Source organism: Vibrio sp. T3Y01, assembly GCF_013114525.1.
Taxonomy (GTDB): Bacteria; Pseudomonadota; Gammaproteobacteria; order Enterobacterales; family Vibrionaceae; genus Vibrio; species Vibrio chagasii_B.
In genome coordinates this window covers 1-50,268 of the sequence record NZ_VTXJ01000031.1, presented here as the reverse complement: position 1 = coordinate 50,268, position 50,268 = coordinate 1, and the positions used below count along the sequence as shown (strand labels likewise).

The window sequence follows — 50,268 nt, the reverse complement described above, 5'->3', positions numbered from 1 at the left end:
AAGATAAAGCTAATCAAGCGAATGGGATATGGGTATCGAGATACAGACTACTTCTTCTTGAAGATAAAAGCGGCTTTCCCCGGAAAGCCGCGATGAACCTTTTTCTTTTGCATCAGTCAAATTTATTCACGTATCTTCAATCACTTAAAGCGAGAAACGAGTCCATTTTTTTGCTCTCCAGCGATACGCCATGATGATGCCTCGGAACCATTCATCCATCGCGATCGCCATCCAAGCACCAAATACGCCATAACCCCAATGCACGCCAAGTAGATAGCTCATCGCGACGCCAATGCCCCACATGCTAACAATGCCCATTTTCACTGGGAACTTGATGTCACCAGCGGCTTTCAAACAAGAGATGAAGATCAGGTTAAACACGCGGCCTGCTTCTAAAATAATAGAGCCAGCAATCAGAGAGGCCGTCAGTGCGAGAATTTCAGGGTCTTGTGTGAACACATCCAATATCTCGAAACGGAACAGATAGATCACGCAGGTAATGGTGGTCGAGGCAATAAAGCCAACCACGAAATAACGTTGTACTCGGCTGGCTATTTCATCAATCCAACCTTTGCCGATGTAATAACCGGTTTGAATTTGGCTGCCCTGACCAATCGCCAGTGCAAACGCAAAAGAGAGGCGAGCGATGTTTTGTGCATAGGTGAATGCTGCCAACGAAGCCGTGCCCATTTGCACGACAAAGAACATGATGGTGATCTGCGCCATGTTGTAAGACAGCACTTCTCCGGCGTTCATCGAGCCGATCTTCATTATCTTCTGATAGATAGATTTCGGTACCGATTTAAATTGTTTTACGGGTAGGTCTATGCCTTTATTTCTGACCACACCAATCAAGATAAACATGCCAATCACTTGGCTAGTCACGGTTGCAATGGCTACCCCTTGAACGCCGTATACCGGTAAGCCAAAAGGTTGGTAGAGCGCGCAGTAGTTACCGAAAATATTAATCACACCAGCAATCATGTTGATGACCATTGGAGATTTAGAGTAACCATGGCTGCGGAGGATAGTGGTGAGTACCACACCTATCGTGACGTTGAAAGTGAGTGCGCCACTGATGAACAAGTACTCCTGTGCGTACTGTTCAACCTGAGCTTCAAGCTGATAGAGCGGAATAAAGTACTCTGCACCTAGCACGGCGAAAATACTCAGCAATACACCGGTAATGATGGCCAATATGATACTGGCAACGCCAACTTGAGCGCTTTCTGTATCGCGTGAGGCGCCATTGTATTGGGCAATGAGAATACCAGTACCACTGCTGACCATGGTCGATACGATGATTAGGAAAAAGGATATCTGAGAGATAACACCAACAGCAGACACGGCTTTGTCTGAGTATCCAGATAACATGAATACATCACTGGTGTTTAGTGCGGTTCGAAGCAGTACTTCGATGAAAATTGGCCAAGTGAGCGCAACGATTCCCATGCGTTTGTTTAGGGTGGAATCAGCATTAGGCATTTAGGTTTTCTCAAAAAAAAAGGGAAGGCGAGACTATAGTTTAGTGGTTATTGGGTAAACCACTATCAAATTAATGTCCGGATTACGAATAAGGGTAAAGATATTTTGAATAAACCAGTGTTGCCCACACTCTGGCTCTTTGTTGTGAAACTTATTCGCATGTTTCATGGTGTGATTCGTTCGGGTTTTAGCCACTGAAAAATAGCAACAAGAGCTCAATGTGCAGGAATGAGAGTAAAAGGATCATGGTAAGCCAAATACTCCTATACCTTACTTTTCATGCTGATTGAGAAGTGAAAAAAAAAGGCACTCAGCGAGATACTGAGTGCCAAAGCCTGAAATTTATGAGGTTATCTTTTCATTGAATTCCAGAAGACAGGTTTAGGTTTTAATTTACTCTGCGTCAGTGAAGAAATCGTTGTAAAGCATGTACAAGTGAGCTGCACTCCAAGAGAAGTTTGGCGCACCTTGCTGGTCACCGTTCAATGGGTTGTAGTTCTCACGGATTGGGCCGTCTTGCACCAAGCCATCGGCGTGGTCGAAGAAAGCGCCTGCCATTTCAATCGCATCATCACGGTAGCCGTAGCTGTCCATACCTTTAAGGCCGAAGTAGAACTGGTCTACCCACACGCGTCCACGCCAGTAAATATCTGGGCCGAATGCAGGGCTAGATAGCGCTGCAGTGCCCAATGGAACGTAGGTGTTGAACTCCGAGGTATCTTTCATCACAGAGACTACCGCATCCGCGTGTGCTTGGGTTGCTGCGCCATTGAATAGTGGTGACCAACCTTCAGGGCCTTTGCCACGTTCGACAATCGGTTTACCTGCACAGCCATTGGCTAACGGTTTATCTTCAATACGAATGTCGTAGTAGAAGTTCGTGCTTTCATCGAACATACAGGTGTTGATGTAGTTCGATAGGTGCTCAGCCTTTTCACGGAATTCTTTCGCTTCTGCATCTTTACCAAGAATGTCAGCCATTTCCGCTAGGTACTTGTTATCGCTGTACATGTAGCTTGCTTGGTCAACGGACTCTTGTAGCAGTGAGTAGCCTAACAGGGTGCCGTCTTCCGCGCGGTTTTGGGCGAATTCAACATCCCAATCACTGCGTTTTCCGCCGTTGGCAACGTAGGCGTCTAGCTGGTCTTTATCGATGAAACCAAAGGCTGCCGCATCATCACGACCTGATTCCCAAGATGCCGCAGTTTGAGCTGGGCTCTCGATGTAGTCATAGTTACCTTCAGCAATCACTTTATCCAGCGCCGCTTGGCCTATGACGGTTTCGTGTTTGTCACCACGAACCACAGTGAAGTACATTTCGCCTTCTGGTGTGTTGTGTGCTTTATCACGCGCTGCTCCGTATTCTGGAACGCCATTGCCGTTATTATCACGGTTACGCAGCCACCAGTCGTGGTAAGCCACTAGCTTTGGATACATCTCTTCTAGCCAAGCTTCATCGCTGGTGGTCTTGTAAACTTCCATTACCGCCCACGCCGCTAGGCTTGGCTTGGTGTTACGTTCGTTCCAGTTACCACCGTCGCCGCCACGTTCTGGGCTTAGGTTGTAAGCCAATAGATCTGGCACGTAACCTTCATCCCAAGGGCGAACAGGATCGTCAGCTTGAATTTGGTAGGCAAACATTGCGCGGATGTTGTCTTTCGCTACGTCTGGGTTGAAGTGCGCCATCGCGTAAGCTTGCTTCCATGTATCCCACGGCCATGTTTGGTTGCCTGAGAACCAGCGAGCCGTAACCGAAGGAGTCACAGAGTCAAACTCCATCGCACCGGCTGCACCACGCCAGTTACCGTTTAGGGTTTCCATCGCTTTTACCGCAACACGCTCTTGTTCTGGTGTTGCGTTCGGGTTGGTTAAACCCATCTCAAGATAGCCTTCCCAACGCTCTGCTGATGCTGCTAAGAAGTCAGTCGGGTTTGCCATGATCTTTTTGATTTCAGGCTGTTCAGCTTGTGCTTCTTCTGCCGTTAGAACATGCGAGTAAGTGGTGTAGATGGTGGTCGATTCTTCAATGTTTGCTGTTGAAGTAAACGTTAGGCCATCAACTGTAGTTTGGGTTGAAATCGATTTATGAACTTGATACTCAGACTCGCCTGAAGTCAGCAGATCCCATGTAGAACGTACCTTACCGAAAGTCACCTTCAAGCCATCGTCAGTTGCAACGATTTGACGGTCGTATTCAGGGTAGGTTTCAGCAATGGTTTTATCAGTTTGCGCGACGCCTTCTTTCGCGTGTGTTTTCTCTAGTAGTTCGCCATCCCAAACCAACTCAACCGGTGAGTCTGTGGTGATTTTAGTCTCTAGCAAAGAGGTACGGTTAGAAGCAAAACGCATTGTCATCTCTACCGTTACATCGTCAGACTTTAGCGTCTGAATCAATGCACCCGGTAGGCTGTAAGCTTCCATTGTGAATTCAACTTTTTTGCCATCTTTATAAACGCTTAGGCGGTCAAAGTTATCAGCCATGAAGTTAATGTATTCTTCAGTAAGCAGCGCTGTTCCCGGGAAGCCACCCATACCTTCAGCTGTGTCTGGTAACAAGTGACCGTGCCATGCACCTAGGTCGAAGAACGGGTTAAAGCGTTGATGGTCATCGAAGTCGTAGTCACGCATGTATTCTGGTGAGCCAGTGCGGTCGATAACGTTTTTAAATTGGTTTGCTTGAAGTTCTTCAGAGCCTGTATTTGATGCGCAACCAGTAACAACAAGTGCTGCGCCAATAGCGATAGCTGCGAATGATTTGTTCAGTTTCATAGTGAGTTCCTGTTATTACCAGTAGAAGTATTGCATTGCGAACACTTGTGCATCGCCGATTTCAGTGTCGCTACCTACGCCAAAGCGGCTATCGAAAGCGGTCGAAAATGCACCGTTTCCGTATTCGTACCAAACACCTGCGTTGATGTAAGAAGTGATCTCTTTTTCGCCGTTATCGCCATCAAAGTTGGCGTAGTTGTAGGCTGCTGATAGGTAAACGCCTTGTGCTGCTTCGTACCAAGCGCTGGTTTGAATACCAGACTCGCTACCAAACGATTCTTGATTGCCTTTATCAGTGTCGTGCCAAACACGAGTAGCAAAGTTCTTGTATTCAGCACCTAGTAGTACAAGTTCGCCACCGTCGTTATTACGAACTTCACCGCCGCCCATTAGCGTTAGGTCGTCAGTCAGGTCGTATTGGACATAACCGTTGACCATGGCATTTTTATCTTTCCATTGGTCTGCGAAGTTGTCGTATTTACCAAAGTGAATCAGCGCATCGTCTTCAGAGAAATCAGATTCTGGAGCGAAGGAAACGCTGTAGCGCAGCTTGCCTTCTAGGTTTTGGATCTTCACACCAACGTGTACGTCACGAGTGTTTGAGATCGCGTAGCCGTACTCTACCGTTGGGTCACCCCACCATTGAACGTCATCCAGAGATGAGTCCATACGACCGACAATAAATTCGGTCTTTGCATCAGTGCGGTAACCTGCGTAGAAGCGGTTAAAACCACCTTCGAAGCCGCCCCAACCATGGCCAGTAGCCCATGCATTGCCTTCGTCATCGGCTTGGACTGTCCAGCCTTCCATGTAAGCAAGACCAAACCAATTGCCATGCTCGATAGCCAAGCCAGCTTCAATGTAAGTGCCGTCGGCGTAGCGGCCTTTATCGTCACCTTCTAGGGCAACATGACCACCAAGGCCAAGCTCACCATAGAAGTCAAAAAGTGTTTCGGATTCTGTTTTAGGGGGCTGAGTGTCGCTGTGGTTAGCAGCGGTTTCATTAGCGTGGGCATTCGCCGTTAGAGCAGCAAGAATACAACTTGTAATAAGAGTGGTTTTAGTAAAACTACGTTTCATTTTATTCACTTCTGTTTCGGGTTGATAAATGAAGCATCGTAGGCTGTTCTGACTTCTAATATGGGGTGCTCTTCAAGGCGTATACGGTCAGCTCACTTACGATCGCAAAACCGATATTAATGATTATTTTCATGTTTAAAATTAAATCACTCTAAAAGTGTGATCTGTTTTTAGTAAATATTTACCTTGGCGTAAATTTGATTTTTAGTTGAATTTGTACGCTGATGACTAGTGATGGATGTATTTGGTTTGTGAATTGAAATCTTATGGATGAATTGGATGGGTAAATAAAAAGGCACTCACCAAATTGGGGAGTGCCTTAGGGCTTTAACGAGAGTGCCTTAGAGCTTTAACGAGAGCGCAGGGCTAACTTAAGCGTTCGCAGGCTCTGGTTTTGCTTCTAGCTTTTTCTCTTCTGGAGACAAGCTTTTCTCGTATTGACCGTACTTCCACCATGCGTAACCCAAGAAGATCACGATGCCGCCGACGTTATAGAAGATGATGGTCATGATGTCAGCACCCGTTGGGAAGGTCGATGCGAAGAAACCCACGGTAAAGATACCGATAAGAATCGATACAGCAGCGATACCAACAGGACGAGAACCCATTCGGAAATCACGTGGTAGGTGATCGAGTTTCAGGCGCAAGTGCAGGTACGCGATCATGATGAACAGTGGCGGTAGCATAGAAGCTGCTGCAGTCATGTTGATGATGGTACTCATCAAATCTTGCACCGTGTCAGACGCAAGCGTCGGGATGAACATCAACGGAATCACAATAAAGAACTGAACCCAAGCAGCACGCTCTGGTACGCCTTGTTTGTTAAGAGCGACTGTCTTCTCACCAAAGATACCTTTAGGGATCTCAGAGAAGAAAATCTTAACCGGTGTTGCTGTCCACATCAGTAGAGAGCCTAACATTGCAGTGAAAGAAACGATGCCCACAAAGCGATTCATAAGAATTTCAGGTAAGCCAAAGTAGAGTGCTAAGCCTTCAAAAACCTGTACTGAACCACCAGTGAACTTAAGTTCTTCACGAGATACGAATACGTTAGCCAGGATAGAACCCACTGAGTACAGCGCACCAATGAAGATACCCGCAATGATGATCACTTTAACGAAAGACTTGTGACCGCCTTTGATGTCGTTTACGTAAACCGCGACCGACTCTGCGCCACCAGCGGCCATGAAGATCCAAGTGATCACGCCTAGGAATGCCCAGTTAAAGCTTGGGGTCATTGCTTCAATGGTGATAGGGTCAGCTGGCTCGATACCACCGATTAACGCACCGCCTGACAGCAAAATGTAAGACATGGTTAGAAGCAACATTAGTGACGAAGTTAATGAGGTAATAGGGCCTAATAGTTTCGCGCCGTTGTTAGAGATATGTGTCGCGACCGCAAACAAAATGGTACTCAATATCGCGGTGGTCATTGGCGTGAAGATGTACTCGAAACCCAAGAATGCATAAGACGCGTAAGCGATGATTCTAGGCAGCAGAGACGTGAAGAAGAATAGGTTAACAAACCAGTATGTGTAAGCTGAAATAAACGCCCAGCGACCGCCTAGAGAGCTTTTAACCCATGAATAAACACCCGCTTCTGAGTCTTTATTCAGGGATACGAACTCAGCAACAATCAGACAGAAAGGAACAAAATAAAAGATGGTTGCTAAAAAGAACATCGGAGCCGAGGAGAGGCCGATTTCGATGTTGTTATTAATGATGTTATTGAAGCTATATACCGCCGCGAAGGTCATAGACAGTAGGGCAAACTTGCCTATCGTACTGCGTTTATTATCGGACATGATGTTCTCCGGTGAATCACGTTGATGATCGTTATAACTTGGTCCTAGACAGGGTGAATCTAGGCCGCACTTTTATTGTTATGTTGGTTTGGCAAACACCTGCTTTGTTTTGTCAGGGTTGGCTCGTTGTTATTTTTATTCGATGTACGATCGGACACATAAGCATTGGTTTTTATTGATTTCAGTAAATTTATTACCGACATCAAGAGGCAGATACTAATGTGTTCTACAAAGAGATTACTTGTTTCATAGGCGACGTTTTTATGGAGCTTGTAGGGGCTATATGTCACTTTCTTTATATGAATCAGTTTGTCTCTTCAGCAAGAAGATTAAAGATTAAGCGGCGGGAAGTTAATCGAAATTGATCAAATATGTGACCTTGAGTAAATATATTTAGTTAATATTTTACTTTGGTTTTTGTTGTGGTTTTATTTAGTGGTTTGTCTGTGTTTATGAGAGGTTTACACTTGACGGAATGGCGTTTTTATCATTGTCGGTTTGTTTTTAATTTGTTGATTTAAATGGAAAAAGCGCCCGGTTGGGCGCTTTTTTATAAATGCTGAAGGTTAACTCAGGTTACGACTGCTTAGCCGTTTCTAGCTTAGCTTCTTTACCTGCTTGCTTCTTTTCAAAGCGAGAGATCCACCACCATGCAATGCCAGAGAATACCGCTGTCATAAATACGTTGATGAAGAAGGCTTGAACTAGATCTACACCTGTTGGGAAAGCTGACGCTGTCATGCTCACAACGAAGATAGTAATCAGAACAGAAACCACAGCCATACCTTGAGTGCGAGTACCCATACGGAAATCACGCGGTGTATCGTCATGCTTCAAGCGGAACACAAAGTACGCCACCATGATGAAAATAGGCGGTAGCATTGCGGTACCAGCTGTTAGGTTGATTGCTGTGTTCATCATGTCTTGTACTGATTCAGAGCCGAAGCCGTTAACCACAAGCATCACGAATACGAACGCAAACTGCCACCATGCTGCACGAACGGGAACACCATGTTCGTTTAGCTCTGTTGTTTTCTCACCGTAAACGCCTTTCGGAATTTCAGAGAAGTGGATTTTAACTGGTGCTGCTGTCCACATCATCATTGAACCAAACATAGCAACGAACAGAACGATACCAACGAAGCGACCCGTCATAGATTCAGATATGTTGAAGAATTGCGCCATACCAGTGAAGATTTCAACCATACCACCTGCGTACGTTAGGTCTTCACGAGCAACGAACACGTTTACCAGTAGTGAGCCAATAGCGTACATAGAACCGATAGCGATACCCGCGCCGATGATCACTTTAATGAAAGACTTGTGGCCACCTTTTACATCATTTAGGTAAGCCGCCGCTGTTTCTGCACCGCCAGCAGCTTGGAAGATCCAACACATAATGCCTAGCGTTGCCCAGTTAATGGTCGGAGACATTGCTTGAAGCGTGATTGGTTCAGCTGGTACGTGGTCGCCGCCTAGCGCCATTAGTGCACCGATAACGTAGATAGCGAATAGTGCGAATACACCGTAAGCCACGATTTCAGAGATCTTGCCTAGCCAGCTCGCACCCTTAGTTGAAATGTGGGTTGCTGCAGCAAACAGAACAATCGAGATCACCGAAGTCACTAGCGGAGAGAAGGCGTATTCGTAACCTAGCATCGCATAAGAGGCGTAAGCAATGACGTTTGGTAGCAGAGATACAAACCAGAATAGGTTTACGAACCAGTATAAAAATGAGCCTAAGTAAGCCGCTTTAGAACCGAGTGGTTTTTTAAGCCAGTCATACATGCCTGACTCAGAATTTTTATTTGCTGATACGAATTCAGCAATAATGAATACGAACGGAATGAAGTAAATAAGGGTCGCAAGCAAAAAGATAGGAGCAGAACTTAATCCCAATTCGATGTTGTTGTTTACGATGTTGCGAACGTTAAATACCGCTGCAAATGTCATGGAAAGCAGGGCAAATTTGCCTAACTTACCGCGTACAGATTCAGACATAGTGTCCTCCGAGGAATCACGTAATTATAGTCGTTATTTCTCAACGCTTCCTTGTAGGGAGAAAGCATTGAGGCTTTGTTCAGTATGTTCGAGCCTTGAACGGCAAGGCTCGTTACATACTGTGAATAGATAGGGTGTTGTTATTTATTGAGGAAGTAACCGTCTTCAATGGTTACTTTCAGTACCACTTTGCGAACTCGATTATCACCGTGGAAACGGTAAGCCTGGTTGTTGTCAAAGATCGCAACTTGGCCTTCAACTAGCTCACGAGTTTCGCCGTTACCCATTAGGTGTTCGCGGTCGGTTTCATCGCTATAAGCTTGGATCTGCTCTAGCTCTGATTTCGCTGCGAATTCAACCGTTTCACGGCCTTCTAGGTAGTAGTGCACGTCGAAGTAACGACGATTACCTGTGAAGTTTTCTGTGTTACGAGCCACACCGTCTTCAATCATGTAAGCCAGTGAATCACCAATTGAATACATCACGCCATCTTTGATGTTGCCGATGTTTTCAATCGCTTCTACACAGCGTTGCCATTTACGACCATCGCGGTAGACGACTTTAAATTGTTCTAAGTTCTCTAAAACGATCATCGCTTATGCCTCGTTCAGTTGTGGCTGAGCTTTTGGTGCATTCACCGTAAAAAACTCATCGCCAAAGTTGTGATTGATTAGGTGCTGCGCATCGCAATCGCCTGCTTGGAATGGAATCAGAGTTAAGCCGTAGCGGAACTCGTCCATGTACACGCGGTAAGAATCGAGCACTTCGCTGCCCCAAGAGTTAGAGCCTAAGCCCATCACTTGGTGATCTAGGTTTAACGTGATGTAACCGCTTTTCTCTAGCTCAATGGTGTGTTGTGCTTGGTGCAGGTTTTGGTTGGTGTAGAACCATGCGCTGAAGTTGATTTCTTGCTGTGGTTTTACTGCAATACCATTACCCGCGCGGCTTGAAAGCGCAGCCCAACGAACATGTTGGCGGTTGCCGTTGTTCTGTGGGAACGGGTAGTTCTCGAACATGTCTGCAACGGTTGATTGGTACACATCAATCATGTTGGCTTGCTTGCTGTCTTGGTAGTTCTCTTCAGGGCCGCGACCGTAGTATTGAACCTGGTCGAAGTCGCCATTGATGCCCATATCGAAACCAATCACTGGAATCACGTGAGGGTAATCACCGTAGCGTTCGCCGCTTAGCTCAACGTTCAATTGGCCTTCAGCATTAACTTGGTAGCGATATTCACAACGCATACCGAAATCGAATACTGGTGGAGCAATGATGCTGGTGGTTGTGATCTCTACCTTGCCGTTGTTCTCTTCAACATTCAGCGTGCGGAAATGCTCTTGCATGATCTGTAGGTGCGCAGGCTCCCAGTAACCATCGTGCTCTTGCTTATGGTTATCGATCATTGGCTTGAAGAAGTTCAGCTTAGGCTCAGACTTAATCAGCTCTTCACCGTTCACTAACCATGACGTCAGCTTGCCGTTCACTTTCGAGAAGTTCAGTGCGAAGTTATGGCCTTTGATTAGGTATGCGAGACGAGACTCTTCAACATTCAGTGTCGTTGCATTGTTGTTGGTGAAGGCTCCTAGCTGTGCTGTGTTCTCTTTCACTTGGAATTGATACACCGCGATGTCGTGGTTCGCTTCGCTGTAAGGCGTACGAGAATCCTTGCGCACGGTAAAGTTCACAAACACTTCGCGCTCATCAAGTTGTGGCAAGTTAAGTGTCAGTTCACGGCTCGAGTTTTCTGCCAGTTCTTCAATCTTGATATGTTGTACAGCTATGGTTTCACCTTCAGCACGGATTTCCGCAGTGATGGTGTAGTCATCGATGTTTGAGAACCAAAGTTTGTTATCAACGGTGAAGGTGCCGTCTTCAGAGTTGAAGTCGCGGATCTTCACTGGGGCGATAACCTGCTTGTACTCTTTTAAGCCTGGGCCTGGTGTTTGGTCTGGGTAGATCAAACCGTCCATGCAGAAGTTGTAGTTGTTCGGGTAGTCACCGTAGTCACCGCCGTACTTATAGAACTCAGTACCCGCTTCATCTCGAGCTAAGATGCCATGATCACACCATTCCCAAACATAGTGACCTTGAATTGCATCGTGCTTGTAGAACACGTTTTGGTATTCGGTTAAGCCACCTGGGCCATTACCCATTGCGTGTGCGTATTCACAGATAATGCGTGGTTTTTCGTGTGGGAATTCACCGAAGGCATTCATCAGTTGAGCACGTGAGTACATGGTTGAAATGATGTCGACCACTTCAGCATCACGGTCCTCTTCATAGTGAACCAAGCGAGTGTCATCAATCGCTTTTGCTGCATCGTACATAGCACGGATGTTGCAGCCGTAGCCTGACTCGTTACCTAAAGACCACATGATGATAGAAGGGTGGTTCTTCTGAGCGTGGATATGACGTTCGATACGTTCAACAAACACCGCTTCCCATGCTGCATCGTTAGTGATGCGGCTTAAGTCGCCAACGTTTGCAAAACCGTGTGTTTCGACATCGGTTTCACCCATCACGAACAGGCCGTAGATGTCACACAGTTCGTAGAAACGTGGGTCATTCGGGTAGTGCGCAGTACGTACTGAGTTGATGTTGTGTTGCTTCATCAACACCAAGTCTTTCTCAACGCGATCCATGCCCACAGCACGACCTTTCAGGTGGTCGTTGTCGTGTCGGTTTACACCATGCAGCATCACGTATTTGTTGTTGATGTAGAACAGACCATCGCGAACTTTGATGTCACGGAAACCAACGCGTTGTGGGATCACTTCTAGCACTTTTCCGTCTGCGTCTTTTAGTGTCAGCAGCAATTGGTAAAGGTATGGGTTTTCAGCGTTCCATTGAACAGGGTTCACGACATCGATAGAGAATTGAGTGTTCGCATTGCCGTCAGTTGGGACAGATAAGCTATCTACTGAGCCTTGCGAGATAACTTGGCTGCCATCAAGCAATGCGTACTCAAGAGTTGCGTTAGTCGCTGCTGCTAGGTTTTCTAGAGCAACGTTGCACGAAAGGGTAGCGCTTTGGTAAGCGTCGTCAAAATCAGTACGAACCGTTAGATCTTGAACGTGAAGTTGTTCTTTACCAACAAGGTAAACATCACGGAAGATGCCACCTGTCCACCACATGTCTTGGTCTTCAATGTAGGTGGAGTCTGCCCACTGCATCACACGAATAGAAAGTAGGTTGTTGCCCGCTTTTACGTGGCTAGAGATATCGAATTCAGCAGTCAGACGGCTGCCCTTACTGAAACCAACATAGTCACCGTTTACGTAAACTTCGAAGTAGGTCTCTACGCCATCAAACTTGATGATGGTTTGCTTGTCGTTCCAGCTTTCTCCAAGGAAGAACGAACGTTGGTATGCGCCTGTCGGGTTATCTGACGGTACGAAAGGTACATCAATTGGGAATGGGAAACCTTCATCTGTGTACTGAAGATCGCCGTGGCCTTCCATCTGCCACATATTTGGCACCGTAATGTGGCCCCAATCGCTCATCTCTTGAGAGTAAAACTCTTCAGGAACCAAGAGCGGGTTAGTGAAGTAGCTGAAATTCCATTGACCACTTAGTAGTTGGAAGTGGCTGCTTAGTTCACGTTGAAATGTTTTAGCGGTTTTTTCTGATGCGTATGAGAAGAAGTAAGCACGTGGTGCCATACGGTTCTCATGTAAGTTCAGGAAGTTTTCCCAGTTGTTCACGTTGCCTCTCTCTCGGCCTATTTGAATGCTAGCCGACGTTCTTATGCGTAATTGGGTCGTAGTGAATACGAGTATTTTTTGGACTGAGGTAATTATTAGTAAAAGTTTTACTAAATGAAATTGGTGAAAACGTTTTACTTTAACTCCATCACGTTTTTTGAGGGCTTTTTACAGTGCTGTGTGATCCACTTAAAATAATACTATTGGGTGCTTTAGAGTGCGGATTTTACAAGGGAGAAGGCGAATGAAAAGTGATGTGGCAGGCATAAAAAAGGCCACCCGATATATTGGTGGCCCTTAGCTATCTGTTTGAAAGATATGGTTATTTTGTTGTGTCTCTTAGCTTGAGTTTGCTTGGTACATACACTCGTAATGGGATGGTTCTGCCGTCACGAGATTTCTCAATCAATAAGTTAACACCTTGAATTCCCATCAGTTCAGAGTGAATACGAACTGTTGATAAAGATGGGAAGGTAAATTTAGCTGTTGGGATGTCATTTACACTGATGAGCGCAATATCATCAGGAATGCTTAATCCATGCTCATGGACTGCACGTAAAACACCGATTGCGATTGAATCTGATGCAATAAACATCGCTTTTGGGTAGTCGCCACTTTCTAACATCTGCTTCGCCAGTTTGTAGCCAGAAGAGCTAGAGAAGTCGCCTCGGTAGATGTCTTGTTCGCTAACAACGTTCTTCAAACCGCCGTACTCTGCGAAGGCGATCTCGCGAATATCAGAGGTGTTGATATCGTCCTGGCCACCGATGAAACCAATGCGTTCATAACCTTGGTTGATGAAGAAATTGGTGATTTCTTTGCTGATACGAGCGAGATCGATATCAACAGAATCATAAGGTTCTGAGTGATCAGTAAAGTCAACGTAACAGATGTTATCCGTAAGCTTTTTCGCTTGCTCGATAACTTCTTGAGTCATTCTTCCTACGAGTAAAATGCCAGTAACTTGGCTTGAGTTGGTCTGTATTTTACTTTCATAACAGTTGGTTAGGTCGACATCCATCTTTTCGCACTGAGTCTCGATACCGTGACGAATTGATAGGTAGTAAGGGTCGTTAACTTCCGCTTCTTGCTTGTAGTTATATAGTGCAAGGAAGTGGTGGTGCTGCTTTTTGCTGCTAACCGTTTTACGTGAGCTGCTCGTTTTGTACTCCAGCTTCTCTGCAATTTCAAAGATACGCCTTTTGGTCTCTTCCTTGACGCTTAATGTAGGATCTTCATTGAGAACCCGAGAAACGGTAGCTAATGAAACATTAGCTTCAGTCGCGATATCTTTTAACGTTGCCATACTCACTTCCTGTTCTTGGAACATTGCGCTGCTTTGAAATTTGTCTTTAGTAAAAAAAGCAATGCACCTCTTTATTGTACAGACCTATTGTAATCAAACTGAAAGTCATTGCATTAACTTTTAGTAAAATAAATGCTCAACTCCTCTGTGATGTCTCAAATCTAACTATCTATAAATATCTCATTTAAATTCAATGGATTAGAAGGGTATATCGATTTGTTTTTTCTATAACTTAATCGATGTGCAGCGTGCAACTTTGTGTAAACGTTTACACTTCGTGGTTCTGATCACAGAAATATTGCCAAATTGGCTGCTACTATTTCCGCAACAACGAGCCAATACGCAACGTATTGGGGCAGATTAAATCGTGAATGACAGCGAAGAGAGGTTGATTGTGAAAGTACTGGTTACAGGCGGTATGGGTTACATCGGGAGCCATACATGCATCCAAATGATGCAGGCAGGTATGGATCCAATCATTGTAGACAACCTTTGCAATAGCAAAGAGCTAGTACTGGAGCGAATCAATGCGCTAACCGGTCAAACACCAACATTTTACTTAGGTGATATCCGTGATGAGTCGTTTTTAGATGGCGTGTTTGCCAAGCATGATATCCAAGCTGTGATTCATTTTGCAGGCCTAAAAGCGGTGGGTGAATCGGTCGCTAAGCCTTTGGAATACTACGATAACAACGTTAATGGCTCATTGGTTCTTGCTCGCTGTATGAAAAAAGCGGGCGTGAAAAGTATCGTGTTTAGTTCTTCAGCGACTGTGTACGGTGACCCTGAGATTGTACCAATCACGGAAAGCTCTCCGACAGGTGCAACGACTAACCCTTATGGCCGAAGTAAGTACATGGTTGAAGAGTGTTTGAGTGATTTATTCAACGCTGAGAATGACTGGAGCGTAACGTTACTGCGCTATTTCAACCCGGTTGGCGCGCACCCGTCAGGCACTATGGGCGAAGATCCACAAGGTATTCCAAACAATTTAATGCCATTCATTGCGCAGGTTGCAGTCGGTCGTAGAGAGAAGCTTTCTATTTTTGGAAACGATTACCCAACACCGGATGGAACAGGCGTTCGTGACTATATCCACGTGATGGATTTGGCCGATGGCCATGTCGCAGCACTAAAAGCGGTCGGCGAAAAGGCAGGTTTGCACATTTACAACCTAGGGACAGGTAAGGGATCGAGTGTTCTAGAAATGCTGCAAGCTTTTGCTGAAGCATCAGGTAAACCTGTTCCTTATGAGTTATGCCCACGCCGTGCTGGTGATATTGCCGAATGTTGGGCAAGCACGGAAAAGGCGGAGCGTGAACTTGGCTGGAAGGCGACACGCAGCGTGATGGAGATGACGGCGGATACGTGGAAATGGCAGTCGAATAACCCTAATGGTTACTAACTTGATGCAATTAAAAGCTGCAGCGTTGTTAGCTGCGCTCACCAATTCCAATCACATAGAAGATCTATGCTCATGGATATTGGAAAGCTTGCTGCCTAGCTGCAACTCCAATTTCATTGGGGAATGCAGAGGTAAGAGATTAGAAAAGAGAGATTCCAGATATCTCGTCCCTCGATTCTGGAATGACGGATGAGTTAAAGGTTATTGAGCGCTATAGGCTATTAGCTGATGCACCGAACTATAGAGCTCTGGAAAAACGTCTAAACATAGAGGTTTAGATACTGAGTTTTAAGTGATGAACTCAAACGTCATTCCCTACAGCGAGGAACGAGCGTGACAGGGAATCTCCTTGTAGAAGAATTATTAGCCTTAGTGAATTGACTAGGGCACACAATTTAAGAGCAATGTAAGTATGTCAAAAGTTGAATTTAACCCAGTAGACCACCCACACCGTCGTTATAACCCACTAACGGGTCAGTGGATCTTAGTCTCGCCGCATCGTGCGAAACGCCCGTGGAGTGGCCAAGATGAAAAGCCATCCACTGAGCAACTGCCAGCGTACGACAAAGAGTGCTTCCTTTGTCCAACCAACACGCGTATCTCGGGTGATGAAAACCCAGACTACGACGGAACTTACGTGTTCAGTAACGATTTCGCGGCGTTGATGCCTGATTCGCCTGACGCTCCAGAGTCTGACAATCCTCTATTTAAGACTCAAGGTGTTCGAGGGCTGAGCCGCGTTATCTGCTTCTCGCCAGACCACAGCAAAACACTGCCGGAACTACCGGTGAACAAAATTCGTGGTGTGATTGATACCTGGAATGAGCAGATTGAAGAGCTAGGAAAAGATTACCTATGGGTTCAAGCGTTTGAAAACAAAGGCGAGACCATGGGTTGTTCGCAGCCTCACCCACACGGCCAGATTTGGGCGAACAGTTTTTTGCCAAATGAGATTGAGCGTAAAGAGAAACTGTTAAAAGAGTACTTCGAACAACAAGGTTCAAACCTATTAGTAGACTATGTTGAAGCTGAAATGAAAGACGGCACTCGCACAGTGGTTGAAACCGAGCACTGGATTGCTGTTGTTCCTTATTGGGCAGCATGGCCGTTTGAAGCCATGTTGCTACCTAAAACGCATATTCGCCGCATGAGCGAATTAACTGACGAGCAGCGTGATGATTTAGCGGTCGCGATTAAGAAGCTAACCAGTCGCTACGATAACTTGTTCCAATGCTCATTCCCATACTCGATGGGTTGGCACTACGCACCGTTCTTTGAAGAGGGAACCGATATTGACCATTGGCAACTGCACGCTCTGTTCTACCCGCCACTACTGCGCAGTGCATCGGTTCGTAAGTTCATGGTGGGCTATGAAATGCTAGCAGAATCGCAACGTGACCTTACGGCGGAGCAAGCGGCGCAACGTCTTCGTGATTTGAGTGACGTTCACTACAAAGAGCAGTAATACGCAGCTTCTTAGGTAACAAATGAGATTCCTGATATCTCGTCCCTCGATTCTGGAATGACGGCAGATGAGAAGCCCAGAAGTACGAGCTTTGGGTCTTCGAGTTTAGAAGCTTAGCAGCCGATGTTGTCATTCCCTACCGTGAGAGACGAACGAGATAGGGAATCTAAAAGAATTAAAGTGGTGCCGTGAAGGGGCCACAATTGAACAAAGAGTTTAACCAGAGAGTTTACTTATGTCTGATCTAATCCAAAACGTGAAAACATCTTTTGAGCAAGTCCTTGGTTACCAAGCGACTCACATTGTTCAAGCGCCAGGTCGTGTGAACTTAATTGGTGAGCATACTGACTACAATGATGGTTTTGTCCTACCGTGTGCCATTAACTACCAAACCGTTGTTGCAGCAGCAAAGCGTGACGACAACATGGTACGAGTTGTGTCTGTTGATTACGATAATGCGGTAGACGAATTCGATATCACGCAAGATATTACCTTCCAACAAGACAAGATGTGGGCGAACTACATTCGTGGCGTAGTTAAGTGTTTACTGGCTCGCGGTTACCAATTCAAAGGTGCGGATATTTCAGTATCAGGTAACGTACCTCAAGGTGCTGGTTTGAGTTCATCGGCGGCACTAGAAGTGGTGATTGGTCAAACGTTCAAGGTGCTTTACAACCTAGAGATCTCACAAGCAGAAATCGCACTAAACGGCCAACAAGCTGAGAACGAATTTGTTGGCTGTAACTGCGGCATCATGGACCAAATGATCTCGGCGGAAGGGCAAGCGAATCACGCGATGCTTTTGGATTGCCGTAGTCTAGAAACTCAAGCAGTTTCAATGCCAGAAGACATGGCGGTTGTGATCATCAACTCAAACAAGAAGCGTGGCTTGGTCGATAGCGAATACAACACACGCCGTGAGCAATGTGAAGAAGCCGCTCGTCTGTTTGGTGTTCCAGCTTTGCGTGATGTAACGATTGAGCAGTTTAAAGCGAAAGAGTCTCAATTGGACGAGATGGTTGCTAAGCGTGCTCGCCATGTGATTACCGAGAATGACCGCACGGTGGAAGCGGCTCAAGCTCTGCGCACTCACGATATGAAACGTATGGGTGAGCTCATGGCTGAGTCACATGCGTCAATGCGTGATGACTTTGAAATCACAGTCAAAGAGATCGACGTGTTGGTTGAGATGGTCAAAGAAGTGATTGGCGATCAAGGTGGCGTACGTATGACGGGCGGCGGTTTCGGTGGCTGTATTGTGGCGTTGGTTCCACCTGCTTTAGTCGATGAAATCAAAGCAACAGTAGAGCAAAAATATCAAGCAGAGACCGGACTAAAAGAATCGATTTATGTGTGCCAAGCGAAAGACGGCGCTGGTCTAGTTGAAGTAATCTAACCGACAGATAAAAGGCTTATTATGCAAAAAGATCATGGTAGGCCAAATACTAATGCCTTTGCCTTAAGGTAAGGGCTTTATTACTGGCAGCACAAGGAATTTAGAATGACACAAGCGCAGAGCCTGCATCAATCCATGACAGCAACGCAAGCCTATGATGGCCAGCCCGCTCAGCTTGTCACACTGTCGAATATACATGGCATGGAAGTGACATTCATGGATATTGGTGCCACATGGTTGAGCTGTATTTTGCCAGTAAAAGGAAACAGACGAGAAGTGCTATTGAGTGTGAACTCAATGGAGAATTTCGACAAGCAAGCCAGCTATTTGGGGGCGACAGTTGGTCGTTATGCTAACCGCATTGCTAATGGTCGTTTCAAGATTGATGGCAAGACTTATAAGCTGGAAACAAACCAAGCGGGCAACACCTTACATGGTGGTCCGAATGGCTTTGATAAACGTCGTTGGAGTATTACAGAGCAGACTGAAGCATCGGTTGTATTTAACTTAGTGTCAGCTGACGGCGACCAAGGCTTTCCGGGGAAGTTGAACGTGTCGGTTCGATATGAGCTCACCGAAGACAATCGAGTTTCTATTGAATACAAAGCAACTACAGATAAAGCAACGCCAGTAAATCTGACCAACCATGCTTACTTCAACCTACTTGGTGCGGAAGCTGGGCACGACTGCTTGTCACATATTGTGAGTATCAACGCGCCTCAGTTCTTGCCGACTAACTCGGTAGGCATTCCATTAGGTAACCTAAAGTCGGTGAAATCAACCAGCTTCGATTTCAATCAGCCTATGATGATCTCAGAGCGTCTATTGGGGGATGAGCAGCAGAAAGCCGCCAAGGGTTACGACCACTCCTTCTTATTGGCTGACGGTTGCAAGGGAACTCAATGTGCCGCGACCGTGACTTCGCCAGATGCACTCGTTACTTTAAAAGTATTTTCAACCAAACCTGCAATGCAGCTATACACCGGAAACTGGCTTGGTGGTACACCAAACCGCAGTGGTGGTAGCTATGAAGATTACGCAGGGTTGGCATTAGAAACCCAGTTCTTACCTGACTCTCCTAACCACCCAGAGTGGAAGCAGGACAGTTGTATTCTCCAGCCTGAACAAGAATACCGCTACCGTACCTGTTACCAGTTTGAATTTTCGGGGGATTCTTCAAACTAGTACGCTCTAGCTCAAAGCGGTGATGCCATTGCTTTTGTTTATTGATGAATAGAGATATGTGATTTGTCATGTGCCTCTGGGGGAGATGAACCAAAGCGGCACCTAGCAATCATTTTGTCTAAATAGTAAATGAGTGTTGGGTACTTGAGTAAGGTAAGAAAGCCCTAGCAGAAGTGATTCTGTTAGGGCTTTTTTTTGTTTCTGAGTACGTTTTGTTAAACGTTCGGTCAGGCTTTTTCTACCGAGTTACGGCGAACCAGAGTAGGAGAGAACATCATAGGCTCTGCCGAAGTTGTTTCTTCTTTTGCTAAGCTCAAGGCGAGTCGTGTTGCCTTCTCAGCCATCATTTGAATAGGGTAACGAATGGTCGTCAGTTTCGGGTGAACATAGCGGGCAATTAAGCCATCATCAAAGCCGATGATCGACATGTTATCCGGTGCTTGAATGCCGTTCTCGTCGAGCACAGATAAAGCCCCAGCGGCCATGTAGTCGTTGTAGGCCACAATACCGGTGATCGGTAGGGATTTAGTCAGCAGATTGGTCATCGCATACTCGCCGCCATCACTGGTTGGCTGAGCGTGTTCAATATAACTTTCAGATAGCTCAATGCCGTACTCTTTCAGAGCGGCTTGGTAACCCTCAACACGTTCATTTGCATCTTCAATGCTTGAAGAAGAGGCGATACAGGCAATGTTTTTATGGCCATGGCGAATCAAATATTCAGTCGCGAGAAATGCGCCTTTCTTGTTATCAAGGAAGATACAACGTTCGGCAATCTCTTCGATATAGCGGTTGATCAACACTAAGCCTTTCACTTCTTTGGCGTAGCCGATCAGCTCTTCATCGGTTAGACCTTTTGAGTGAATCACAAGTGAATCGCAGCGGTTATTGATCAGCAGTTCAATGGCTTGCTTCTCTTCGTCACGATCATGAGAGCCGTTGCCCACTAAGATGTGTTTACCGTTTTCTCTTGCAACGTTGTCGACCGACTTTACTAGTGTGCCAAAGAAAGGATCGGAAATATCACCCACGAGTACACCAATGGTATTTGTGCTTTGGCTTACTAGGGCGCGAGCATTGGCATTGGGACGGTAGCCAAGCTTAGACATCGCTTTAGTTACTGACTCAATAGAGCTAGCACTCGCCTTAGGGGATTTGTTGATCACTCGAGATACGGTTGCAACAGAAACACCAGCTTCCTTTGCTACATCTTTGATTGTCGCCATTTTTAACCTCATTTGATTGCTGTGCTTATTTAACACCGACAATGAGAGCAAGGCAATGAAACTCTTGTTTTACTTCTATTATTGAGATCTTTACCGCTTGTAATTATTGGACTTAGTGCTAGTGTAAACATTTACATTTTACTTAATTTTAGTAAATGTTCGATGGGTAAAAAATCAATCAATATAGGAAGTGAGAAATGGATACTATCTCTTATGGTGACTTTGCTAAGTTAGAAATGCGTGTGGGTAAGATCATCGAAGTTGTACGTCATGAAAATGCGGACAAGCTTTACATCGTGCAAGTCGATGTGGGTGAAAAGACGCTACAAACAGTAACTAGCCTAGTGCCTTACTACACAGAAGAGGAGCTTATGGGTAAGCAGGTCGTGGTGCTATGTAACTTAGCGAAAGCCAAAATGAGAGGCCACACTTCTGAATGCATGCTGCTATGTGCGGAAACCGATGACGAATCTGAAAGTGTATTGCTGACACCAGAACGCGCGATGCCAGCGGGTATTCGAGTAGTTTAAGTTGTCTATCTGAGTCGGTGAGTCTGCTCTTTATAGGCTCATCGACCTTTTATGCATTCCAAGCCCCAAGCCCCAAGATTCAAAGCGACCAAAGCTCCAAATTATTGCAGCTTCAGCATCACCTAAGTCTTCAAAGGTTAGCCGCGCGCACTTAATATCAAACCATCAATCACGCTGTGGTGGTGCTCAGACACTCCCGCTAGGTTGCCATATTTAGGCTGGTGGCGGTCATTTTCTAATGGGTGGTGCCAACCTTGTGTGTGTTTGACAAAGTGCGCCGCAAAGCTTTCAGACACCTCTAAACATCCAGCCATGACGGTATCGACATAGGTCTGAACGATAGGACTGTTTTCACAAGGCGCCTCGATTTCGTCTTTCACATAAACCCAAATAGATTGATCTTCTTTGAATTCGGTTTGGCTCTCTATCTGATCGGCTTTTAATTCGATTCGGTGATAGCCACGTTCACGACGATCAAACTCAGCAAGCGCTATCTCGTCGACTTCAAGTAAAACACCATTCACTTGCCCTTCTCCAAGATTGACGATCAAAGGGGATAACACGTAACTGTCGTCGATCTTACTCCAATGGCGCACTAAGCCATGAACAATTGCTGGGATTGCTTGACCCGTTTGACCGGTAAGTTGACGAGAAGAAGAGTTGATCAAGCTGCCATAACCAAAAATATACATCGCGTTCCTTGTCTGAGTTCTGCCATTTAAGCCTAGTCTTACTATATGTGGCGCAATCATAAAAGTCAGTAAGTTTCTATTTACACCTTTATATGTCTTTATGACTCTTTTGGTTGTGTGGTTTTGACTTTTTTATTGGTCAATGAATCTTGTGAGTGTTTGTTTTTACTGGCTTTATCTAATTGGCGCGTTTCATGCAATGTGATCTGCATATTGCATCAAGCTTGATGCACACCAAATTTAGGTTTAGGTAATACCTTGGCCACTTATCTGAGAATTAGGAGCGAGTTTGTTAAATATCACAGATAAAAGTGTAGAAGACGCGATTCCAGCCTACTTGCGTTTAGGCTTTCGACCTTTCTTCTTTCTAGGCAGTGTTTATGCCGTAATTGCGATTGTGGCTTGGGTCATCATGTTCCAAAACGGCCAGCCTGAAATTTTAAAAGTGCCTGCGTTATGGTGGCACGTGCATGAGATGCTATTTGGGTTTTCGATGGCGATTGTTGTTGGCTTTGTGCTGACGGCCGTACAAACTTGGACTGGTGTCAATGGCACCAAGCATTATCGATTAGCCGCGCTGGTTGGTTTATGGCTCGCACCTCGAATTCTGTTTTGGACACCGGCACCGCTATGGCTAATTTCGTCGATTGAAGCGCTATTTTTGGCTTTTGCTGCTTACGAGATTGGCTTTCGAGTGGTGCAATCGAAAGGGTGGAAAAATCTATTCTTCGTCCCACTGTTTGTACTGGCGATCGTGGCGAACTTTGCGAGTTACGCGACCATTAAGGGTATGCCGCCGTTTCCTTCGTCAGCGGTATGGCAAGCCATGCTGTGGTGGTTTACTTTACTGCTATCGGTGATGGGTGGGCGAGTCATCCCATTCTTTACCGCTCGTCGCTTTAACTTCGAAAAAGCGCAGCCATTGGTGTGGCTGGAATGGTTAGCGAATCTACCTCTGGTGGGGTTGTTTATCTTGAGCTTCTTCCCTTTAGCCTTTGCTCAAGTAGGCAGCGGATTAATGGTTTTTGCTGGTGTTGCTCAATTGGTACGCTTCATTCGTTGGAAACCTTGGACAACTCTGTCTGAACCTTTGGTGTGGTCGCTGCACGCTGCATATGTGTGTATTCCGCTAAGCTTGTTGTTACGAGGCTTGTTAGATAATCCATTTGCTAGTCACAACATGCTGCACTTGTTTGCGATTGGTGGTTTGAGCGGGCTTATCTTAGCGATGATCAGCCGTGTGACCATGGGACACACTGGCCGTGCTATCTATAAAGGACCAAGCATGGCGCTCGCATTCTCTGCAATTTTTGTGGCAGCGCTGGTACGTAGCTTAGGTGTCACCTTTCTCCCGGGTTACTTGTTTGAGATGGTGAACATCAGTGCAGGCTTATGGACGCTGGCGTTTGGTCTGTTTATCTGGAAATTCGGAATGATGTTACTTACACCAAGAGTGGATGGTCATCCAGGGTAAATTGATTTCAGTATCTTGATTATAAAAGGGAAGCATTGAGCTTCCCTTTTTGATTGAAATAGACGTTTATCAACTTATTGAGTGTGCTATCAAGTATTGACGTATCTGAGTAATCAGGTCCTCTTTGGCGTGAGGGGAGATGAAACTCGCTTCCACGGCATTAATACTGAATTGTGCTAACTCTTGATGGGTGACTGGGTGGGCATTGGCAACCGCGAGGAAATTGTCATTCATGTAGCCACCAAAGTAAGCCGGGTCATCGGAATTGATGGTGACACAAAGCCCTTTTCTCAGTAGTTCGACAATGTTGTGCTGCTCCATAGTATCGAAGACTTTTAGTTTGGTATTCGATAGCGGACAAACCGTCAGTGGAATACGTTTTGCTGCTAACTTTTCTACGAGTTCTGTATTGTCGATACAGCGAACGCCATGATCAATTCGGGTAATACCTAACATGCTCAATGCATCAATAATGTTTTGCGCAGGGCCTTCCTCCCCGGCGTGTGCGACAGTCAGAAAGCCTTGGTTGAGCGCTTCTTGGAATACATGTTTAAACTTTTCGGGTGGGTTACCTTGCTCCGATGAATCTAAACCAACCGCAATGATTTTATCTTTGTACGGCAGAGCCTGTTTGAGTGTCTCGAATGCGCTACCTTCATCGAGGTGACGCAGAAAGCACATGATCAGTTGGCTGCTTATCCCAAGTTCATGAGTTGCTTGGTCGAGTGCTCGAGTGATGCCAGTGATAATAGTGTCGAAGGCGATACCACGCTCAGTGTGGGTTTGCGGGTCAAAGAAAATCTCAGTGTGAACCACATTGTCTTGTTGGCATTTTAATAGGTAGGCCCAAGTGAGATCGTAAAAGTCTTGTTCATGAATCAGTACATTGGCGCCTTGATAATAGATGTCGAGAAAAGACTGTAGGTTATGGAATTGATAGGCATCTCGCACTTGCTCTGGGTTCTCAAAGGGAATCGATACGTTATTGCGCTTGGCCAGTTCGAACATCAGTTCGGGCTCCAGTGTGCCCTCAATGTGTAAGTGCAGCTCAACCTTCGGTAAATTTTTGATGAAGCTATCCATAGCAACTCCTTAGCTATTTTAATTATGGGCGGAGTAGGGGGAGATAATTAACGCCTACCAAGCTAACGGGTTAGGCGACTCATTTATCTCTGTTTGAGCATAGTTCATTTCATGGTTGTCGATGAAATGAGGCTGAAATTGTTAGGGATTAGAGGCTGTTGAGTGCTTAAAAATGAGCCGCAAACGATTTGCAGCACTAGAGTGTGATCCGCTGCAAATATTTGCAGCAATATTCGTTGATTTGTGCTCTAATACCGCGCTTACCAAGGGATGGTGTTAAAAGATGCTCACTTAGATGGAGTTATCAAAGTTGACCGATCCCTTAATGATCTCCCTTAGGAAAAAATAGAACATGTCTAAGAACAAAAAATTTGATATCCGCCTTACAGAAAAACGCAACGGCTGGTGTGCAGAGATTACTCGTCAAGTAACGTCTCGCAGCACAACAGTATCTAAGCGTGAGTCTGGTTTCGAAACAGAAGCGCTTGCACAAGAGTGGGCTGAGAAAGAACTAGCATCTTTCATCGCAAACCAAGCTGAACGTAACGAGCGTAAAGCGGAACAACGTAAAGAGCGCGATGAACTACGTCACGCTAAAGAGCTTAAAGCTGAACAAGCACGTGAAGCACGCGCTAAAGCTCGTGCAGAAGAGCAAGAAGACGCTGAGTAATTCGGTGCACGATTAATTTATAGGTCCCTTAATTTTAAGATAAGGGAGTTATAAAAAAGCCCCAATATAGTCACCTATATTGGGGCTTTTTCGTTTGTGGAGTTCGTTGCTATTTACTTAAGAGCGACGGTTTTGGCTTCTCGCTTTTTACATCGCTCTCTCGAGCCTTAATCAGTTGTTTAGCGTAGTTAACCAATCGTCTTCTGCTACTTCTTCAATGTAGCTTTCTACGGTTTGTCCCACTTCTTCATCGTCTTGCTTGAAGTAAGCGATGTGGAACACAGCATCACCTTCATTCACCAAAGGTAGCGTTTGTTGGCCAATCACGATACCGCCTTTAGTCGTGATAACTTGGCTCTCTTGGTGACCTAATGGAGAACTGATGTAAGCAAGTGTTTGTCCTGCTTCAACTTGTTCACCCAGTCTTACCATGTTACGCAAGATACCGTCTGATTCTGCACGAATCCAGCTGGTGGATTTGCTCAATACTGGTTCTGGCAGTTTCTTGCGGTTCGGGCGCAACATGCCAATTTCTTTCATTACTTGGTGAATGCCAAGGTAGCCTGCACGAATCGCTAGGTGATCAAAACGCAGCGCCTCACCACCTTCGTATGTCAATACTGGAATACCTAGCTTTTCCGCTTCGCTTCGCAATGAACCATCACGTAGAGGTGAGTCGATGATCACCGGTGTCGCGAACGCTTTTGCGATGCGCATGGTTTCTGGGTTCGAAAGGTTCGCACGAATTTGTGGCAAGTTCGTACGGTGAATCGCACCCGTGTGTAGGTCCAGAATGAAATCACAGTGCTTAGCCACGTTCTCGAAGAAGGTGTAAGCGATACGAGATGTTAGCGATCCTTTCTCACTACCAGGGAAGCAACGGTTTAGATCGCGACGGTCTGGTAGGTAACGAGACTTATGAATGAAGCCGAATACGTTAACGATCGGCACGACAATCAATGTCCCTTTCAATTTCTTAGGATCAATCGCATTAGTGAGCTGGCGTGCAATCTCAACACCATTTAACTCATCACCGTGAATCGCAGCGTTTACCATCAGTGTTGGACCTGCTTGGCGACCGTGAATGATTTCAATCGGGATCGAAAGTGGAGAGTGCGTGTAAAGCTGAGCTGCTTGCAGTTCAATCTCCATTCGCTGTCCTGGCTGAACAGTAGAACCAAGTAATTCGAATGGTTGATTAGGTTTTAGTCTTGCCATTTAGGTTGTTCTCAACATGGTGATAATTCGTTAACACGGAATGTAGCAATCGTTGATTTTTAGTACGAATCAATCGCTTTACGGTAACGACAAAACTTTTTTGTGGAGGCGTATCGGGAACGGTATTCCATGGATGGCGGCCTGTTTGGAATGCACCTTTTATTTGTAAGGTTTCTGACAATTTATTGATTTAACTCTGATAATTGTGTTTTTGGCACTTGCTATTATCCATCGCCATTTTCTGGCGGCCAATTTCAAATATCGAGATGAAAATGAAAAAAACAATTTCAAAAGTTGTAGCACTTGCAGTGGTATCTGTTGCTTTATCTGGCTGTGTTGGTAGCAACGCAGTAACCGGTTACCTAATGAAGTTCAACCTTAAAGCCGTTGATAACCGTTACGCACGTGGCGGCTTAAACTTACTGTTGGCACCGGCATACGGTCTGACGGTAGCAGCGGATTACCTAGTATTTAACTCTCTAGAATTCTGGACAGGTAGCAACCCACTAACGGGTGCACCGCATATCTTTGATACTAAGGTTGATACTTACATTGATATTAACCATCAACTAGATCCGTCTCTAACGGAAGCGCCTGTGGGCCCAATCACTAATGTAAATATGATCGAAAAAGGTCAGATGCAGCAGATTGATGAAAACACTATCCAAATGGACATCACTTACCAATCTGGTGAGCGAGCGACACTAATCGGTGTTCGTGATGGCGAGATGGTGACGTACTTCATCGATGGCGAAGTGGTTGCACAAACTTCAATTGATGAGCTAGAGAGCTACGCAGCTTCACGCGCTTAATGTCTTAGTTGATCGCAAAGCTTAGATACAAAAACAGGTACTCATTGAGTACCTGTTTTATTTTGTGTCGATGAATAGTATTTACCGTGAAATCCTATCTATCGAAAACATAATGGTTCGAATTATGCTTTTTCTGGGATTGCTTCTAGCAGCGCAACCATTTGGTTCCAGAATAGCTCAACCGTATCAATCTTCACTTTCTCATCTGGAGAGTGAGGGAACTTGATAGTCGGGCCGAAAGAAACCATGTCCATGTTCGGGTAAGGTTCTTTGAATAGACCACACTCAAGACCAGCATGGATAACCATGATGTTTGGCTTGTGACCGTAGATACCTTCGTACATGTCGCGGAAGATGTGCATGATCTCTGAATCTGCGTCTGGCTTCCAACCTGGGTAAGCGCCAGAGAATTCGATGCTCGCACCAGCAAGCTCTGCTACAGAGTGAAGCATGCTCTCAACTTGGCTACGGCCAGAGTCGATCAGAGAGCGGATTAGGCAAAGTACTGTGATTGAGTTCTCTTCTGTCGTGATAACACCTACGTTTAGAGATGTCTCAACAACACCTTCAATCTCATCACTCATACGAATTACGCCGTTTGGCGCCGCGTTAAGTGCTGCGATGAAGCGAGCTTGGTCAGCAGCTGCAAGTGCGCCCATTTCAACTGAAGCTTCTTCGTTGAAAGTCACAATGCTGTCTTCTACTTTACCTAGCTCTGTAGAAAGTAGCTCTGTGTAGTAGTTGTATAGAGAAGCCAGTTTCTCTTGGTTTGCCGCTGGAACAGCAACGGTAACGAAACCTTCACGAGGGATCGCGTTACGAAGACTACCACCTTTGAATTCTACGATGCGTAGGTCTAGCTCTTTCGCGTGACCAGCTAGGAAGCGAGCAAGCAGTTTGTTCGCGTTTGCACGACCTGTGTGAATATCACAACCTGAGTGGCCGCCTTTAAGACCTTTAAGCGTTAGCTTACGAGTCACGAAATCTGCTGGGATTGCAGTACGAGCTACGTCAAATGTCATTGCGCCGTCGATGCCGCCAGCACAACCCATGTACACTTCGCCTTCTTGCTCTGAATCGGTGTTAAGAAGGATATCGCCTTCTAACCAACCCGCTTCAAGACCGAACGCACCAGTCATACCTGCTTCTTCGTCTACTGTTAGTAGAACTTCGATAGGGCCGTGCTTGATTTCGTTTGATGCAAGAACCGCTAAGCATGATGCCATACCCATGCCGTTATCTGCGCCAAGTGTTGTGCCTTTTGCAGTAACCCACTCACCGTCGATGTACGGTTGGATCGGGTCTTTAGTGAAGTCGTGAACCGTATCTTCGTTCTTTTGTGGAACCATATCGATGTGAGCTTGTAGCACAACACCTTTTTTGTTTTCCATACCCGGCGTCGCAGGCTTTTTGATGAATACGTTACCCGTTGGATCACGGCGTACATCTAGGCCTTGCTCTGTCGCCCAAGCAATAATGTATTGAGCAAGCTCTTCTTCATGCTTTGAAGGGTGTGGGATTGAGCAAATCTTATCGAAGAACTGCCAAAGAGGGGCAGGGGATAATTTACTGATCTCAGAATGGAATTCAGACACGGATGACTCCTTTTTTATTTGATAACCATATATTTAGGGTTCCTATGGGTTTAAACATAGAACAAAAACCTAAAATATAGGTCTGTTTTGATGCCGACAGCATACCACTAGACCGTTTTCACGAGTAGCGCTTCTAAACCTTAAATCCTTCAAATTTTGAACGCCATCCTGTTCATTTGATCTTGGTTAAGCGCCTTGATGCTTATAAAAGAAACAAGCAAACGTTTATTTAGACTCAATTCTGTAATTTAATTACATGATTGAGTTTGCAAAATAACCTTAAATGGCTAAAAGTGTGACCTGAAGCAAAAAATACTTGTAATCTTTTTTCTTTGAGGTATATTTATAACCAACTTCTGAAGTGAAGAGTAAATGCTCAAAGGATGAGTCCGTTTATCGCCTCCAAGGAACCGAGAAATCAAATTCGTTTTTTATTGATTTATTAAGGTGATAGTTATGAAAGGTTTACCATCTGCAATGTTCTGGCTTAACAACTCTGTTTACACTAGCAACTTTGCATACCCTACAAGCTTCGGTTACTAATACCGTAAGCATGTAACTCGAACAGTTTTGTTCACCCCTATATATTGGAATTCTCTTACAACCCTCTTGGTTGACAGATTCTACCGCCACTCAGTTTTGAGTGGCGTTTTTTTTGCCTGCTACTTTATCCCCAGCTGTGATTCGTCATCTATCTACAACTATGCTCGGTTGTTTTTTAAACAGCAAAATATCAATTTGAGCCTTATTACCGATCCTGTTGAAAATCGGACAACTCTTGTGGGTTTGAATTGGCAAATTTAGCGCCAGATTCTTAATGAAAATAACTGATGGTTGAAAAAGTAATCAAATAAAAACGACCATTAAATTGTTTTTAGTCTATTGTTTTTAATGTGTATTTTTCTTTTTTGATGTGGTTTTTAATCGCTTGGTTTCATACGTCATTCTGATAAATATTATTTAGAGCCTTAATTCTATCTGGAATTTGTTATTTGATAACTTTATAATCCACAGCCAATCGATTACGCAACCGTTTACTTTTTACCCTTATAGGATTCGATAATGTTCGAAAAGCTATTCAAACTCAGTGAAAACGGCACCAATGTGCGCACTGAAATCATCGCAGGTCTAACAACCTTCCTAACAATGGCTTACATCATTTTTGTAAACCCAATGATCCTAGCTGATGCTGGTATGGACCACGGCGCTGTATTTGTAGCAACCTGTTTAGCGGCTGCTATTGGCTGTTTCATCATGGGCTTCGTTGCTAACTACCCAATTGCTCAAGCTCCAGGTATGGGCCTGAATGCCTTCTTTACCTACGCGGTTGTAATGGGCATGGGTTACACGTGGCAAGTTGCGCTAGCGGCAGTGTTTGTTTCGGGTGTGATCTTCATTTTCTTGAGCATCTTTAAGATCCGTGAATGGATTATCAACTCGATTCCTATGTCTTTGCGTGTAGGTATCTCTGCGGGTATCGGTCTTTTCCTAGCATTTATCGCGCTTAGCAATGCTGGCATCGTGGTCTCTAACCCTGCAACTAAAGTATCACTTGGCGACATTACTGCTATTGCTCCTATCCTTGGTGCTCTTGGTTTCTTCCTTACTATTGCTCTTGTACACCGTGGTGTGAAAGGCGCAGTAATGATTGCAATTCTAGCTATTACAGCTCTTGGCATTATCATTGGTGACGTTCAGTACGGCGGCATCATGTCTACACCACCAAGCCTTGCTCCGACTTTCATGCAGCTTGATTTCTCTGCAGTATTTGAAATCGGTATGATCTCTGTTGTATTTGCTTTCCTATTCGTCGACTTATTCGATACAGCGGGCACGCTAGTTGGCGTTGCGACAAAAGCAAACCTAATCAAAGAAGATGGCAAACTACCTCGCCTGAACAAAGCACTGCTTGCTGACTCAACAGCAACGTCTATCGGTGCACTTCTAGGTACATCTAACACAACTTCATATGTAGAGAGTGTTTCAGGTGTTGCTGAAGGTGGTCGTACTGGTCTAACGGCTGTTGTCGTGGGCGTACTTTTCCTTCTTGCTCTTTTCTTCTCACCACTTGCAGGTATGATTCCGGCGTACGCAACATCAGGTGCACTTTTCTATGTAGCAATTCTGATGATGTCAGGCCTAGTTGGCATTGATTGGCGTGATCTTACGGAAGCAGCACCAGTCGTGGTAACATGTCTACTTATGCCGCTGACGTACTCTATTGCTGAGGGTATCTCACTAGGTTTCATCGCTTACGCTGCAATTAAGCTGCTAAGTGGTAAAGGTCGCGACGTTTCACCTGCTGTGTGGATCATGTCGGTAATCTTTATTCTTAAATACATTTTCGCTTAATCGTCTAGATTTCTGCTTAAACGCTGAAGAGGCTATGTTTGGCATAGCCTCTAATAACATGAAAAATTATTAGGTTTTATACTATGAGCAACAAATTCGTTATCACTTGGGACAACATGCAGACTTACTGCCGTCAACTAGCAGAAAAGCAAATGCCAGCAGAGCAGTGGAAAGGTATCTGGGCTGTAAGCCGTGGTGGTTTGGTTCCTGGTGCAATCTTGGCTCGTGAACTGGGTATTCGTCACGTAGATACGATTTGTATTTCTAGCTACGACCACGATCACCAACGTGATATGACTGTCGTTAAAGCACCTGAAGGTGACGGCGAAGGTTTCCTAATCGTTGAAGATCTTGTTGATAGTGGTGACACTGCACGTAAGCTTCGCGAAATGTACCCTAAAGCAAAACTGATAGCTGTATGTGCTAAGCCTTCTGGCGCGCACCTACTAGACGAGTACATTGTTGATATCGCTCAAGACACATGGATTGAGCAACCTTGGGATACTAGCCTAAGCTACGTTGAGCCAGTAAATCGCAAGTCAAAATAAGCGTAAACTTAGTTTTTTGAGAAATGACCCTTTATAGGGTCATTTTTTTATATTATTAGTGAAAATCATTTCTTATTAAGTATCCCAATGTCTGAACCAGAAGAAACGAGCTCGAACCTTTCGGAAACCTTGTTTGTAAAGCACAAGCAGGCCAAAGAGACCTCAATGCTGACACAATACATGCCAAGCTCTGAAGCGTTATTGGATGAGAAGCGTGAACAGCAAAACTCATCATGGTACCGAAACCTAAGGCGTCTTCAGTGGGTATGGCAAGGCGTGAACCCTATTGAACAAGAAGCTGTACTGGCTCGAATCGCGTCGTCAGACAACTCTCGTACTACCGATGAGTGGTTAGACACCGTAATGGGATACCGCAGCGGTAACTGGGCCTATGAATGGACTAAGTTGGGCATGTTGCATCAGAACCGTTCCAACGAAAAAAGCGGTGAAGAGGTGGCTGAAGAGCTGTTCTCGGCCTCTTTGTGTTTCAGTATTGCAGGCTACCCGCATCTAAAAAATGACAATCTGGCGGCTCAGGCTCAAGTGTTAGCAAACGCAGCCTATTCTGAAGCGATTAAGCACACCAAGCTGATTGTTAAGCAGATTGAGGTGCCTTACCAGAATAAGAAAATCAAAGCCAACCTACACCTAGCGAAAACCGACAAGCCTCAACCTGTTGTGATCGTAAGTGCAGGCTTAGATAGCTTACAAACCGACATGTGGCGTTTGTTTAGGGATTATCTGGCGCCAAAGAACATTGCGATGCTTACTGTCGATATGCCATCGATAGGGCACAGCTCTCATTGGCCATTGACTGAAGACTCTTCCTGCTTGCATCAAGCGGTATTGAACGAGCTGCCAAATATCCCATGGGTTGATCACCATAAAGTGGGCTTGTTTGGTTTCCGTTTTGGCGGCAATGCGATGGTGAGGTTGTCGTTTATCGAGCAACAGAAGATCAAAGCGTGTATCTCTCTTGGCGCGCCAATCCACGATATCTTTGTGCATGCCGATAAATTGAAGCAAATGCCAAAGATGCATCTAGATGTACTGGCTTCTCGCTTGGGTAAAGGCGCCGTCGATATCAATAGTCTTTCTGGTCAGTTGATGGCGTGGTCTTTGAAGGTGCAAGGCCTGTTGTCGAACAGTAAAACCAGCGTTCCGATCTTAGCGTTAGCCTTAGAAGGCGATCCTGTGTCACCGCCAATGGATAATCAACTGGTTGCTATTTACAGTGATTACGGCAAGGCAAAGAAAATCAAATCTAAATCAATTACACAAGGTTATGAGCAATCCCTCGAATTAGCGATAAAGTGGCTTGAGGATGAATTATTTAGATGACATTTCTCCTAAATTAGTTAAGCATGAAAAGTGTACAGATTAAGTACCTGATACTCAGGGAAAATTTATAAAATCCAACTGCGTGGTTTCAACGTATTGCAGTCTGAGTAACGTCATTCTTAACATTGAAAACGGAGATTCAATATGTCAGAAGTGACACAAGAACCAACACATTATCGCTTGTTAAACGTTTTAAAGGCTATCGGTCCTTATTTAAGAGAGCCGCAATCAGAAGAGGGCCACTATATTTTTGATTGCTTATCAGTGTGTGTGAACGATAAAAAATCACCAGAAGAGCGTGAGTTCTGGGGCTGGTGGATGGAGTTGGACAAGTCGGAAGAGGGGTATTCGGCGAAGTACAACATTGGTAAATACAACATTGAAGGCCAGTGGGATTCATTACCTCTGCCAAAAAAGGCGGTTGCTGAGGTCACTAGAACTCAAGAAGCCTTCCACCAAAAACTGGTTGATGAACTTCAAAGTAAGTTTGAAATCAGCATCCAATTAGACGAAGAGTCTGTCGAATTCGTCTGATTTTAAAGGTTACTCTTCTATATAAAGTAAAAAGGTGCGATTTCGCACCTTTTCTGCTTGTGAATTCCCCTGTTGATTGCTAAAACATCACCTCTTATTTGTTTTATCCATAAAAGACTTCATGACAACAAATCATCAAAGCGGGACAACAGCGCAGCGTAAAACTGTCGTTGTTAAACTGGGTACCAGTGTCTTAACTGGTGGAACATTGGCATTAGACCGTGCTCATATGGTTGAGCTGGTTCGTCAATGTGCTGAATTAAAAAAACAAGGCCACTCTGTGGTTATGGTTTCGTCTGGCGCAATTGCAGCAGGACGTGAGCACCTTGGTTACCCCGCACTTCCCAACTCAATGGCGAGCAAACAGTTGCTGGCTGCAGTTGGGCAAAGTCAGTTGATTCAAGTTTGGGAGTCTTTATTCGCTATCTATGACCTTAAGATTGGCCAGATGCTACTGACTCGTGCTGATCTTGATGACCGTGAGCGTTTTCTAAATGCCCGTGACACGATCAACGCACTCGTTGAACACGATATTATTCCTGTCGTGAATGAAAACGATGCAGTAGCGACCAACGAAATCAAAGTGGGCGACAACGATAACTTGTCGGCACTGGTTGGTATTTTATGTGGCGCTGATAAGCTTTTGCTACTGACAGACCAAAAAGGTCTATTTACAGCAGACCCTCGCAAAGATCCAAATGCAGAGCTCATCAAAGAAGTAAAAACCATTGATGATACGCTGCGTAAGATTGCCGGTGGTAGTGGCACGACTTTAGGTACCGGTGGTATGGCGACAAAACTGCAGGCGGCGGACATCGCTCGTCGTGCTGGTATTGAAGTTATCATTGCAGCAGGCAGTGCTGAAAATGTGGTATTCGACTCTTTGAGTGATAACCCTCAAGGCACACGCTTCTTGCCGTTAGCTGAGGCGCTTGAAAACCGTAAGCGTTGGATTTTAGCTGGCCCAGCTTCTGCTGGTGACATCGTGGTTGACGATGGTGCGGTGAATGCCGTTAACACCAAAGGCAGTAGCTTGTTGGCAAAAGGGGTGGTTCGAGTTAAGGGCGAGTTCTCTCGTGGTGAAGTTACCCAAGTCACAGACAGCAAAGGCAAAGTAGTCGCGCGTGGTATCGCTAGCTACTCAAGCCAAGACCTAGCAAAAATAGCAGGCAAGCACAGTAAAGATATTGGCGACATCCTTGGTTACGATTACGGGTCAGAAGTCATTCACCGTGACGACCTTGTAGTCATCCAAGAATAGTTCGAGATGACGAGGCGATGAACGGCGCATCTGGCTTTTGCACTAGATGTAGGTAGTACGCATCGCTTCTTTCATCCAAAGACAGACAGAATTTAGGGAGAGTTAAACGTGGATTTAACTAACATGGGTATTGCAGCAAAAGAAGCTGCTTTTCACCTGGCGACCGCATCAACGGCGCAAAAGAACAAGGCATTGGCGATCATTGCCGATGAGTTAGAAGCAAACGCCGCCGCTATCTTAGAAGCGAACGCGAAAGACATCGCACTGGGCCGCGAAGCAGGTCTAACGGACGCACTGCTTGACCGCCTACTTCTGAATGAAGAGCGCTTAACGGGTATCGCTAACGACGTTCGTAACGTTATTAGCCTGAACGATCCTGTGGGCAGCGAAATCGACAGCAAAGTACTGGAAAACGGTATGTCACTGTCTCGTCGCCGTGTACCGCTTGGTGTGGTTGGTGTTATCTATGAAGCACGCCCGAACGTAACGATTGATATTGCGGCACTGTGCCTGAAAACGGGTAACGCAAGCATCTTGCGTGGCGGTAAAGAGACCTTCTTCTCGAACATGGAACTGGTCAAAGTTATCCAGTCTGCATTAGAGAAAGCGGAGCTTCCTGCTGCTTCTGTTCAATACATTGAAAAGCCAGATCGTGAGCTTGTTTCTCAGCTGCTTAAGCTAGATGACTACGTAGATATGATCATCCCTCGTGGTGGCGCTGGTCTGCATAAGATGTGTAAAGAGAACAGCACTATTCCGGTTATCATCGGTGGTTTTGGTATCAGCCATATTTTCGTTGATGAGAGCGCGGATCTTGAGAAGTCTGTCGATGTCGTTGAAAACTCGAAAGTACAACGCCCATCAGCATGTAACTCACTAGATACTTTGCTTGTTCATGAAGCGGTAGCTGAGGAGTTCCTTGGCAAGCTTAAAACACGCCTAGCGGATAAAGTGACATTAGTAGCAGACTCAAGTGCGAAGGCACTTCTTGCTGATTTTGCTGACGTGCGTGATGCAGGGGAAGATGACTTTGACACCGAATGGCTAAGCTACACACTTGGCGTAAAAGTGGTTGCAGATGTTGCAGAAGCGATTGACCACATGCGCGTACATAACGCGAGCCACTCGGATGCGATTATGACCAATAGCTTAGAGAGCTCTGAGCGTTTCATTAACTCGGTAGGTTCTGCTGCAGTGTACGTGAATGCATCAACTCGCTTTACTGATGGTGCACAGTTTGGTTTAGGTGCGGAAGTAGCGGTCTCTACTCAGAAACTGCACGCTCGAGGTCCTATGGGCTTAGAAGAGCTGACCAGCTACAAATGGGTGGGTAAAGCGAATTATCTTGTTCGCGGTTAATGTTTCTCGTTAACTTTACTCTGTAGCTCATTTTAAAAATTGCTATCGCGTAGCAATAATCAATGAATAAGCACACAAAAGGGCCTTAATTGGCCCTTTTTCTTTCCTAACGTTTGGCAATTCCGTTACACTGATATTCAATTATTTGGAGGTGATATGCATTGTCCTTTTTGTTCAGAGAACGACACTAAAGTAATCGATTCAAGACTGGTTGCTGATGGCCATCAGGTTCGTCGTCGCCGTCAATGCCTTGCATGTAGCGAGCGTTTCACTACGTTCGAATCGGCAGAACTTGTGATGCCGAAAGTCATTAAGTCGAATGGAAACCGCGAACCGTTTAACGAAGATAAAATGGTTGGTGGTGTGCAACGTGCTCTGGAAAAACGCCCTGTAAGTGCTGATGCGATCGAACTTGCTATCAGCAATATTAAGTCACAACTCCGTGCAACAGGTGAGCGTGAAGTTCCAAGCGAAATGATTGGCAACCTAGTAATGAGCCAATTAAAAGAGTTAGACAAAGTCGCGTACATCCGTTTTGCTTCTGTTTACCGCAGCTTTGAAGACATTCGAGAGTTTGGCGAAGAAATCGCTAAATTAGAGGATTAATCCCTCAGTCATGTCTAACTTTTCTCCCCTAGATTTTCAAATGATGTCGCGTGCTATCCATTTAGCGAAACGCGGCATTTATACCACTGCGCCAAATCCAAATGTCGGTTGTGTGATTGTACAAACCGATGGACAAATTGTTGGTGAAGGCTTTCACGCCAAAGCGGGTGAACCTCACGCTGAAGTGCATGCTATGCGAATGGCGGGTGATAAAGCAAAAGGTGCGACGGCTTATGTCACACTAGAGCCTTGTTCTCATTACGGCCGTACACCACCGTGTGCCGAGGGCTTGATTAAGGCTCAAGTGGCTAAAGTCATTTGCGCGATGCAGGATCCAAACCCGAAAGTCGCTGGACGTGGCATCAAAATGCTGCGTGATGCAGGCATTGAGGTTGAAATCGGTTTACTGGAGCAAGATGCTTTAGACTTAAACCCAGCATTTATTAAACGCATGCAAACAGGCATGCCTTTTGTTCAGCTTAAGATAGCAGCCAGTCTCGATGGGCAAACGGCACTAGCAAATGGTCAGAGCCAGTGGATCACATCGCCAGCAGCACGTCGTGATGTTCAAAATTATCGAGCAAAGGCGGGCGCAGTATTATCAACCAGCCAAACGGTGATTGATGATAACGCTTCACTTAATGTTCGCTGGGCTGAATTACCAAGTAGCGCACAAGCTCATTATGCTGAAGCTGACGTGCGTCAGCCTGTTCGTGTGATTCTTGATCGTCAAAACCAACTGGGCCCTGAGCTCAAGTTGTACCAATCGCCAACCCTCGTATTAAGAGTTGCAGAGGCATCTGCTGACATTGAGGTCGGTACTACTGATACAGGTCAGCTAGATTTACACGATTTGATGCGGCAATTACCTGCTAATCATATCGACCATATTTGGGTCGAAGCGGGGGCAACATTGGCAAAAAGCTTGATTGAAGCACAGTTGGTGGATGAGCTAATCCTTTATTTAGCTCCTAAACTTATGGGCAGTGACGGAAGAGGTTTGATGGGTGCATTAGGGCTCACTTCGATGTCTGATGTCATTGACCTAGAAATTAAAGATGTTCGACAAGTTGGTGTGGATATTCGCATCGTAGCGAAACCCGTATTACTAGACCGACAGTAACGAAACGATAGTGGAAATAAATCCGCGCCCTAGATACATGTCGTTGACAACAAAAAGAGTTTTAAAATGTTTACAGGAATTGTAGAAGCCGTAGGTACATTGAGTGCAATTACTCCCCGCGGAGAAGACATTACCGTAACGGTTAACGTGGGTAAGCTTGATATGGCCGACGTTCAGTTAGGCGATAGCATTGCTACCAACGGTGTGTGTTTGACGGTCGTCGAATTTAACGACCACAGCTACAGTGCAGACTTGTCACTTGAGACCCTGAAAAAAACGGGTTTTGTTGATTACCAAGCGGGTGACAAAGTGAACCTAGAGAAAGCGATGCTACCGACAACACGTTTCGGTGGGCATATCGTATCGGGTCACGTGGATGGCGTGGGTGAGATTGTTGAGCGCAACCAAGTAGGCCGTGCGATTGAGTTCTGGGTAGAAATGCCCGCTGAAATCTCAAAGTATGTTGCTCAAAAAGGCTCGATTACCGTCGACGGTATTAGTCTTACTGTGAACGATTTACGTAAGAATGCATTTAAGCTGACGATTGTTCCTCATACCTCTTCAGAAACCACCATCGATCAATTCCATGTTGGTCGTAAAGTGAATCTAGAAGTGGATGTGTTAGCGCGCTACATGGAGCGCCTACTGCAAGGTCAGCAACAAGAGTCTGAACCTGAATCTCGATTGACGATGGAATTCTTACAACAGAATGGTTTTGCCTAATCGTTGATATGAAGTGCGCTAAGCGTCACTTTGTAGAGCGAAGCAATATCATCAGGTTTAAATAGTGTCGGTTCTAGGAAGCAGGACCATTTCAAAGGATATAGAACAATGCCAATTAGTACTCCTCAAGAAATTATTGAAGACATTCGCCTAGGAAAAATGGTTATCCTGATGGATGATGAAGATCGCGAAAATGAAGGCGATCTGATCATGGCAGCAGAACATGTGACGCCAGAAGCAATTAACTTCATGGCGATGTACGGCCGTGGTTTAATCTGCCTAACCTTGACTAAAGAGCGTTCAAGCCGCATGGGTCTTGCGCCTATGGTTCAAGACAACAACGCACAGTACACCACTAACTTTACCGTTTCGATTGAAGCTGCTGAGGGTGTAACTACGGGTATTTCTGCGTCTGACCGCGCTGTGACTGTTCAAGCAGCTGTTGCGAAAGATGCAAAAGCGGCTGACCTTGTTCAACCTGGTCACATTTTCCCGCTAACAGCGCAAGAAGGTGGTGTTCTAACTCGCGCTGGTCACACTGAAGCGGGTTGTGATTTAGCACGCTTAGCGGGTTGTGAACCTGCGTCGGTTATCGTTGAGATCTTAAATGACGACGGCACCATGGCTCGTCGCCCTGACCTTGAAGTGTTCGCTGAAAAACACGACATCAAGCTGGGCACAATTGCTGACTTGATCGAATACCGTAACAACACAGAAACCACGATTGAGCGCGTTGCACAGTGTCACCTACCGACTGAGTTCGGCGACTTTGAACTCGTGACTTACCGTGACACTATCGATAATCAAATCCATTACGCAATGCAAAAAGGTGACCTAACGGGCGAAGCGCCACTGGTTCGTGTTCACCTACATGATACCTTCACCGATCTGCTTCATTCTGATCGTGGTACTGAGCGTAGCTGGTCGCTAGATAAGGCGATGAAGCGCATTGGCGACGAAGGTGGTGTTTTGGTTATTCTGGGCAACGAAGAGTCGTCTGATTCTTTGATTCACAAAGTGAAGACATTCGAAGCTCAAGATAAGAATGAGCAACCAACTATGGCTAAGAAGCAAGGCACTTCTCGTCGCGTTGGTGTCGGTTCTCAAATTCTACAAGACCTAGGCGTTCATGATATGCGTCTATTGTCTTCAAGCACTAAGCGTTACCACGCTCTTGGTGGTTTTGGTCTAAACGTTGTTGAATACGTTTGTGAGTAACTACTTACATACTGGTTTAATAACAACATAAATTTATGATGATTTGAGTGGCTCTTTTGGTTCGAAATAGGACCAAAAGAGCCAAGTCGCTGAGCCTGACTTTTGTCGTGTCAAACGTTGGCGCTTAGCGACTTGCTGTTCCCAAATGGTTGGGAGCCAGGCTTGGTTATCATCTTTACATCTCCGGTGTCTGTTCTTCTAAATTAGCATTAGATATTGCTCACAGTTTTATGCTAGAATCCGGCGATTCTCACTTGATGAAAATAGTTAAAGGAAGGCTTATGAAAGTGATCGAGGGTGGCTTCCCAGCGCCAAATGCAAAAATTGCTATCGTTATTGCTCGTTTCAACAGTTTTATTAACGAAAGTTTACTTTCTGGTGCAATCGATACTTTAAAACGTCACGGACAAGTAAGCGAAGACAACATCACTGTTGTTCGTTGTCCTGGTGCAGTAGAACTTCCACTTGTAGCGCAACGCGTTGCAAAAACAGGTAAGTTCGACGCGATTGTATCTCTTGGTACAGTAATTCGTGGCGGTACGCCTCATTTTGACTATGTTTGTAGTGAATGTAATAAAGGTTTGGCGCAAGTGTCTCTGGAATACTCTCTTCCAGTAGCATTCGGCGTACTAACTGTTGATACGATCGATCAAGCTATTGAACGCGCAGGAACCAAGGCTGGTAATAAAGGTGCAGAAGCTGCACTAAGCGCACTTGAGATGATCAACGTTCTTTCTGAAATCGATTCCTAATGGGGGCCAGTGTGAAACCAGCCGCACGTCGTAACGCACGTCAATTTGCTCTACAAGCAATTTATTCTTGGCAAATTACTAAAGAAAATATTGCTACCGTTGAAGAACAGTTCTTATCTGGTGGTAAGTATGATGAAGAAGAAAATCATGCTGCAGAACCTGCACTTGCTATGCCAGAAACAGACGTTGCATACTTCCGCGACCTACTAACTGGTGTTGCTCTTAGCCACATGGAACTTGATAGCAAGCTTCGTCCATTCGTATCTCGCCCGATGCAAGATCTGGACTTAATGGAACTTGCTCTTCTACGTTTAGCTATGTACGAGATGACTCGTCGCGAAGATGTACCATACAAAGTGGTTATCAACGAAGCTATCGAGCTAGCGAAAGTATTCGCAGCAGAAGACAGCCATAAGTTTGTGAATGGTGTGCTTGATAAAGCAGCGCCACACGTACGTAAGAAGTAATCTCTACGTATATTGAATCTAAAGGTCAGCTTTTATGCTGGCCTTTTTTGTAAGTAAATTCCAAAGATAGGGCATGTGATGTCTGGTGAATTCAACCTAATCGATAAATATTTCGTCAACCGACAGCCTCAGCGTAAAGACGTGCATCTCGCCGCTGGTGATGATTGCGCGCTGGTTAAAGCCCCAAGTAATGTTGAGATCGCGATCAGCACCGATACCTTAGTCGCGGGCACTCATTTTCTAGCAGAAGCAAACCCGGCTTGGGTCGCGCACAAAGCATTAGCCTCAAACATCAGTGATCTGGCTGCTATGGGCGCAACGCCGGCGTGGGTCTCTTTTGCCTTAACCATGCCAGAAGTGGATGAAGCTTGGTTAGCGCCGTTCTGTGACTCTTTCTTCAAACTGGCAGATTACTTTGGTATTCAGTTAATTGGTGGCGATACCACGAAAGGGCCACTAAGCCTGACATTGACAGTACAAGGATTTGTACCTGAAGGGAAAGCCCTGCGTAGAGACGGCGCCAAGGTTGGAGACTGGATTTACGTGACAGGTAATCTGGGCGACAGCAAGGCAGGTCTAGAGGTTCTATTAGATCTAACAACAAACCAAGCTAAGCCGTATGCGAAAGAGCTTGAAGAGAGACACTACATTAGCTCCCCACGAGTGTTAGCTGGCCAAGCGCTTGTCAATCTTGCTTCATCGGCAATTGATATCTCAGATGGTGTCATCTCGGATTTGAAACATATCCTTAAGCGCTCACAGGTGGGTGCAAGCATCGACGTGAGCACCTTACCAATCTCCCCAGAGCTGCGCCAGTTTGCCCCAGATATCGCTACAGCGCAGCAGTACGCATTGACCAGTGGTGAAGAGTATGAGCTTTGCTTTACCGTGCCGGAAGAGAATAAAGGTTCATTGGAAAGTGCTTTGTCACACACTGGAACAAAAGTCACCTGTATTGGTCAAATAAGACCTGTAGAATACTTTGAACTACACAATAATGGTGAACCGCTGAGCTGGAGCTTAACCGGTTACGATCACTTTAAGGTTAATTGATGACAAACCCACTATCTGCAATCTCTCTTAAAAACCCTTGGCACTTTCTAGCAACGGGTTTTGGCAGTGGCTTATCGCCTATTATTCCTGGAACCATGGGTACACTCGCCTCGATTCCTCTGTACCTATTATTGGTTCAATTGCCGTTCCCGGCTTATGTCGCGGTGGTCGTGATAAGCTGCATTATTGGTATCAAGATCTGCCAAGTGACTTCAGATGATATGGGCGTACATGATCATGGCTCTATCGTATGGGATGAGTTTGCAGGCTTTTGGATCACCATGAGCCTAGTGCCAATGTTGAGCATTCCTGCCGATGATTGGAAATGGTTGCTGACGGGTTTTGTTCTATTCCGCTTCTTCGACATGGTAAAACCGTGGCCAATTGGCTGGTTGGATGCTCGAATTCATGGCGGTTTGGGTATCATGATTGATGATATTGTGGCAGGTATTATGGCGGCGATTTCTCTGTATGCTGTGGCCCATTTCTCAGGTTGGCTAGTTTAATTAAAGATAAGATAAAACAAGGAATTACAATGTCTAAGAAGGTTTACTGCATCGCTCAATTTCAACCGAAAGAAGGCAAATTGAACGAACTTTTTGAGGTTTTAAAAGCACTAGAGCCAAACACTCTGCGTGAAGATGGTTGTATTCAATACACAGTAACTCGTCACATCCAGAGCCCGTTTGCGGAAGGTCAGAGCTTCCCGATCGCTTTCAACGAAATTTGGGCGGATAACGAAGCGTTTGAAGCACATTGTCAACGTCGTGAAATTCAACAGTTCTTTCAAGAGCAGTGTGTTGATGAAACAGGCTTAGTTGAGAACTTTAATGTTGCTATCTACTCTGATGAACCAGAGAATTACGACGCACCTGTTCTTAAGCCGTGCTGCTAATTTGCTGTAGCAACTGACTTAAACAGTGGCTAGCTAATGAGTTAGCGGATACTAAAAAGGTTGACCCTAGGGCCAACCTTTTTTTGTTTTGTTGCTTATGCAGTTCGCTACTGAAAGCTATTTAGCAAGGTAGTCAGAGATAGACTTCTCAATACCTTTCGCGTCTAAGCCTAGCTCTTCATGCAGTTCACCTTGAGTGCCTTGAGCAATGAACTTGTCTGGTAGGCCAAGGTTCAGTACTGGCATTAGCAGTTTCTCTTGCATCAAGAACTCAATCACACCTGCACCTGCACCACCGGCAATCGCATTCTCTTCGATAGTCACCAATACATCGTGGTCAGCGGCAAGTTGTTTGATTAGAGCTTCATCTAGCGGCTTAACAAAGCGCATGTCTGCAACGGTCGCATCCATTGCATCAGCAGCTTGAAGTGCATTTTCTAGGAAAGTACCAAAGCTTAGGATAGCAACCTTAGCGCCATCTTTTGCTTTTGAGCTTTCACGAACGATACGGCCTTTACCAACCTCAAGTGCAGTAAACTCACTTTGGATTTCTGTGCCCATACCATTACCACGAGGGTAACGAACCGCACTTGGTCCATTGTGCTGGTGGCCAGTGTAAAGCATTTGGCGACATTCGTTTTCGTCGCTTGGTGCCATGATCACCATGTTTGGAATACAGCGCATGAAGCTCAAGTCGAACGCACCCTGGTGTGTTTGACCATCGGCACCCACAAGACCTGCGCGGTCAATCGCGAACATAACCGGTAGATCCATGATAGCGACATCGTGGATCAGTTGATCGTAGCCGCGTTGTAGGAATGTCGAGTAGATAGCCACAATCGGCTTATCACCCGCAATCGCCATACCCGTTGCTAGCGTCACGGCGTGTTGCTCTGCAATTGCTACATCGAAGTATTGATCTGGGTATTCTTTAGAGAAACGCACCATGCCAGAACCTTCACGCATGGCTGGCGTGATCGCCATCAGCTTAGGATCTTGCGCTGCCATATCACATAGGAAATCGCCAAAAATCTTAGAGAACGTTGGCTTAGAGCTGGTGCTCTTAGGCAAGCTTGAGTGTGCAGGATCGAATTTAGGTACGCCGTGGTAACCAATTGGATCTTTCTCTGCTGGCTCGTAGCCTTTACCTTTCTTAGTCATGATATGCAGGAACTGAGGGCCTTTTAGATCTCTCATGTTCTTAAGCGTTTTAATCAGCTCGTTTACGTCGTGGCCGTCTACTGGGCCGATGTAGTTAAAGCCTAGCTCTTCAAACATGGTGCCTGGAACAACCATGCCTTTTAGGTGTTCTTCTGTACGACGAACTAGCTCTTTAATCGGCGGAACGCCAGATAGCACTTTCTTGCCGCCCTCACGAATAGACGTGTAAAGACTGCCAGAAAGAACTTGAGCTAGGTGGTTGTTAAGCGCACCTACGTTTTCAGAAATCGACATCTCGTTATCGTTTAGGATAACCAGCATGTCATTGTGAACATCGCCTGCGTGGTTCATGGCTTCAAATGCCATACCAGCAGTAATCGCACCGTCACCAATCACGCTCACAACTTTACGGTTCTTACCTTCTTTCTTAGCACTGATCGCCATGCCGAGTGCAGCACTGATCGATGTTGAAGAGTGACCAACAGAAAGGGTGTCGTACTCGCTCTCTTCACGCCATGGGAATGGGTGCAGTCCGTCTTTTTGGCGGATAGTCGACAGGCGGTCACGGCGACCGGTAAGAATTTTGTGCGGGTATGCTTGGTGGCCAACATCCCAAACCAATTGGTCAAAAGGCGTGTTGTACACATAGTGTAGAGCGACAGTGAGCTCTACCGTACCTAAGCCTGACGCTAAGTGACCACTTGATTGGCTCACTGAGTTAAGAAGATAGGTGCGTAATTCATCACAAAGCTGTGTCAGCGTCTCTTTTGGGAGAAGACGCAAATCCTCTGGCTTATCAGCCAAAGCAAGAGTTGGGTACTTTGAAATATCAAGAGTCATAGGTAATGCGCGCTTATTGTCTTAGTTCTTGCGCTCGATGACGTATCGGGCGAACTCTTCGAGTAACTGGGTATTGTATGGGATCGCGGCCAAAGCTTGAAGCGCTTCCTGCAGCAGAGATTGCGCTTTTTCTTGAGCGCCCTCTAAACCTAGCAAAGAAGGGTAGGTGCTTTTGTTCAAATCTTGGTCAGAGCCCTGCGGTTTACCCAAAGTTTCGGTGTCGCCAATGATATCCAAGATATCGTCTTGAACTTGGAAGGCTAATCCGATGGCATCTGCGTACTTATCTAATTGAGGCAGCACATCGAACGCTTTTTCACCTGCAGCCAGCGCACCTAAACGGATTGCACTCTTCATAAGAGCACCGGTTTTATTGCGGTGAACTTCTTCCAGCTCTTCAAGCGTCACTGCGCGGTTTTCAGCTTCGATATCGAGTGCCTGACCGATACACATACCTTGAGCTCCAGAGGCTTCAGCTAGACGTTGAATCATTCGAACGCGGTTGCTTTCACCATCAGCACTTAATGTGCCTTCTGCAAGTATAGTAAATGCGAGAGTTTGTAGTGCATCGCCTGTTAAAATAGCCGTCGCCTCATCGAATTTGATGTGACAAGTCTGGTGGCCACGACGCAGTTCGTCGTCGTCCATTGCCGGAAGGTCATCATGAATCAGAGAGTAGGCATGAATACATTCGACTGCAGAAGCTGGAGTATCGAGTTCTTCCGCGGTGCAACCAAGCATTTCCCCTGTAATATAGACAAGAAATGGACGCGCGCGTTTGCCGCCTAAAAGTAACCCATAACGCATTGCGTTGATTAGGTTCTGATTTTGGTGTGGCAGGCGGTCAAGCCAAAGGTTCAGTTGCTCGTTATTACGTGCTTGATAAGACAATAAAGTCTCGATCATAGGGGATCTCATACAATTCGTTATTCTGGTTGTGGGTTAAAGTCACTCAGTTCTGCATTTTCGTCATTTTGCAGTAGGATGCTAACACGTTGTTCTGCATCGTTTAGTTTACTTTGACCTGCACGAGCGAGGGAGATGCCTCGTTCGAATTTTTTCAGCGCATCATCTAAAGCTAGATCACCGTTTTCTAGTTGATCAACCAAGCCATCGAGCTCTTCGATTGCCGCTTCAAAGCTCATATTTTCAGGTTTCTTAGTAGCCATAATAAATCTGCGTTTGGAAAGATGAACGAACGTTACCCTAGGGCGTTCAGATGGTCAAATGTAACCAATAAATTTTGCTAGAAAGTTCGTTTTTAAGAGGCTTGAAGCCACTTTCCTTTAATAACCCTACCTTTCTCGAGTTTATGACTGTTCGAGAACGGGGAAGCGGGTAATAGTTGTGATACAAAAAGCAAAAGTGTGATACTTAGGCCAAGAATTTACTAAAAGATCTTATAGTCTTGCCGATAAAAAGATTATCGTCGACATAGAGCTACAAAAAAGCATGAGGAGTGCTCAGTGGATTTAGCAACCCTAATAGGTTTGATTGGTGGATTTGCCTTTGTAATCATGGCAATGATCCTAGGTGGAAGCCTCGGGATGTTCTATGACACGACATCCATATTGATCGTGGTTGGTGGTTCAACGTTTGTTGTTCTGATGAAGTTCACCATGGGACAGTTCTTTGGCGCGACTAAGATTGCCGGCAAAGCTTTTATGTTTAAAGCCGATGAGCCTGAAGACCTTATCGCTAAAATTGTTGAAATGGCGGACGCAGCACGTAAAGGTGGTTTCTTAGCACTCGAAGAGATGGAAATCAGCAACAGCTTTATGCAAAAGGGCATCGACCTGTTAGTCGATGGTCATGATGGTGATGTAGTGCGTGCAGCATTGCAAAAAGATATTGCGCTAACGACAGAACGTCACGAGCAGGGGGCGAAGGTGTTTTCTGCATTTGGTGATGTTTCCCCTGCGATGGGGATGATCGGTACCTTGGTTGGTCTGGTTGCCATGCTTTCGAACATGGATGACCCTAAAGCGATCGGCCCTGCGATGGCAGTTGCACTCTTGACTACGCTGTATGGCGCAATTCTATCGAACATGGTGTTTTTCCCTATCGCAGACAAGCTTGCACTGCGTCGTGACCAAGAGACACTGAACCGTCGTTTGGTGATGGATGGTGTGTTAGCGATTCAAGATGGTCAAAACCCACGAGTTATTGATGGTTACCTGAAGAGCTACCTAAATGAAGGTAAGCGTACGATTGATGGTGAACCTGCGTAAGAGGAGTTGAAGATGGATGAAGAGAATCCATGTAAATGTCCTCCTCCGGGGTTACCTCAATGGATGGGAACATTTGCTGACTTGATGTCACTGCTGATGTGTTTCTTCGTACTTCTACTCTCATTCTCTGAGATGGATGTACTGAAGTTTAAGCAGATCGCTGGCTCGATGAAGTTCGCATTTGGTGTGCAGAACCGCCTAGAAGTCAAAGACATCCCGAAAGGGACCAGCATCATTGCACAAGAGTTTCGCCCTGGTCGCCCAGAGCCAACGCCAATTGATGTGATCATGCAGCAAACGATAGATATCACTCAGCAGACGTTGGAATTTCATGAAGGTGAATCTGAGCGCGCTGGTGGTACCATGCGTGACCAAGGCAAGATGACTGGAGGCAAGTCGCCAGAGGTATCGACTCACGACAACCAAAACTCTGAGTCAGACCAACAGCAACAGCAAGCCGAAGCTCAATCTCAAGAGATGGAAACCTTGATGGAAAGCATCAAGAAGGCGTTGGAACGAGAGATCGACCAAGGCGCGATTGAGGTGGAAAATCTAGGCCAACAGATTGTGATTCGAATTCGTGAGAAGGGTGCATTCCCATCGGGCTCTGCTTTCTTACAGCCTAAGTTTCGACCTTTGGTGAGACAGGTGGCTGAATTGGTGAAAGATGTTCCGGGCATTGTTCGAATCTCAGGTCACACTGATAATCAACGTCTTGATTCTGAGCTGTATCGCTCGAATTGGGATCTGTCATCTCAGCGAGCGGTATCTGTTGCTCAAGAGATGGAAAAGGTTCGCGGATTCTCTCATCAACGTTTGAGAGTACGTGGTATGGCGGATACAGAGCCAGTAGAGCCTAACGATACTGAATGGCAGCGCAGCCTAAACCGCCGTGTAGAAATCAGCATTATGCAGGGTGAGCCGCTATACAGTGACGAAGTTCCAGCTATCTCTCAATAGCCTGAGTTATCTTGAGAGATTTAATTGACCAGAAAGCCCAACCTTATGATGAGGTTGGGCTTTTTATTTGGGCGATGAACGGTTGATTGACCTCTTTGTCTACCGGCAGTGAGTAAGCATGCTATTTTTAATAAGGTGCGCATTTATTACTGGTGCCTAAGCAAGCACTCTTTTCCTTGTTTCACTTTCTCATGTATAATTCGCGCCCTTAGATTTAGATATGATCTACTCTTGCTTCAAGTGCTGTGTAAATTCTTTCAATTTACTTGGCGAAGAGCCTTTTAAAAATTTTGAACATTAATGTTGTGAACGTACTATGAAATTTATTGTTAAGCCCCATCCGGAAATTTTTGTAAAAAGTGAATCGGTGCGTAAGCGCTTCACAAGGATTCTAGAGTGCAACATTCGTAACGTTATTCAGCGTCGCTGTGAAGGTGTTGCGGTATTTAACCGTCGTGACCATATCGAAGTGACATCAGAAAGTGATAAGTACTACAACGAAGTGTTAGAGGCTCTGACTCACACTCCAGGTATTCACCACTCTCTTGAAGTTCAACAGTCTGAATTCAAAGACTTGCACGATATCTATGAGCAAGTATTAGAGCGCAGCCGTGCTGACATTGAAGGTAAAACATTCTCTGTTCGTGCTAAGCGTCGTGGTAAGCATGAGTTCACGTCTATCGAGCTTGAGCGCTACGTAGGTGGCGGTCTGAACCAAGCGGTTGAGTCGGCACGCGTTAAGCTGAAAGATCCAGAAGTCACGGTTAAAGTTGAAGTGGCGAACGACAAACTTAACCAAGTTCTGGCGCGTCACAAAGGCCTTGGTGGTTTCCCTCTTGGTACTCAAGAAGACCTATTGAGCTTGATCTCTGGCGGCTTTGACTCTGGCGTATCAAGCTACCTACACATCAAACGTGGCTCTAAAGTTCACTACTGTTTCTTCAACCTTGGCGGTCCTGCGCACGAGATTGGCGTTAAGCAAGTGGCTCATTACCTATGGAACAAGTACGGTTCTTCGGCAAAAGTGAAGTTCATCTCTGTTGATTTCGAACCGGTTGTTGCTGAAATCCTTGAGAACGTAGAAGACGGCCAAATGGGCGTGGTGCTTAAGCGTATGTTCATGCGTGCTGGTGGCATGGTTGCAGATAAGTTCAAGATCGAAGCATTGGTTACTGGTGAAGCACTAGGTCAGGTATCAAGCCAAACGCTAACTAACCTGCGTCACATCGATAACGTAACGGATACGCTGATCCTTCGTCCACTTATCAACTGGGACAAAGAAGACATCATTGATCTTGCGCGCGAGATCGGCACTGAAGACTTCGCGAAAGTAATGCCAGAATACTGTGGTGTTATCTCTAAGAAGCCAACAGTGAAAGCGAAGAAAGGTAAACTTGAAGCAGAAGAAGCTAAGTTTAACTTTGAAGTGCTAGAGAAAGTGATCGAGAACGCTCGTGTTATGGATATCCGTGACATTGAGAAAGAGAGCCAAGAGCAAGCTCCAGAAGTGGAACAGGTTCAAGCTGTTGCTGAGCACGCTATCGTCCTTGATATTCGTAGCCCAGACGAAGAAGACGAAAGCCCATTAGAAATCGATGGCGTTGATGTAAAACACCTTCCTTTCTACAAGTTAGCGACGCAATTTGGTGACTTAGACCAAGGTAAAGAGTACCTACTGTACTGTGACCGCGGTGTTATGAGCCGTCTGCAAGCGCTTTACCTGCAAGAGCAGGGCTTCAAGAATGTTAAGGTTTACCGCCCATAGTCTGCTAGCTTAGAGCACGACTTAGGTTGTAACAGATACAGAAAGCCGCTTACTGAAAAGTAAGCGGCTTTTTATTGGTTCATCGCGGATTAGCGGGAACTAAAAACAAAAACGGTAGTAAGTGATATGGTTTAGTCGCCAAACAAAAATCATACACAAACTACCGTTTTCATGCCGA

42 protein-coding genes are annotated in these 50,268 nt (G+C 45.5%); 26 read left to right on the top strand and 16 right to left on the bottom strand.

Annotated features, from left to right (window positions below; genetic code table 11):
* Window positions 1-144: 144 nt before the first annotated feature.
* The 8 genes from F0232_RS23230 to ebgR form a co-directional block, all read right to left on the bottom strand.
* Complete coding sequence (locus tag F0232_RS23230) at window positions 145-1,485, bottom strand: MATE family efflux transporter (protein ID WP_171751034.1); 1,341 nt, start codon at window positions 1,483-1,485, stop codon at window positions 145-147.
* Between the two features lie 393 nt (window positions 1,486-1,878).
* Window positions 1,879-4,254 (bottom strand): alpha-glucosidase, encoded by a 2,376-nt coding sequence (ygjK, locus tag F0232_RS23225; protein ID WP_171751033.1) that lies wholly within the window; start codon window positions 4,252-4,254, stop codon window positions 1,879-1,881.
* A 15-nt stretch (window positions 4,255-4,269) separates the two neighbouring features.
* Entirely contained in the window at window positions 4,270-5,334 is a 1,065-nt protein-coding gene (gene ygjJ, locus F0232_RS23220; protein WP_171751032.1) for a protein YgjJ, read from the bottom strand.
* Window positions 5,335-5,705: 371 nt separating this feature from the next.
* Complete coding sequence (locus F0232_RS23215; RefSeq protein WP_105057529.1) at window positions 5,706-7,139, bottom strand: amino acid permease; 1,434 nt, start codon at window positions 7,137-7,139, stop codon at window positions 5,706-5,708.
* Window positions 7,140-7,715: 576 nt separating this feature from the next.
* Window positions 7,716-9,140 (bottom strand): amino acid permease, encoded by a 1,425-nt coding sequence (locus tag F0232_RS23210; protein WP_128159588.1) that lies wholly within the window; start codon window positions 9,138-9,140, stop codon window positions 7,716-7,718.
* Between the two features lie 140 nt (window positions 9,141-9,280).
* Complete coding sequence (locus F0232_RS23205; protein WP_128159590.1) at window positions 9,281-9,733, bottom strand: beta-galactosidase subunit beta; 453 nt, start codon at window positions 9,731-9,733, stop codon at window positions 9,281-9,283.
* A gap of 3 nt (window positions 9,734-9,736) precedes the next feature.
* Window positions 9,737-12,844, bottom strand: coding sequence for a beta-galactosidase subunit alpha (gene ebgA, locus F0232_RS23200; protein ID WP_171751031.1), 3,108 nt, complete (start codon window positions 12,842-12,844; stop codon window positions 9,737-9,739).
* A 322-nt stretch (window positions 12,845-13,166) separates the two neighbouring features.
* Window positions 13,167-14,150 (bottom strand): transcriptional regulator EbgR, encoded by a 984-nt coding sequence (gene ebgR / locus F0232_RS23195; protein WP_171751030.1) that lies wholly within the window; start codon window positions 14,148-14,150, stop codon window positions 13,167-13,169.
* 394 nt (window positions 14,151-14,544) lie between these two features.
* Here ebgR and galE point away from each other — a divergent pair, with 394 nt between their 5' ends.
* The 4 genes from galE to galM all read left to right on the top strand — a co-directional run bounded on the left by galE (window position 14,545) and on the right by galM (window position 19,601).
* Window positions 14,545-15,555: a UDP-glucose 4-epimerase GalE gene (gene galE, locus F0232_RS23190; protein ID WP_171751029.1), complete on the top strand. Its 1,011-nt coding sequence runs from the start codon at window positions 14,545-14,547 to the stop codon at window positions 15,553-15,555.
* Window positions 15,556-15,967: 412 nt separating this feature from the next.
* Window positions 15,968-17,020, top strand: coding sequence for a UDP-glucose--hexose-1-phosphate uridylyltransferase (locus F0232_RS23185; RefSeq protein WP_171751028.1), 1,053 nt, complete (start codon window positions 15,968-15,970; stop codon window positions 17,018-17,020).
* A 235-nt stretch (window positions 17,021-17,255) separates the two neighbouring features.
* Window positions 17,256-18,416, top strand: coding sequence for a galactokinase (gene galK / locus F0232_RS23180; RefSeq protein WP_171751027.1), 1,161 nt, complete (start codon window positions 17,256-17,258; stop codon window positions 18,414-18,416).
* A gap of 105 nt (window positions 18,417-18,521) precedes the next feature.
* Entirely contained in the window at window positions 18,522-19,601 is a 1,080-nt protein-coding gene (galM, locus tag F0232_RS23175) for a galactose-1-epimerase (protein ID WP_171751026.1), read from the top strand.
* Window positions 19,602-19,828: 227 nt separating this feature from the next.
* Here galM and F0232_RS23170 read toward each other — a convergent pair whose 3' ends face one another.
* Window positions 19,829-20,827, bottom strand: a complete 999-nt coding sequence (locus tag F0232_RS23170) for a substrate-binding domain-containing protein (protein WP_171751025.1) — start codon at window positions 20,825-20,827, stop codon at window positions 19,829-19,831.
* Window positions 20,828-21,024: 197 nt separating this feature from the next.
* Here F0232_RS23170 and F0232_RS23165 point away from each other — a divergent pair, with 197 nt between their 5' ends.
* On the top strand, window positions 21,025-21,357 hold the full coding sequence (locus tag F0232_RS23165) for a tRNA-binding protein (RefSeq protein WP_008218676.1): 333 nt from the start codon (window positions 21,025-21,027) through the stop codon (window positions 21,355-21,357).
* Between the two features lie 137 nt (window positions 21,358-21,494).
* On the opposite strand, the gene F0232_RS23160 is transcribed toward F0232_RS23165, so the two are convergent.
* Complete coding sequence (locus tag F0232_RS23160; RefSeq protein ID WP_128159607.1) at window positions 21,495-22,049, bottom strand: gamma-glutamylcyclotransferase family protein; 555 nt, start codon at window positions 22,047-22,049, stop codon at window positions 21,495-21,497.
* 289 nt (window positions 22,050-22,338) lie between these two features.
* On the opposite strand from F0232_RS23160, the gene F0232_RS23155 reads away from it, so the two are divergent.
* Entirely contained in the window at window positions 22,339-23,523 is a 1,185-nt protein-coding gene (locus tag F0232_RS23155; protein WP_171751024.1) for an NnrS family protein, read from the top strand.
* Between the two features lie 69 nt (window positions 23,524-23,592).
* Here F0232_RS23155 and F0232_RS23150 read toward each other — a convergent pair whose 3' ends face one another.
* Window positions 23,593-24,606 carry an adenosine deaminase gene (locus F0232_RS23150; RefSeq protein WP_171751023.1) on the bottom strand — a complete coding sequence of 338 codons (1,014 nt, stop codon included), beginning with the start codon at window positions 24,604-24,606 and terminating at the stop codon, window positions 23,593-23,595.
* Window positions 24,607-24,958: 352 nt separating this feature from the next.
* Here F0232_RS23150 and F0232_RS23145 point away from each other — a divergent pair, with 352 nt between their 5' ends.
* Window positions 24,959-25,276: a DUF3622 domain-containing protein gene (locus F0232_RS23145; RefSeq protein WP_004741494.1), complete on the top strand. Its 318-nt coding sequence runs from the start codon at window positions 24,959-24,961 to the stop codon at window positions 25,274-25,276.
* Between the two features lie 171 nt (window positions 25,277-25,447).
* Here the strand turns inward: F0232_RS23145 and F0232_RS23140 are convergent, their stop codons facing one another.
* Window positions 25,448-26,494: a succinylglutamate desuccinylase/aspartoacylase family protein gene (locus F0232_RS23140; protein WP_102424642.1), complete on the bottom strand. Its 1,047-nt coding sequence runs from the start codon at window positions 26,492-26,494 to the stop codon at window positions 25,448-25,450.
* A gap of 272 nt (window positions 26,495-26,766) precedes the next feature.
* Between F0232_RS23140 and F0232_RS23135 the strand changes: the two genes are divergently transcribed.
* Window positions 26,767-27,306: a DUF3332 domain-containing protein gene (locus F0232_RS23135; protein WP_004741496.1), complete on the top strand. Its 540-nt coding sequence runs from the start codon at window positions 26,767-26,769 to the stop codon at window positions 27,304-27,306.
* A gap of 122 nt (window positions 27,307-27,428) precedes the next feature.
* Here the strand turns inward: F0232_RS23135 and F0232_RS23130 are convergent, their stop codons facing one another.
* Window positions 27,429-28,901 (bottom strand): aminoacyl-histidine dipeptidase, encoded by a 1,473-nt coding sequence (locus tag F0232_RS23130; RefSeq protein ID WP_032551626.1) that lies wholly within the window; start codon window positions 28,899-28,901, stop codon window positions 27,429-27,431.
* Window positions 28,902-29,963: 1,062 nt separating this feature from the next.
* Between F0232_RS23130 and F0232_RS23125 the strand changes: the two genes are divergently transcribed.
* The 15 genes from F0232_RS23125 to F0232_RS23055 all read left to right on the top strand — a co-directional run bounded on the left by F0232_RS23125 (window position 29,964) and on the right by F0232_RS23055 (window position 43,133).
* Entirely contained in the window at window positions 29,964-31,253 is a 1,290-nt protein-coding gene (locus F0232_RS23125; protein ID WP_008218658.1) for an NCS2 family permease, read from the top strand.
* 83 nt (window positions 31,254-31,336) lie between these two features.
* A complete protein-coding gene (tet(34), locus tag F0232_RS23120; protein ID WP_004741499.1) occupies window positions 31,337-31,801 on the top strand; it encodes an oxytetracycline resistance phosphoribosyltransferase domain-containing protein Tet(34) in 465 nt (154 codons plus the stop codon).
* An 87-nt stretch (window positions 31,802-31,888) separates the two neighbouring features.
* A complete protein-coding gene (gene frsA / locus F0232_RS23115) occupies window positions 31,889-33,142 on the top strand; it encodes an esterase FrsA (protein ID WP_105025465.1) in 1,254 nt (417 codons plus the stop codon).
* Window positions 33,143-33,286: 144 nt separating this feature from the next.
* Window positions 33,287-33,676, top strand: coding sequence for a sigma factor-binding protein Crl (gene crl, locus F0232_RS23110; RefSeq protein WP_171367899.1), 390 nt, complete (start codon window positions 33,287-33,289; stop codon window positions 33,674-33,676).
* A 76-nt stretch (window positions 33,677-33,752) separates the two neighbouring features.
* Complete coding sequence (proB, locus tag F0232_RS23105; protein ID WP_171751022.1) at window positions 33,753-34,937, top strand: glutamate 5-kinase; 1,185 nt, start codon at window positions 33,753-33,755, stop codon at window positions 34,935-34,937.
* Window positions 34,938-35,045: 108 nt separating this feature from the next.
* Window positions 35,046-36,296: a glutamate-5-semialdehyde dehydrogenase gene (locus tag F0232_RS23100; RefSeq protein ID WP_171751021.1), complete on the top strand. Its 1,251-nt coding sequence runs from the start codon at window positions 35,046-35,048 to the stop codon at window positions 36,294-36,296.
* Between the two features lie 156 nt (window positions 36,297-36,452).
* A complete protein-coding gene (gene nrdR, locus F0232_RS23095) occupies window positions 36,453-36,902 on the top strand; it encodes a transcriptional regulator NrdR (RefSeq protein WP_008218648.1) in 450 nt (149 codons plus the stop codon).
* Window positions 36,903-36,942: 40 nt separating this feature from the next.
* Window positions 36,943-38,025 (top strand): bifunctional diaminohydroxyphosphoribosylaminopyrimidine deaminase/5-amino-6-(5-phosphoribosylamino)uracil reductase RibD, encoded by a 1,083-nt coding sequence (gene ribD / locus F0232_RS23090; protein WP_171751020.1) that lies wholly within the window; start codon window positions 36,943-36,945, stop codon window positions 38,023-38,025.
* A gap of 66 nt (window positions 38,026-38,091) precedes the next feature.
* Complete coding sequence (locus F0232_RS23085) at window positions 38,092-38,748, top strand: riboflavin synthase (protein ID WP_008218644.1); 657 nt, start codon at window positions 38,092-38,094, stop codon at window positions 38,746-38,748.
* 108 nt (window positions 38,749-38,856) lie between these two features.
* On the top strand, window positions 38,857-39,966 hold the full coding sequence (ribBA, locus tag F0232_RS23080) for a bifunctional 3,4-dihydroxy-2-butanone-4-phosphate synthase/GTP cyclohydrolase II (RefSeq protein ID WP_102426138.1): 1,110 nt from the start codon (window positions 38,857-38,859) through the stop codon (window positions 39,964-39,966).
* Window positions 39,967-40,247: 281 nt separating this feature from the next.
* The gene (gene ribE / locus F0232_RS23075) at window positions 40,248-40,718 is read left to right on the top strand and encodes a 6,7-dimethyl-8-ribityllumazine synthase (RefSeq protein ID WP_004741508.1); all 471 of its coding nucleotides are present in this window, start codon (window positions 40,248-40,250) and stop codon (window positions 40,716-40,718) included.
* The gene (gene nusB, locus F0232_RS23070) at window positions 40,718-41,185 is read left to right on the top strand and encodes a transcription antitermination factor NusB (protein WP_004741509.1); all 468 of its coding nucleotides are present in this window, start codon (window positions 40,718-40,720) and stop codon (window positions 41,183-41,185) included. The genes ribE and nusB overlap by 1 nt, the downstream gene beginning before the upstream one ends.
* 78 nt (window positions 41,186-41,263) lie before the next feature.
* On the top strand, window positions 41,264-42,238 hold the full coding sequence (gene thiL / locus F0232_RS23065; RefSeq protein ID WP_171751019.1) for a thiamine-phosphate kinase: 975 nt from the start codon (window positions 41,264-41,266) through the stop codon (window positions 42,236-42,238).
* Window positions 42,238-42,744, top strand: a complete 507-nt coding sequence (pgpA, locus tag F0232_RS23060) for a phosphatidylglycerophosphatase A (RefSeq protein ID WP_171751018.1) — start codon at window positions 42,238-42,240, stop codon at window positions 42,742-42,744. The genes thiL and pgpA overlap by 1 nt, the downstream gene beginning before the upstream one ends.
* Before the next feature lie 29 nt (window positions 42,745-42,773).
* Window positions 42,774-43,133 (top strand): putative quinol monooxygenase, encoded by a 360-nt coding sequence (locus F0232_RS23055; RefSeq protein WP_008218634.1) that lies wholly within the window; start codon window positions 42,774-42,776, stop codon window positions 43,131-43,133.
* Window positions 43,134-43,250: 117 nt separating this feature from the next.
* Here the strand turns inward: F0232_RS23055 and dxs are convergent, their stop codons facing one another.
* The 3 genes from dxs to xseB are packed head-to-tail and all read right to left on the bottom strand — an operon-like array spanning window position 43,251 to window position 46,303.
* The gene (gene dxs, locus F0232_RS23050; RefSeq protein WP_171751017.1) at window positions 43,251-45,134 is read right to left on the bottom strand and encodes a 1-deoxy-D-xylulose-5-phosphate synthase; all 1,884 of its coding nucleotides are present in this window, start codon (window positions 45,132-45,134) and stop codon (window positions 43,251-43,253) included.
* A 21-nt stretch (window positions 45,135-45,155) separates the two neighbouring features.
* Entirely contained in the window at window positions 45,156-46,040 is an 885-nt protein-coding gene (ispA, locus tag F0232_RS23045) for a (2E,6E)-farnesyl diphosphate synthase (protein ID WP_171751016.1), read from the bottom strand.
* A gap of 20 nt (window positions 46,041-46,060) precedes the next feature.
* Window positions 46,061-46,303 (bottom strand): exodeoxyribonuclease VII small subunit, encoded by a 243-nt coding sequence (gene xseB, locus F0232_RS23040; RefSeq protein WP_004734405.1) that lies wholly within the window; start codon window positions 46,301-46,303, stop codon window positions 46,061-46,063.
* A gap of 297 nt (window positions 46,304-46,600) precedes the next feature.
* On the opposite strand from xseB, the gene pomA reads away from it, so the two are divergent.
* The 3 genes from pomA to thiI all read left to right on the top strand — a co-directional run bounded on the left by pomA (window position 46,601) and on the right by thiI (window position 50,090).
* Entirely contained in the window at window positions 46,601-47,365 is a 765-nt protein-coding gene (pomA, locus tag F0232_RS23035; RefSeq protein ID WP_008218621.1) for a flagellar motor protein PomA, read from the top strand.
* Window positions 47,366-47,377: 12 nt separating this feature from the next.
* The gene (locus tag F0232_RS23030) at window positions 47,378-48,325 is read left to right on the top strand and encodes a flagellar motor protein MotB (protein ID WP_008218619.1); all 948 of its coding nucleotides are present in this window, start codon (window positions 47,378-47,380) and stop codon (window positions 48,323-48,325) included.
* 316 nt (window positions 48,326-48,641) lie between these two features.
* Window positions 48,642-50,090 (top strand): tRNA uracil 4-sulfurtransferase ThiI, encoded by a 1,449-nt coding sequence (gene thiI, locus F0232_RS23025; RefSeq protein ID WP_105057511.1) that lies wholly within the window; start codon window positions 48,642-48,644, stop codon window positions 50,088-50,090.
* Window positions 50,091-50,268 lie beyond the last annotated feature (178 nt).

What these genes read in the sequence shown, in the direction of transcription:
- nusB (WP_004741509.1), top strand. Translation starts at nt 40,718, where the DNA reads ATGGGGGCCAGTGTGAAACCAGCCGCACGTCGTAACGCACGTCAATTT.
- dxs (WP_171751017.1), bottom strand. Translation starts at nt 45,134, where the DNA reads ATGACTCTTGATATTTCAAAGTACCCAACTCTTGCTTTGGCTGATAAG.
- F0232_RS23135 (WP_004741496.1), top strand. Translation starts at nt 26,767, where the DNA reads ATGAAAAAAACAATTTCAAAAGTTGTAGCACTTGCAGTGGTATCTGTT.
- F0232_RS23205 (WP_128159590.1), bottom strand. Translation starts at nt 9,733, where the DNA reads ATGATCGTTTTAGAGAACTTAGAACAATTTAAAGTCGTCTACCGCGAT.
- ribBA (WP_102426138.1), top strand. Translation starts at nt 38,857, where the DNA reads ATGCCAATTAGTACTCCTCAAGAAATTATTGAAGACATTCGCCTAGGA.
- ispA (WP_171751016.1), bottom strand. Translation starts at nt 46,040, where the DNA reads ATGATCGAGACTTTATTGTCTTATCAAGCACGTAATAACGAGCAACTG.
- pgpA (WP_171751018.1), top strand. Translation starts at nt 42,238, where the DNA reads ATGACAAACCCACTATCTGCAATCTCTCTTAAAAACCCTTGGCACTTT.
- F0232_RS23215 (WP_105057529.1), bottom strand. Translation starts at nt 7,139, where the DNA reads ATGTCCGATAATAAACGCAGTACGATAGGCAAGTTTGCCCTACTGTCT.
- ribE (WP_004741508.1), top strand. Translation starts at nt 40,248, where the DNA reads ATGAAAGTGATCGAGGGTGGCTTCCCAGCGCCAAATGCAAAAATTGCT.
- xseB (WP_004734405.1), bottom strand. Translation starts at nt 46,303, where the DNA reads ATGGCTACTAAGAAACCTGAAAATATGAGCTTTGAAGCGGCAATCGAA.
- ygjK (WP_171751033.1), bottom strand. Translation starts at nt 4,254, where the DNA reads ATGAAACTGAACAAATCATTCGCAGCTATCGCTATTGGCGCAGCACTT.
- nrdR (WP_008218648.1), top strand. Translation starts at nt 36,453, where the DNA reads ATGCATTGTCCTTTTTGTTCAGAGAACGACACTAAAGTAATCGATTCA.
- F0232_RS23150 (WP_171751023.1), bottom strand. Translation starts at nt 24,606, where the DNA reads ATGGATAGCTTCATCAAAAATTTACCGAAGGTTGAGCTGCACTTACAC.
- F0232_RS23160 (WP_128159607.1), bottom strand. Translation starts at nt 22,049, where the DNA reads ATGTATATTTTTGGTTATGGCAGCTTGATCAACTCTTCTTCTCGTCAA.
- F0232_RS23170 (WP_171751025.1), bottom strand. Translation starts at nt 20,827, where the DNA reads ATGGCGACAATCAAAGATGTAGCAAAGGAAGCTGGTGTTTCTGTTGCA.
- F0232_RS23085 (WP_008218644.1), top strand. Translation starts at nt 38,092, where the DNA reads ATGTTTACAGGAATTGTAGAAGCCGTAGGTACATTGAGTGCAATTACT.
- galK (WP_171751027.1), top strand. Translation starts at nt 17,256, where the DNA reads ATGTCTGATCTAATCCAAAACGTGAAAACATCTTTTGAGCAAGTCCTT.
- ygjJ (WP_171751032.1), bottom strand. Translation starts at nt 5,334, where the DNA reads ATGAAACGTAGTTTTACTAAAACCACTCTTATTACAAGTTGTATTCTT.
- thiI (WP_105057511.1), top strand. Translation starts at nt 48,642, where the DNA reads ATGAAATTTATTGTTAAGCCCCATCCGGAAATTTTTGTAAAAAGTGAA.
- thiL (WP_171751019.1), top strand. Translation starts at nt 41,264, where the DNA reads ATGTCTGGTGAATTCAACCTAATCGATAAATATTTCGTCAACCGACAG.
- F0232_RS23210 (WP_128159588.1), bottom strand. Translation starts at nt 9,140, where the DNA reads ATGTCTGAATCTGTACGCGGTAAGTTAGGCAAATTTGCCCTGCTTTCC.
- galM (WP_171751026.1), top strand. Translation starts at nt 18,522, where the DNA reads ATGACACAAGCGCAGAGCCTGCATCAATCCATGACAGCAACGCAAGCC.
- F0232_RS23030 (WP_008218619.1), top strand. Translation starts at nt 47,378, where the DNA reads ATGGATGAAGAGAATCCATGTAAATGTCCTCCTCCGGGGTTACCTCAA.
- frsA (WP_105025465.1), top strand. Translation starts at nt 31,889, where the DNA reads ATGTCTGAACCAGAAGAAACGAGCTCGAACCTTTCGGAAACCTTGTTT.
- F0232_RS23185 (WP_171751028.1), top strand. Translation starts at nt 15,968, where the DNA reads ATGTCAAAAGTTGAATTTAACCCAGTAGACCACCCACACCGTCGTTAT.
- F0232_RS23145 (WP_004741494.1), top strand. Translation starts at nt 24,959, where the DNA reads ATGTCTAAGAACAAAAAATTTGATATCCGCCTTACAGAAAAACGCAAC.
- ribD (WP_171751020.1), top strand. Translation starts at nt 36,943, where the DNA reads ATGATGTCGCGTGCTATCCATTTAGCGAAACGCGGCATTTATACCACT.
- F0232_RS23055 (WP_008218634.1), top strand. Translation starts at nt 42,774, where the DNA reads ATGTCTAAGAAGGTTTACTGCATCGCTCAATTTCAACCGAAAGAAGGC.
- F0232_RS23230 (WP_171751034.1), bottom strand. Translation starts at nt 1,485, where the DNA reads ATGCCTAATGCTGATTCCACCCTAAACAAACGCATGGGAATCGTTGCG.
- F0232_RS23125 (WP_008218658.1), top strand. Translation starts at nt 29,964, where the DNA reads ATGTTCGAAAAGCTATTCAAACTCAGTGAAAACGGCACCAATGTGCGC.
- F0232_RS23140 (WP_102424642.1), bottom strand. Translation starts at nt 26,494, where the DNA reads ATGGCAAGACTAAAACCTAATCAACCATTCGAATTACTTGGTTCTACT.
- F0232_RS23165 (WP_008218676.1), top strand. Translation starts at nt 21,025, where the DNA reads ATGGATACTATCTCTTATGGTGACTTTGCTAAGTTAGAAATGCGTGTG.
- crl (WP_171367899.1), top strand. Translation starts at nt 33,287, where the DNA reads ATGTCAGAAGTGACACAAGAACCAACACATTATCGCTTGTTAAACGTT.
- ebgR (WP_171751030.1), bottom strand. Translation starts at nt 14,150, where the DNA reads ATGGCAACGTTAAAAGATATCGCGACTGAAGCTAATGTTTCATTAGCT.